At 73.1% G+C, this 57,281-nt stretch carries 46 protein-coding genes and 1 pseudogene (1 of these 47 cut by a window edge); 13 read left to right on the top strand and 34 right to left on the bottom strand.

What is annotated here, in order from left to right:
- The 3 genes from AB0L65_RS31285 to AB0L65_RS31295 form a co-directional block, all read right to left on the bottom strand.
- Positions 1 to 1,008 carry the 5' portion of a phospholipase A2 gene (locus AB0L65_RS31285; protein WP_364252340.1) on the bottom strand. Its footprint begins 624 nt before the window's first position, so only the first 1,008 of its 1,632 coding nucleotides appear in the window; the start codon lies at positions 1,006 to 1,008; its stop codon lies beyond the left edge, outside the window.
- Positions 1,009 to 1,331: 323 nt separating this feature from the next.
- The gene (locus AB0L65_RS31290) at positions 1,332 to 1,742 is read right to left on the bottom strand and encodes a hypothetical protein (protein WP_364252343.1); all 411 of its coding nucleotides are present in this window, start codon (positions 1,740 to 1,742) and stop codon (positions 1,332 to 1,334) included.
- A 262-nt stretch (positions 1,743 to 2,004) separates the two neighbouring features.
- Complete coding sequence (locus AB0L65_RS31295) at positions 2,005 to 2,937, bottom strand: MBL fold metallo-hydrolase (protein WP_364252346.1); 933 nt, start codon at positions 2,935 to 2,937, stop codon at positions 2,005 to 2,007.
- Between the two features lie 79 nt (positions 2,938 to 3,016).
- Between AB0L65_RS31295 and AB0L65_RS31300 the strand changes: the two genes are divergently transcribed.
- A complete protein-coding gene (locus AB0L65_RS31300) occupies positions 3,017 to 3,778 on the top strand; it encodes a TetR/AcrR family transcriptional regulator (RefSeq protein WP_364252349.1) in 762 nt (253 codons plus the stop codon).
- Here AB0L65_RS31300 and AB0L65_RS31305 read toward each other — a convergent pair.
- On the bottom strand, positions 3,710 to 4,201 hold the full coding sequence (locus tag AB0L65_RS31305; protein ID WP_350733021.1) for an FBP domain-containing protein: 492 nt from the start codon (positions 4,199 to 4,201) through the stop codon (positions 3,710 to 3,712). The genes AB0L65_RS31300 and AB0L65_RS31305 overlap by 69 nt on opposite strands.
- 68 nt (positions 4,202 to 4,269) lie before the next feature.
- Here AB0L65_RS31305 and AB0L65_RS31310 point away from each other — a divergent pair, with 68 nt between their 5' ends.
- The 6 genes from AB0L65_RS31310 to AB0L65_RS31335 all read left to right on the top strand — a co-directional run bounded on the left by AB0L65_RS31310 (position 4,270) and on the right by AB0L65_RS31335 (position 10,085).
- Positions 4,270 to 4,839: a WHG domain-containing protein gene (locus AB0L65_RS31310; protein WP_364252353.1), complete on the top strand. Its 570-nt coding sequence runs from the start codon at positions 4,270 to 4,272 to the stop codon at positions 4,837 to 4,839.
- Positions 4,840 to 4,923: 84 nt separating this feature from the next.
- Positions 4,924 to 5,139, top strand: coding sequence for a hypothetical protein (locus tag AB0L65_RS31315; RefSeq protein ID WP_364252356.1), 216 nt, complete (start codon positions 4,924 to 4,926; stop codon positions 5,137 to 5,139).
- Positions 5,140 to 5,179: 40 nt separating this feature from the next.
- The gene (locus AB0L65_RS31320) at positions 5,180 to 5,680 is read left to right on the top strand and encodes a MarR family transcriptional regulator (RefSeq protein WP_364252359.1); all 501 of its coding nucleotides are present in this window, start codon (positions 5,180 to 5,182) and stop codon (positions 5,678 to 5,680) included.
- Entirely contained in the window at positions 5,671 to 6,900 is a 1,230-nt protein-coding gene (locus AB0L65_RS31325) for an MFS transporter (protein ID WP_364252361.1), read from the top strand. Before AB0L65_RS31320 ends, AB0L65_RS31325 begins: the two co-directional genes overlap by 10 nt.
- 222 nt (positions 6,901 to 7,122) lie before the next feature.
- Positions 7,123 to 8,601, top strand: coding sequence for a protein kinase (locus AB0L65_RS31330; protein ID WP_364252363.1), 1,479 nt, complete (start codon positions 7,123 to 7,125; stop codon positions 8,599 to 8,601).
- Positions 8,601 to 10,085 carry a protein kinase gene (locus AB0L65_RS31335; RefSeq protein ID WP_364252366.1) on the top strand — a complete coding sequence of 495 codons (1,485 nt, stop codon included), beginning with the start codon at positions 8,601 to 8,603 and terminating at the stop codon, positions 10,083 to 10,085. Before AB0L65_RS31330 ends, AB0L65_RS31335 begins: the two co-directional genes overlap by 1 nt.
- On the opposite strand, the gene AB0L65_RS31340 is transcribed toward AB0L65_RS31335, so the two are convergent.
- From AB0L65_RS31340 to AB0L65_RS31400, 13 genes are all read right to left on the bottom strand, one after another.
- Positions 10,082 to 11,950: an ABC transporter ATP-binding protein gene (locus AB0L65_RS31340; RefSeq protein ID WP_364252373.1), complete on the bottom strand. Its 1,869-nt coding sequence runs from the start codon at positions 11,948 to 11,950 to the stop codon at positions 10,082 to 10,084. The two genes, AB0L65_RS31335 and AB0L65_RS31340, sit on opposite strands and share 4 nt — an antisense overlap.
- Positions 11,943 to 13,766, bottom strand: a complete 1,824-nt coding sequence (locus tag AB0L65_RS31345; protein WP_364252376.1) for an ABC transporter ATP-binding protein — start codon at positions 13,764 to 13,766, stop codon at positions 11,943 to 11,945. Before AB0L65_RS31345 ends, AB0L65_RS31340 begins: the two co-directional genes overlap by 8 nt.
- Complete coding sequence (locus AB0L65_RS31350) at positions 13,739 to 14,920, bottom strand: lanthionine synthetase LanC family protein (RefSeq protein ID WP_364252379.1); 1,182 nt, start codon at positions 14,918 to 14,920, stop codon at positions 13,739 to 13,741. The genes AB0L65_RS31345 and AB0L65_RS31350 overlap by 28 nt, the downstream gene beginning before the upstream one ends.
- Before the next feature lie 83 nt (positions 14,921 to 15,003).
- Complete coding sequence (locus tag AB0L65_RS31355; RefSeq protein WP_363982701.1) at positions 15,004 to 15,150, bottom strand: hypothetical protein; 147 nt, start codon at positions 15,148 to 15,150, stop codon at positions 15,004 to 15,006.
- 53 nt (positions 15,151 to 15,203) lie between these two features.
- Positions 15,204 to 17,573, bottom strand: coding sequence for a lantibiotic dehydratase (locus tag AB0L65_RS31360; RefSeq protein WP_364252793.1), 2,370 nt, complete (start codon positions 17,571 to 17,573; stop codon positions 15,204 to 15,206).
- 5 nt (positions 17,574 to 17,578) lie between these two features.
- Entirely contained in the window at positions 17,579 to 18,436 is an 858-nt protein-coding gene (locus AB0L65_RS31365) for a thiopeptide-type bacteriocin biosynthesis protein (protein ID WP_364252382.1), read from the bottom strand.
- A 68-nt stretch (positions 18,437 to 18,504) separates the two neighbouring features.
- Positions 18,505 to 21,471: an AAA family ATPase gene (locus tag AB0L65_RS31370; protein ID WP_364252385.1), complete on the bottom strand. Its 2,967-nt coding sequence runs from the start codon at positions 21,469 to 21,471 to the stop codon at positions 18,505 to 18,507.
- A gap of 6 nt (positions 21,472 to 21,477) precedes the next feature.
- A complete protein-coding gene (locus AB0L65_RS31375; protein ID WP_364252388.1) occupies positions 21,478 to 21,663 on the bottom strand; it encodes an aroma-sacti cluster domain-containing protein in 186 nt (61 codons plus the stop codon).
- Entirely contained in the window at positions 21,621 to 22,340 is a 720-nt protein-coding gene (locus AB0L65_RS31380; protein WP_364252391.1) for an iron-containing redox enzyme family protein, read from the bottom strand. The genes AB0L65_RS31375 and AB0L65_RS31380 overlap by 43 nt, the downstream gene beginning before the upstream one ends.
- The gene (locus AB0L65_RS31385) at positions 22,337 to 23,320 is read right to left on the bottom strand and encodes a hypothetical protein (RefSeq protein ID WP_364252394.1); all 984 of its coding nucleotides are present in this window, start codon (positions 23,318 to 23,320) and stop codon (positions 22,337 to 22,339) included. The genes AB0L65_RS31380 and AB0L65_RS31385 overlap by 4 nt, the downstream gene beginning before the upstream one ends.
- Positions 23,320 to 24,402 (bottom strand): hypothetical protein, encoded by a 1,083-nt coding sequence (locus AB0L65_RS31390; protein ID WP_364252397.1) that lies wholly within the window; start codon positions 24,400 to 24,402, stop codon positions 23,320 to 23,322. Before AB0L65_RS31390 ends, AB0L65_RS31385 begins: the two co-directional genes overlap by 1 nt.
- Complete coding sequence (locus tag AB0L65_RS31395) at positions 24,402 to 25,055, bottom strand: GAF domain-containing protein (RefSeq protein WP_363982680.1); 654 nt, start codon at positions 25,053 to 25,055, stop codon at positions 24,402 to 24,404. Before AB0L65_RS31395 ends, AB0L65_RS31390 begins: the two co-directional genes overlap by 1 nt.
- 10 nt (positions 25,056 to 25,065) lie before the next feature.
- The gene (locus AB0L65_RS31400; protein WP_364252400.1) at positions 25,066 to 25,896 is read right to left on the bottom strand and encodes a S8 family serine peptidase; all 831 of its coding nucleotides are present in this window, start codon (positions 25,894 to 25,896) and stop codon (positions 25,066 to 25,068) included.
- 167 nt (positions 25,897 to 26,063) lie between these two features.
- Between AB0L65_RS31400 and AB0L65_RS31405 the strand changes: the two genes are divergently transcribed.
- The 3 genes from AB0L65_RS31405 to AB0L65_RS31415 all read left to right on the top strand — a co-directional run bounded on the left by AB0L65_RS31405 (position 26,064) and on the right by AB0L65_RS31415 (position 30,768).
- The gene (locus AB0L65_RS31405) at positions 26,064 to 29,135 is read left to right on the top strand and encodes a BTAD domain-containing putative transcriptional regulator (RefSeq protein ID WP_364252403.1); all 3,072 of its coding nucleotides are present in this window, start codon (positions 26,064 to 26,066) and stop codon (positions 29,133 to 29,135) included.
- Between the two features lie 564 nt (positions 29,136 to 29,699).
- Positions 29,700 to 29,990, top strand: a complete 291-nt coding sequence (locus AB0L65_RS31410) for a hypothetical protein (RefSeq protein WP_364252406.1) — start codon at positions 29,700 to 29,702, stop codon at positions 29,988 to 29,990.
- A gap of 4 nt (positions 29,991 to 29,994) precedes the next feature.
- A complete protein-coding gene (locus AB0L65_RS31415) occupies positions 29,995 to 30,768 on the top strand; it encodes an SDR family NAD(P)-dependent oxidoreductase (RefSeq protein WP_364252409.1) in 774 nt (257 codons plus the stop codon).
- Here AB0L65_RS31415 and hpnH read toward each other — a convergent pair.
- The 7 genes from hpnH to AB0L65_RS31450 form a co-directional block, all read right to left on the bottom strand.
- The gene (hpnH, locus tag AB0L65_RS31420; RefSeq protein WP_364252412.1) at positions 30,742 to 31,746 is read right to left on the bottom strand and encodes an adenosyl-hopene transferase HpnH; all 1,005 of its coding nucleotides are present in this window, start codon (positions 31,744 to 31,746) and stop codon (positions 30,742 to 30,744) included. The two genes, AB0L65_RS31415 and hpnH, sit on opposite strands and share 27 nt — an antisense overlap.
- Complete coding sequence (locus AB0L65_RS31425) at positions 31,743 to 32,330, bottom strand: hypothetical protein (RefSeq protein WP_364252415.1); 588 nt, start codon at positions 32,328 to 32,330, stop codon at positions 31,743 to 31,745. The genes hpnH and AB0L65_RS31425 overlap by 4 nt, the downstream gene beginning before the upstream one ends.
- Positions 32,327 to 34,204 carry a squalene--hopene cyclase gene (gene shc / locus AB0L65_RS31430; protein ID WP_364252417.1) on the bottom strand — a complete coding sequence of 626 codons (1,878 nt, stop codon included), beginning with the start codon at positions 34,202 to 34,204 and terminating at the stop codon, positions 32,327 to 32,329. The genes AB0L65_RS31425 and shc overlap by 4 nt, the downstream gene beginning before the upstream one ends.
- 1 nt (position 34,205) lies before the next feature.
- On the bottom strand, positions 34,206 to 35,216 hold the full coding sequence (locus AB0L65_RS31435) for a polyprenyl synthetase family protein (RefSeq protein WP_364252420.1): 1,011 nt from the start codon (positions 35,214 to 35,216) through the stop codon (positions 34,206 to 34,208).
- Positions 35,213 to 36,544 carry a hydroxysqualene dehydroxylase HpnE gene (hpnE, locus tag AB0L65_RS31440; RefSeq protein ID WP_364252423.1) on the bottom strand — a complete coding sequence of 444 codons (1,332 nt, stop codon included), beginning with the start codon at positions 36,542 to 36,544 and terminating at the stop codon, positions 35,213 to 35,215. The genes AB0L65_RS31435 and hpnE overlap by 4 nt, the downstream gene beginning before the upstream one ends.
- A gap of 16 nt (positions 36,545 to 36,560) precedes the next feature.
- On the bottom strand, positions 36,561 to 37,439 hold the full coding sequence (gene hpnC, locus AB0L65_RS31445) for a squalene synthase HpnC (protein ID WP_364252426.1): 879 nt from the start codon (positions 37,437 to 37,439) through the stop codon (positions 36,561 to 36,563).
- Between the two features lie 133 nt (positions 37,440 to 37,572).
- On the bottom strand, positions 37,573 to 38,322 hold the full coding sequence (locus AB0L65_RS31450; RefSeq protein WP_364252429.1) for a polysaccharide deacetylase family protein: 750 nt from the start codon (positions 38,320 to 38,322) through the stop codon (positions 37,573 to 37,575).
- Here AB0L65_RS31450 and AB0L65_RS31455 point away from each other — a divergent pair.
- Positions 38,303 to 39,400, top strand: coding sequence for a hypothetical protein (locus AB0L65_RS31455; RefSeq protein WP_364252432.1), 1,098 nt, complete (start codon positions 38,303 to 38,305; stop codon positions 39,398 to 39,400). The genes AB0L65_RS31450 and AB0L65_RS31455 overlap by 20 nt on opposite strands.
- On the opposite strand, the gene AB0L65_RS31460 is transcribed toward AB0L65_RS31455, so the two are convergent.
- Entirely contained in the window at positions 39,360 to 40,229 is an 870-nt protein-coding gene (locus tag AB0L65_RS31460; protein WP_364252435.1) for a DMT family transporter, read from the bottom strand. The two genes, AB0L65_RS31455 and AB0L65_RS31460, sit on opposite strands and share 41 nt — an antisense overlap.
- Positions 40,226 to 41,083 (bottom strand): squalene/phytoene synthase family protein, encoded by an 858-nt coding sequence (locus tag AB0L65_RS31465; RefSeq protein WP_364252438.1) that lies wholly within the window; start codon positions 41,081 to 41,083, stop codon positions 40,226 to 40,228. The genes AB0L65_RS31460 and AB0L65_RS31465 overlap by 4 nt, the downstream gene beginning before the upstream one ends.
- A gap of 219 nt (positions 41,084 to 41,302) precedes the next feature.
- Between AB0L65_RS31465 and AB0L65_RS31470 the strand changes: the two genes are divergently transcribed.
- Positions 41,303 to 41,506, top strand: a complete 204-nt coding sequence (locus AB0L65_RS31470) for a hypothetical protein (RefSeq protein WP_364252441.1) — start codon at positions 41,303 to 41,305, stop codon at positions 41,504 to 41,506.
- 16 nt (positions 41,507 to 41,522) lie between these two features.
- Here the strand turns inward: AB0L65_RS31470 and rbsD are convergent, their stop codons facing one another.
- The 5 genes and pseudogenes from rbsD to AB0L65_RS31495 all read right to left on the bottom strand — a co-directional run bounded on the left by rbsD (position 41,523) and on the right by AB0L65_RS31495 (position 47,266).
- On the bottom strand, positions 41,523 to 41,912 hold the full coding sequence (gene rbsD / locus AB0L65_RS31475) for a D-ribose pyranase (protein WP_364252444.1): 390 nt from the start codon (positions 41,910 to 41,912) through the stop codon (positions 41,523 to 41,525).
- Positions 41,909 to 42,793 (bottom strand): ribokinase, encoded by an 885-nt coding sequence (locus AB0L65_RS31480; RefSeq protein WP_364252447.1) that lies wholly within the window; start codon positions 42,791 to 42,793, stop codon positions 41,909 to 41,911. The genes rbsD and AB0L65_RS31480 overlap by 4 nt, the downstream gene beginning before the upstream one ends.
- Before the next feature lie 5 nt (positions 42,794 to 42,798).
- Positions 42,799 to 44,761: pseudogene (locus AB0L65_RS31485) on the bottom strand (substrate-binding domain-containing protein).
- A complete protein-coding gene (locus AB0L65_RS31490; RefSeq protein WP_364252449.1) occupies positions 44,745 to 46,253 on the bottom strand; it encodes a sugar ABC transporter ATP-binding protein in 1,509 nt (502 codons plus the stop codon). The pseudogene AB0L65_RS31485 and the gene AB0L65_RS31490 overlap by 17 nt, the downstream one beginning before the upstream one ends.
- Positions 46,250 to 47,266 (bottom strand): LacI family DNA-binding transcriptional regulator, encoded by a 1,017-nt coding sequence (locus AB0L65_RS31495; protein ID WP_364252452.1) that lies wholly within the window; start codon positions 47,264 to 47,266, stop codon positions 46,250 to 46,252. The genes AB0L65_RS31490 and AB0L65_RS31495 overlap by 4 nt, the downstream gene beginning before the upstream one ends.
- Before the next feature lie 336 nt (positions 47,267 to 47,602).
- Between AB0L65_RS31495 and AB0L65_RS31500 the strand changes: the two genes are divergently transcribed.
- Entirely contained in the window at positions 47,603 to 53,068 is a 5,466-nt protein-coding gene (locus AB0L65_RS31500; protein WP_364252455.1) for a biotin carboxylase N-terminal domain-containing protein, read from the top strand.
- Positions 53,069 to 53,084: 16 nt separating this feature from the next.
- On the opposite strand, the gene AB0L65_RS31505 is transcribed toward AB0L65_RS31500, so the two are convergent.
- The 3 genes from AB0L65_RS31505 to AB0L65_RS31515 form a co-directional block, all read right to left on the bottom strand.
- Entirely contained in the window at positions 53,085 to 53,471 is a 387-nt protein-coding gene (locus AB0L65_RS31505; protein ID WP_350732953.1) for a VOC family protein, read from the bottom strand.
- A gap of 339 nt (positions 53,472 to 53,810) precedes the next feature.
- Complete coding sequence (locus tag AB0L65_RS31510) at positions 53,811 to 53,969, bottom strand: hypothetical protein (protein ID WP_364252458.1); 159 nt, start codon at positions 53,967 to 53,969, stop codon at positions 53,811 to 53,813.
- Between the two features lie 108 nt (positions 53,970 to 54,077).
- Positions 54,078 to 57,233 (bottom strand): S8 family serine peptidase, encoded by a 3,156-nt coding sequence (locus AB0L65_RS31515; RefSeq protein WP_364252461.1) that lies wholly within the window; start codon positions 57,231 to 57,233, stop codon positions 54,078 to 54,080.
- Positions 57,234 to 57,281: the final 48 nt, after the last annotated feature.

The following is a 57,281-nucleotide window of genomic DNA, read 5'->3' on the forward strand; positions in this document are numbered from 1 at the left end:
GATCGACGTCAGGCGGCCGATCTCGTCGTAGGCGTAGGTCGCCTGGGTGGTGCCGTCACTGGGGTCGGACACCGTGCGCAGCAGCCCGGACAGGTCGTACGCGTAGTGGGCCGCGATCTGCGGCGCCTCGGTGCCGAGGGTGACCGCGACCTCCTTGAGCCGGCCCGTGAAGTCGCCGAGCGAGGAGGTGCCGGCCGTGGTCGACGTGGCGTAGGTGAACGCGAGGGTGGTCTCGGGGGCTTCGGCCCCGGCCGGTTCCTTGATGGTGCTGATGCGGCCCTGGGTGTCGTAGCCGACCGTCGACTTGCCGTACGCGGTGGTGCCGACGCTGGTCACCCGCCAGGTGTCGGTGCTCTGCAGGCCCGCCGGCTGCGCCCAGGTGTAGTTGAACTTGAGGTCGGCCGCGCTGACGGGGTTGCCGTTGGCGTCGGTGAAGGTGTCGTCACCGGCGTCCTGGGTGGTCGGATCCACCGTGATCGCCTCGGCCATCGTGGTACGCATCGCGCCGGCGGTCGCGTCCCACTTGGTCGTCTCGGTGAGCTTGGCGCCGGTGGCGTCCTCGTAGGTGTTGATGCCGCCGCCGCCCGGCAGCGAGACGCTGCTCTTCAGGTCGTAGCGGGTCGAACCCCCTTCTTCCAGGTCCGTGATGACGACGGCGCCGTTCTGGACCTCCAGCTTCCGGTTGATCGCCCCGCCGAGGAACTCCCCTTGCCAACCGGGCCCGAAGACGGCCAGCTCGGGGCGGGTGGCGGGGGCCGACTGCGGCCGGGCCAGATCACCGTTGGCGGCGGCCACGCCGTGCCGGCGGCCGATCGCGGCGAAGGACACGTCCGATTCGGCGATCTTGAAGGTGCCGGAGTCGGCGAAGTACTGACCGGGGCCGACCTCCTGAACCTCGGCCGGAGGCGGATCGGCGACGGCGACGGTGGAGGCGGAGGCGGAGGCCTCGGGAGAGAGGAAGGGGATCAGCACCGCCGAAAGGGCGACGGCGGTCGTTAATCGGCGCAATTGGGCCTCCCGAGTGCGCGGGTGAGTGATTTGATCACCTGGACAGTAGATGATCGGAATTCACTCCACAAGGGTCTGGACAGCCATTCAGATCGGTGCTCAAATCGCATTCGGAGTCGCACCCTCCGCGCCCTTCGGTAAGCGGTGACGCGTTCGACGAACCCGCATTTACAGACACTACCGGCGCTCGCGTAATCCCAGGCCAGAGCGGCTTTCCGGGTGAATTTATGGTGCCCTTATGAGGTATCTGATCAAGATGGACCGATGCGCTGCTGAATTCGTATGGCGGTAATGTAGCGATTTTATGGCGGTGCCGCCGACCATTATCTGTGGGGGATTGCCGCGCCATTGCCCCCGGGGGTCGATGCTCGCTTCGGCGCCGGGGTCGGCGGGCGTTCGACGAGGGTGTGAATGGCGTACGCGAGCGCGCCCGTCAGCGCCATCGTGCCGTATGGCGGCGCCGGGTCGCCGAGCCTGGTGAAGGCGATGAAGCCGGCGTACGCATGGACCAGGTGGAGCGGATAGGTCAGGGCCCCGGCGATCACGAACCTGGGCCGCCCCAGGCCGCGCGTGACGCGCAGCGCGACCAGGGTCATCGCGATGATGACGGTCGCCACGACGCCTGAAGCGATCTCGGTGTGGGATCGGCGACCCTGCCGGCGAACTCGACGCCGCCGGACGACGCACAGCGCCATGCCCGCGACGAAGTAGTGCGAGAACTGCGACTGCGCCACCCGGTGTGCGCGGAGGCCGGGAGCACCCCGCTGCGTGGCGCGTCGATCTCGTGCAGGCGGTCCCGCTGGGGGAGACGGTGCCGTCCGCGCTCCCGGGAGGCGCGGCTGGGGGCAGGCTTGATGGACGACCTCGTGGGGATCCGGTGACGGCGCGCGATGGGCGATCAGCACGCCGGCCACCGGACCAGCGAGTCTTTCCCACGTACGCCCCGAACGAGGTGCAGCCTGTGCTCCGTGCCCGGCGCCGCCGCAGGTCCAGACGTTATGAGGCGGCCTCGTGGTAGAAGGCGCGGGCGGCGAAGCCGATCCACTCGGGACGCTCCCAGGTGGTCCAGCGGGCGCGGGCGGCCTGGTCGATCGCCGCCGCGGTCTCCTCCTCGGAGGCGCCGGAGGCACGCAGGCGGGCCGCCTCGGCGCGGACGTAGGCGAGGTAGTCGCGGACGTCGTGGAGCAGGGAGGCGTCGGTCACCTCGCCGTGGCCGGGGACGACGACCTCGGGGGAGAGGCCGATGAGCCGGTCGAGGACGTCGATCCAGCGGGCGCCGTCGACGTCGACGTCATGGGGCGGGAGGTACGGGGTGATCGGGAAGATGCGGGTCTCGAACAGGTCGCCGCCGAAGAGGATGCGGTCGTCGACGAGGATGATCTGGTCGGAGGCGGTGTGCGCCGGGCCGGCGGTGCGCAGGACCGCGGTCCGGCCGCCGAGGTCGAGCTCCGCCTCGCCGTCGTAGACGAGGTCGGGGTCGACGAGGGTGACGTCCTGGAGCTCGGCCGCTACGGCGGGGCTCAGCCCCTTGAACATGTCGAGGTAGGCCGCGCCCTTGCGGCGCAGCTCGGCGCGCTGGGCGGCGTTGTAGACGATGGTCGCGGCCCCCTGGAAGGCCTGCGCGCCGAAGCCGTGCTCGGGGTGGAAGTGGGTGACGGTCAGGTACAGGCGCCGGTCGCCGGCCAGGAGGCGGGCCTGTTCCAGGACGTGGGCGCCGTTGCGGGGTCCCATGCCGGTGTCGATCACCAGCGCGGCCCGCTCGCCCACGACGATGCCCACGTTGGGGACGAGTTCGACGCGGCCGTCAGGGATGACGTACACGCCGTCGGCCACCTCGACCGGCTCGCCCCGCACGATCGGTGGCGGGCTCTGCCGGACGTCCGGCACGACGCTCTGTCCGGCGGACGGCGAAGACGCGGTGGGGCACATGACCCACTCCAATCTGAACAGTGTTGAGATGGCTTTTCGCGCAGCGTAACACGGATCTGATCGGTGTTAAGATCGGCTCATGGCCAAGGCGCGTTACCACCACGGCGACCTGCGAGCGGCGCTCCTGGACGCCGCCGAAGGGCTTGTGCGCGAGCGCGGGGCCGACGGCTGGTCGCTACGCGAGGCCTCCGCCCGGGTCGGCGTCAGTCCCAGCGCCGCCTACCACCACTTCGCCTCGCGCGACACGCTCGTCCGTGCCCTGTCCGAACGGATCCTCTCCCGCCTCGGCGACCTCCTAGCGGACGCCTGCGAACAGGCCGGCGAGCTGAGCGGTGCAGGTGCCGGCCCGCGGGTGCCCGTCGGCGAGACCGCCGATCCTCTGCGGCGCCTGATCGCCCTCGGTCGCGGTTACCTGCACTGGGCGGTCGAGGACCCGGCCGTGGCCCGCCTCGTCTTCGGGGCCGGCGCCACCGGCCCGGACTCCCGCGTCTCGCCCCACCCGCACGACGTCCTGACAGCCGAGCTCGACCGCCTCGCCGACCTCGGCGCCCTCCCGGCGGCGTCGCGCCCGGGGGCCGAGTTCGTCGTCTGGGCGCCCATCCACGGCCTCGCGGTCCTGCTCATCGACGGCCTGATCCGCGTCGACGACGCCCGGGCCTTCGACCTCCAGGCCGAACGCGTCATCCGCGCCACCCTCAACGGCCTGTGCCAGGAGCCCGCCCCCTCCGAGGGCTGGCCCGCCGTCCACACCACGCACACCGACCGCCGCCGGTCACACCTTGGCCAGGAAGGCGAACAGGTTGGCCCGGGTGCGGGCGACCTTCTCCGGCAGGCTGAGTGACTCGTCGATGGCCCCGTCGCCCGCGGCCTTCTTCTTGCCGCGTACGTACAGGGAGCAGTCGAGGTCGGTGCACAGATACTGCCCGACCGAGTTGCCCTGACGGCCGGCCTCGCCGGTCCGGCGCGCGGTCATCAGCGCGACGCCGCCGCTGGTGTGCATGGTCAGGCACAGCGAGCACATGCTGCGCGAGGTGAAGCCGCGCGACGTGCCGGACGTCACCCGGAGCGCGATCCCGACGAAGGAGCCGTCGCGTTCGGCCACCAGGTAGGCGCGTTCGGGCGCGCCCGGATCTCGCCACCCGAGGAAGTCGAGGTCTTCCCAGGGGCTCTGCGTGAAGTCCCGGGGCATGCTGAGGCGCTGGGTCTCGCCCTTGGAGCAGTTGATGAACGATGTGCGGATGTCCCGCTCGGTGACTGGTCTCATGGGCGGCGAGGCTAGCTCTCCTTAAGGCTATTATGCAAATACTTAAAGGGTGTAAGAAAGGTGGGCGCATGGCGCGGGCGGGAGTGACCCCGGAGCGGCTGACCAGCGCGGCGGCGGACCTGGCCGATGAGATCGGCTTCCAGAACGTGACCGTCTCGGCGCTCGCGCGCGGGTTCGGGGTCAAGCCCGCGGCCCTGTACGCGCACGTCAAGGACGCGCAGGACCTGCGGTTCAGGGTGCGGGAGCTGGCCCTGGGGGAGCTCGCCGACAGGGTCGCCGCCGCGCTGGCCGGCCGGGCGGGCAAGGAGGCGCTGGTGGCCTTCGCCAACGCCTACCGGGACTACGCGAAGGAGCACCCGGGCAGGTACGCCGCCGCGCAGCTCGAACTCGACCCGGTGACGGCGGCCACCAGCGCGGCGGGCCGGCACGCGGAGCTGGCGCGGGCGCTCCTGCGCGGCTACGACCTGTCGGATCCCGACCAGACGGACGCGATACGGCTGCTGGGCGGCACTTTCCATGGATACGTGTCCCTGGAGACGACGGGCCGGTTTGCCACCCACCCGCGCAGCGCCGACGTGTCGTGGTCCAGGGCCCTGGACGCGCTGGACGTCCTGCTCAGAAACTGGCCGGGAGCCTGAAGCTCTGTAGCGGCCCTGTGGCGGATATATAGCTTCTGCGCCGAGTGTCGTGCGAAGAGCAGTCGCTGTAAGGAGGCGAGAAAAGTGGCCGAAAGCGCCTTCCTCATCGCCTTGGTGGTGCTGGCCGGCACCGTCATCCTGCGGCGGAACGTGGGGCGGTATCTGTCCCGCCGGGGTCGTCCGCCCCGCACCGCGCCCGTGTTCGTGCCGCCTTGCTGCGGCCCGGCCGCCGCTCGCCGCCGCCTTCGGCGAGGCCGGTCGGCCAGGTGCGCGTACGAGCGGGTGCGGCGCCATGCCTGACATCTAACAGTGCTTATATAAGTGCTGTTACGATTGGCTCATGGCCGATCCCCATGAGCTCGACCCCAGCAGGCAGAGCCTCTGGCGCCCGCTGCGACTGCTCCAGGCGTCGATGGACGCCGACATCGCCCGGATCTACGCCGAGGAGCGGATCGAGGGGCTCAAGCCGAGCTACGTGATGGAGCTGCTCCGGCTGCACGCCCGCGGACCGATGACCATCACCGAGCTGGCCGAGTCGGTCAACCGGACGCATTCCGCGCTCAGCCAGAAGGTGGCCGCGATGCGCGAGGCCGGCTGGGTCGAGACCGTCGCGGGCGACGACGCGCGCAGCAAGAAGGTGACGCTCACCGACCGCGCCCGCGGCGTCGTCGGCCGCCTGGCGGCGGAGTGGCGGGCCACCGAGGCCGCCCTCGCCGACCTCGAGGCCGAGGTCCCCTATCCGCTCTCCCGGGTCGTCACCGACATCGAGCAGGCCCTCGAACGCCGGAGCTTCCACGACCGGATCGCCGAGAAGCTGGCACAGGACCCCGAGTGGGGCTGAGGAGCACGCTGCTCGACGTGACCCCGCTCCGGTCGTCACCGCGGTTCCGGCGGTTATGGATCGGCCAGGCCCTGTCCGGTTTCGGCGGCCAGATGACGATCGTCGCGGTGATGTTCCAGGTCTGGGAGATGACCGGCAGCACCGCGTGGACCGGCGCCGTCGGCCTGGCGCAGGCGATCCCGCTCGTCGTGCTCGGCCTGTTCGCCGGATCGCTCGTCGACCGGGTGGATCGCCGGAGGCTCTGCCTGATCACGACCGTCGGGCATGCCGTGTGCTCGCTCCTTCTCACGCTCCAGGGCTTCTTCGGGCCCCTCCCGCCCGCCGGGATCCTGGGGCTGGTGGTCGCGCATTCCTGCTTCGGGGCTGTCGGAGGCCCGGCCTCCCGTACGTTCATCGCGCACCTCCTGCCCAAGCACCAGCTGGCCGCCGGGCTGGCGCTGAGGCGCATCTCCTTCCAGGGCGCCATGCTGATGGGACCCGCGCTGGGCGGGCTGATCGTGGGCGCGCTGGGCGTCGGCGGCTGCTACCTGATCGACACGCTCACCTTCGTCGCCGCGTTCTACGGCGTGATCGGTCTGCCGCGGATGAGTCCCGAGGGCGCGCCCGCCCGTCCCGGACTGCGCGGCGTGCTGGACGGCCTGGCCTTCCTGTCCCGCACTCCCGTCGTTCGCGGAGCGCTGCTCACGGACCTCGCCACCACTGTGCTGTCCATGCCGATCAGCCTGTTCCCCTTGATCAACGCGGAGCGGTTCGGCGGCGACCCGCGCACACTCGGGCTGTTCCTCACGGCCATGGCCGTCGGTGGCGTCGTGGCCTCCGTCTTCTCCGGGACCTTCACCCGGCTGCCCCGGCCCGGCCTGGTCATGCTCGCCGGATCCGCCACGTGGGGCGGGGCGCTCGCGCTGTTCGGCGTGTCGACCGGCCCGTGGGCCGGGCTGGCCTTCCTCGTCCTGGCCGGCGCCGCCGACACCGTCTCCGTGGTGTCCCGGAGCACGATCGTCCAGCTGCACACCCCGAACGAGCTGCTCGGCCGGGTCAGCGCCGCCGAACAGATCGTCGGGCAGGCCGGCCCCGACCTCGGCAACATGCGCGGAGGCCTCGTCGCGGACGCCACCTCGGGAGCGGCGGCGCTGATCAGCGGCGGCCTGCTCTGCCTCGCCGCCGTCGCCGCGGTGGGCGCGACCACCCCGGACCTCCGCCGCTCCTCCACCGCCCCCTAGCCAGGATGCTGCGGGAGCGGTCGAGCGACGGCGTTCGTGAGCGGTGAGGTCGGGCGCGGGCATTCGAGGATCGACCGGGTCACCGTCCACGAGACGGCCGACCCCGAGGTCATCGTCACCGAGTACCCGCCTGATCTCGCGCGGGTTTACCCGACTGGCTCACTGCGCCTGACATTTCCCGCTATGGTGCCGAAGATCCCCTACTGTCGTCACAGGAGTCCCATGTCGCGCGTCGAGCCTCTGCGGGAGGGCGATCCCACGGCCGTGGGGCCCTACCGGCTGTTCGGGCGGCTGGGTGCGGGCGGCCAAGGGGTGGTCTACCTGAGCCAGGGACCCGACGGCCGCCCGGTCGCGATCAAAGTGCTGCGCGAGGGGCTCGCCGACGAGCGGTTCGCCAAGGAGATCGACGCGGCGCGGCGGGTGGAGCCGTTCTGCATCGCGCAGGTGCTCGACGCCTCGCTGGGCCCGCGGCCGTACATCGTGACCGAGTACGTCGAAGGGCCCTCGCTTCAGCAGGCCGGTCGTCACGTCGGCGCCGATCTGCAGCGGCTCGCGGTGGCGACCGCGACCGCGCTGGCGGCCATCCACCAGGCGGGCATCGTCCACCGCGACTTCAAGCCCGCCAACGTGCTGCTCGGGCAGGGCGGGCCGCGGGTGATCGACTTCGGGATCGCCCGGTCCGTCGAAGCGGGGGCGACGGCCACCAGCAGCATCGTGGGGACGCCCGCGTACATGGCGCCCGAGCAGCTCGCCGGTGAGCGGATCGGGCCGGCCGTGGACGTGTTCGCGTGGGCGTCGGTGATGGTGTTCGCCGCCACCGGGACGCCTCCGTTCGGCGAGGACTCGCTGCCCGCGGTGATCAACCGCATCCTGCACAACGAGCCGCAGGTCGGCGACCTGCCGCAACCGCTGCGCACGATCCTCCTGGCGTGCCTGGCCAAGGATCCGGCCCACCGGCCGAGCATGCAGGACGTGTTGCTGTGGGTCCTGGGCGGACAGGCCCCCGGGCCTCCGGCCGGGGCCGGCGGCGGCAGCGGTGTGTCCACGGTCCCGGGACGGCGGCGGCGCGGGAAGGGGACGGCGGTCATCGCGGTCGTCTCCGGGGTGGGGGCGCTGGCGGTCGCGGGCGCCGTCGCCTGGGCCGCCACGAACGTCCGGTTCCAGCCACAGCGGCCGAGCACGCAGGCGCTGGCGTTGACCTCCGCCGGGACGCCGGCCCGGACCTCGACCCCGGCTCCCGCTTCGACTCCGACCAAAGCGCGCCAGCGTCCGAAAAGGAGCAAGAGCCCGTCGGAGCCGGTGACCCCGACCGTGAAGAAGACCGTGAAGCCGACGCAGCCCGCTCCCAAGCCGACGACCGCGTCGGCGAAGCCCTCGTCGGGCGGTGGTTCCTTCCGGGTGGTGTGGATCCGGGCCATGGGCGCCAGGAAGGCCAACACCCAGGACTGCCAGATCGGCCAGACCAACACCTTCGGCCTGGTCGAGGGGACCAAGCTGGCCACCAGGTTCCACTACGAATGGATCCTGGACGGACGCGTGGTCGAGCGCTCCGAGTCCGTCATCGCCGAATCCCACACCATGCAGGTCGTCGGCCCGCTCGTGACGTCGAACGGCCCTCACAAGATCACGCTCCGCGTCACCTCGCCCGCGACGGCGTCCAGGGCGCTCTCGTTCACCATCTGCCCGGTCGGGACGGAGTGATGAACCCGCTCCTGCCGGAGGATCCCCCGGCCGTGGGCCCCTACCGGCTGCTCGGGCGGCTGGGCGTGGGCGGCCAAGGGGTGGTCTACCTCGGGCAGGGGCCGGACGGGCGGCGGGTCGCGGTGAAGGTGCTGGTGGACGGCCTGGCCGACGACCATCGCTTCGCCAAGGAGATCGACGCGGCGCGCCGGGTGGAGCCGTTCTGCATCGCTCAGGTGCTCGACGCCTCGCTGGGCGGCCGGCCGTACATCGTGACCGAGTACGTCGAAGGGCCCTCGCTCCATCAGGCCGGTCGCCACTTCGGCGCCGACCTGCAGCGGCTCGCGGTGGCGACCGCGACCGCGCTGGCGGCCATCCACCGGGCCGGGGTGGTGCATCGCGACTTCAAGCCCGCCAACGTGCTGCTCGGCCGGGACGGGCCGCGGGTCATCGACTTCGGGATCGCCCGCGCGGCCGGCCATTCGCTGACCGTGACGAGCAGCATCGTCGGCACGCCCGCGTACATGGCGCCCGAGCAGCTCGCGGGCGCCCCGCTCGGTCCCGCGGTGGACGTGTTCGCGTGGGCGTCGGTGATGGTGTTCGCCGCCACCGGGACGCCTCCGTTCGGCAACGACTCGCTGCCCGCGGTGATCCGGCGCATCCTGCACGACCAGCCGTACCTGGGCGACCTGCCGGGTCCGCTGCGCCCGATCGTGCTGGCCTGCCTGGCCAAGGACCCCGCCGCCCGGCCCGCCATGCAGGACGTCCTGCTCCGGCTCATCGGCGCCCCGCCCACCGGCCCGACGGGCGAGGTCGCGGGCCGCCGGGATGGCGCCGGGGCGAGCCGCCCGCGCGGAAAGGCGCTGCTGGCCGGCGCCGGGGCACTGGCGGTGGCCGGGGCCCTGGTGGCCGGGGCGATCATGTGGATGCCCGCACCGGCGACGACGGCCGCCCCCAGCGTGGCGACGACACCCGCGCCCTCACCCTCGGCCGCGGGCCAGGGCGCCACCGGCGCACCCAGCGCGTCGGCCAAGAAACCTGCCAGGACCCCCGCCAAGACGCCCAGCGCGCCCGTCCGGAAGGCGCGTCCCACCAGGACGGCCGGCTCCACCCCCACCCCCACCGTCTCCCGCGCCCGGCCGACCCCCAAGCCCACGAAGACCACGAAGGCCACGAAGACCACGGCCGCGCCGGCGGGGACGGTACGCCTGGTGTCGCTGACGCTGGACGGCCTGCGGACCGAGAAGGGCTGCTGGTCGCCCAGCCTCTTCCCGGTCGCCTCGCTCAGGGGCCCGTCGGGCAGGCAGGTGGAGTACGGCTACCGCTGGGTGGTGGACGGCCAGGACGAGGGCTGGAAGACGGACTGGGTCACCGGCACGACCAAGAACCGCCGCAACCCCTTCGGCGCCTTCGAACCGGGCCGGCACACGATCGTCTTCCACCTGCTGACACCCTCGAAGGCCACCAGGCGAGTGGCGTTCACGGTGTGCGAGCGCTACTCCTAGAGTTCGGCCGCCACCGGGGACGCGTCCTCGAAGTCCTTGTCCAGGGCGTCGGTCCACGAAGGCTTCGTCTCCTCGTACCCCTTGGCGTGCAGCCGGTAGAGCGTGGCGTACAGGCCGTCCAGGGCCATGAGCTCCGCGTGGCTGCCCAGCTCGCGGATCGTGCCGCCGTCCAGGACCACGATGAGGTCGGCGGTGCGCACGGTCGCGAACCTGTGCGAGACGAAGACCGTGATCGTGCCGTTCTCCGTCTGGCTCGCGGCGATCTGGAAGCGCCGGAAGATCTCGTACTCGCTCGCTGGGTCGAGGCTGGCGGCCGGCTCGTCGAGGACGCGGAGGATCGGCGCCTCCCGCATCATCGAACGGGTCAGCGCGACCTTCTGCCACTGCCCGCCCGACAGGTCGGTGCCGCCCGGGAACGTGGGGCCGAGCTGGGTCCGCAGGCCATGGGGGAGCAGGCCGGGCAGGCCGGACCCGCCCGCGCGGTCGAGGGCGTCCCTGACGGCGGGCTCGTCGTCGATGCGGGGCAGGTCGCCGATGCCGGCCGACTCCTGCAGCAGGAACTCCAGGCGGCAGAAGTCCTGGAAGCAGGCCGTCACCCGGTCGCGCCAGGCCTGGACGTCGTAGCCGGCCAGGTCGTTCCCGCCGTACGTGATCCGGCCCGCGGTGGGGTCGTACAGCCGGCACAGCAGCTTGACCAGCGTCGTCTTCCCGGCGCCGTTCTCGCCGACGACGGCCACGGTGCGGCCGGCGGGAAGCCGCAGCGACACGTCCCGCAACACCGGCCGGGCGGCGTCCGGGTAGCTGAAGGAGACGTTCTCCAGGACGAGGTCGGAGCCGGCGGAGGGCGCGGGGGCGCCGGCCTCCCGCGGCCGGATGCGGGCCCTGGCATGGTCGTCCAGCCACAGGTAGTAGCCCATGGCGCGCAGCGTCTTCTGCATCCAGGTGAGCATCTGGATCAACCCGGAGACGCTGCCGGTCAGCTGGCCGCCCAGCGCGATGGTGAGGACGACGTCACCGGGGCTCGCCTGGCCCCGCAGCGCCGCCGTGACGACGAGGTAGAGCGCGCCGGCGAAGCCCGCGCCGAAGATCAGCCAGCCGACGGAGGTCCACATGGCCGTACGGACCTCCGCCTGCCGCCGGGGCCTGTCGACCTGCTCCCACAGGGCGCGGTGGCGGCCGGCGATCTCCTCCTGCAGGCCGAAGACCCGCAGCTCCTTGGCCGCGCTCGGGGAGCAGGCGGTCGTGAACAGCCCCTGCCGCAGCCGCGCCGGCGCCACGGTCGTCTCCTCCGCCCTGGCGGTGGCCTGCTCGCCGCGCCGTACGGCGAGCACCGTGGGCAGGGCCAGGAACAGCAGGAGGAGGAACTCCGGGCGGACGCTCATCAGCAGCGCGACGGTGGAGCCGAAGGCGACGAGCGCCCGCAGGTTCTCCACCAGGGCTCCGAAGGCCGAGCCGAGCGAGGTGCGGTGGCTGCGGAGCAGTTCGAGCTGGTCCTGATAGGGCGGATATTCGTGGTGGTCCAGGTGCGGCAGGCCGCTGGTCATCGCCATGATGCGCTGGTCGAGCAGGAGCCCGACCCGCTGCTGGAGCCGGATGCGCAGGTCCGCGGCGACCGTGCCCGCGAGCTGGCCGGCGACGAGCGCGCCCGCCAGGATGAGGGCGGCGGTCAGCATGCCGGGCAGGTCCGCCTCGACCGCGGAGTTCACCATGCGCTGCAGGCCGACCGCCGTCACGGCGGCGACCGCGCCGACCACGGGCGCGAGCCCGAGGACGAGGGCGGCCCGGGGGGCGTCGGCCTTGAAGGCGGCCCCGATCAGCAGGGCCATGGCCCGGACGGCGACGCGCGGGGAGGTTCGGTCAGACATGGCGGGCCTCCCTGAACGGCGCGCTCTGCAGGGTGAACAGGTGGGCGTACCGCCCGTCGAGTGCCATCAGCTCCTCGTGCGAGCCGTACTCGATGACCTCGCCGCCGTCGATCACGCAGATGCGGTCCGCCAGCCGTACCGTGGCGAACCGGTGGGACACCAGGATCGTGGTGAGCCCGCGGGTGATCTCCAGGAAGTGCTGGTAGATCTCGGCCTCGGCGCGCACGTCGAGGTTGGCGGTCGGCTCGTCGAGGACGAGCACGCGGGCGCCGTGCTCGACCGCGAACAGCGCGCGGGCCAGCGCGACGCGCTGCCACTGGCCGCCGGACAGGTCGGTGCCGCCCTCGAACCTGCGGCTGAGCGGGGTGTCCCACCCCGCCGGGAGCCTGGGCAGGAAGTCGTTGAGGCCGGAGAGCTTGGCGGCACGGTCGAACGCGCCGTTGGAGCGGTCGGCGTCGAGCCGTCCGAATCCGACGTTGTCCCGCAGGGACAGCTCGTAGCGGACGAAGTCCTGGAAGACGATCGCCAGCTGGCGGCGCCAGGCGAGCGGGTCGAGGGTACGCAGGTCCACGCCGTCGACCGTGATCCGGCCGGAGACGGGGTCGTAGAGCCGGGCCAGCAACTTGATCAGCGTGCTCTTGCCGGCGCCGTTCATCCCGACGATCGCCAGTGACGAACCGGCCGGGATGCTCAGGTCCAGGCCCTTCAGGACCGGACGGTCGGGGTAGCCGAACCGTACGTCCTCGAACCGGATCCCCTGCGCGGGCCACCGCTCGTCCGGCGCGACGGTGTCCGGCCGGCTGAGCTCGGCCTCCACCCCGAGCCGGCCGACCGCCAGGGCGTGCGGCACGGTGGCGCTCGCCTGGGCCAGGATCCACTGGATGTCCCCGATCCAGCCCAGCGCGGCCATGGCCGCGATGGCCTGCAGGGCGACGGTGATCGACTCCACGTCGAGCCGCCCGCCCGCCACGGCGAAGGCCAGGTACGCGAACACGGCGGCATGGGACAGCGCCAGCACGACCGGGCCCACCGTCCTGCTGAGCAGCCGGCCCGACCCGGCCAGCGCGTCCATGCCGACGAGCCAGGCCCGGGTGAAGCGGTCGTGCAGCCAGTCCTGGAAGCCGAAGACCCTGACCTCCTTGGCCGCGGCGTCGCCGATCGCGAGATCCCGGGCGTAGGCGGCCTGCCGGAGCGCGGGCATCGACTCTTCCTCGGCGTCCACGGCCTTCCTGACCTCGCGCAGCCGCCATCGGGACAACGTGATCCACGCGGCGGCCAGCGGCAGCGGCAGCCACCATTCGACGGTGGCGAGCAGGATCGCCGCGGCGAGCCCGCTCAACCGGCTGGTCGCGAGCCTCGTGAGAGACGTCACGGCGTCGCCGGGCGGATAGCCCGTCGCCAGTCCCTGCGCGAGCTGGATGCGGTCGGCGATCGCGGGATCGCTGAGATGACCGATGCCGACCGGCCGGAGCGCTCCTTCGAGGGTCGTCTGGCCGAGCGTCGCGTTGAGCCGCCGCGCCAGCTCGCTGGAGATCATCCCCTGGACGGGCGTGAGGGCCAGCCGCGCCACGAAGACGGCGATGAAGACGGCCAGATCCAGCGCGAGGCCCGCGTCCCCTGCCGCACGGCTTGCCACGTCTCCGACGACGGCGGCGCCGGCCAGCATGAATCCGCTACTCAGCAGGGCCTGCAGGAGCACGACGGCGGTCAGGGCAGCGGTCAGCGGGAGCGACACGCGCGGCAGGAGGCGGACCACCTCCAGCACGCCGCTCGCGCCGCGACCGCCGGTCACCTCAGTCCCAGTCCGGCCAGCCATCGCCGGTCACCTCCGCTCCTCGTCAGCAGCGCGGACAGCATCCCGGGTGCGCCCATCAGTAATGACCAGCCGGTCTCCGCGAGCGCGGCGGGCTCGTCGAGGCGGCCCATGAGGTGGTCCGTCAGGTGATCCGCGAGTTTCGCCGCCTCCGGCAGCCCGGCGCATCGGGCGAAGGAGTCGAACACGAGCATCAGTCCGGCGGCCCCGTGGCAGATGCCCAGGTCGTCCAGATAAAGGTCATCGTCGTACGCCGCCAGGAACGATCGCGCCGACTCGAGGGCGAAGGCGGCCAGGTCGTCGTCGCCGAGCACGCGTGCGGCCTCCCACAGTGTCCAGGCGTTGCCGGGACAGCCGTAGCACCACGCCTGCCGCAGCCCGTTTCCCTTGGGCGCGCGATGGCCGTCCAGCCGGGTGGTCCCGAACGGCCAGGTGATCACACCTCTGTCGTCGACGTAGGATTCGGCCACCAGCCGGCCCGCGAGCCGGCGCAGCAGGTCGTTCAGCTCCTCACTCAGCCCGTCGGCGTCGGCGGCGGCGCGCAGGGCGGTCACGATGCCGGGCAGCCCGTGGGCCAGGCCCAGATTGATGCGGTCGACGTTCCAGCCGCGCAGCTTCTCGCCCTGGTACTGGCCCACCCGCAACCTGGACAGTGCCTCGTCCTCGCAGAGCAGCGCCAGCCGGGCGATCAGCGGTGCCCGGCCCGCGGCGTCGATGCCGGGATCGATGGCGAACGCCACGAGGACACCCGCCGGGCCCACGATGAGGTCGTAGTCCTCCCATCCGACGTTCGCGGTCCGCCAGCGCGGGGCGGCCACGTACTCGATGAGCCTGGCCCGCTGTTTCGCCAGCGGCTCGTTCAGCCGCGGCCACGCCGTGGCGGCGATCCGCAGGCCGAACATCCTGGACGACGCGCCGCCGCCGAAAAGGCCCGGGTGGTAGTGAGGGCTGCGGAAGTCGCGCAGCCACGTGACCACGGCGCGGGAGGCGGCTGACTCATCCGGCGGACGAGTCTGACCGGCGGCCAGCGCGGCGAGGATGGCCGGTCCGGAGTCCGGCCTGTTCTGCGCCGGCTCGGCCGGCACGGCGTATTCCCGAAGGAGTGTCTCGGCGACCGCCTGCACGGCGGCTCGTTCGAGCACGTGGGTCGATGTCACGACGATGCCCTTTCAGCGGATGCCGGCTCACATGTGGATCGCCAAGGACGCCGCCTGTTCGCGGCGCCCCTGGCGATCGCGGTTCAGCAGGTCCCGGTGCACATTCCGCTGCACGGGTCGGTGAACGCGGGGTCCGAAATGCTGTGGACCTCGAGCTCGTCGACCAGTTCCTCGACGTCGTCCTGGGGCTCGGGGATGTCCTGGGGCTCGGGGGTGGTGTTCTCGGACATGGCTGGCCACCTTTCTGTCTTGTCTTGACGGGGTGTTTCGGGCATCCGGCCGGTCACGTCGTTCCGGCCGAAATCTGGGCCGCGGCGGCCGCCAGCGCTGTGGGCGGCACCGCGTGGGGCAATCGAACGGCGACCTCGGAGGCCACGCGCTCGGTACCGTGGTCCGACACGCTCAGCTCGTCGGCCGCGGGCAACATCTCCGTGACGGTGAGCTCGTCCCCGGCCGCGAGCTCCTTGAGGGCCTGCTCGAACACCCGGACCGCGCGCACGCTTTCCAGGTCGCAGGCCAGCGGCCGGTATCCGGACGGGCCGGCGACGAACACCCACCGGGGCAGCCCGAGCCGGTCCCGCAGCCTGCTGAGCGCCCGTAGCCCGGCCAGGTCTCCGCCGCCGGCGAGGTCCAGCCGATCGGCGGCGATCCGCCACTGCGCGGCGGAGACCACCAGCGATCCCGCCACGGTGATCCGGGGGACGAAGGAGCGTCCGGGGAACGCGGTGAGCGAGCAGCGCAACCGGCGGAACCGGGGGGCATGCTGCTGGGAGTCGGCGCACAGGATCCGGGTCAGCACGCTCCACGGCGTCAGGGGGCTGCGCGTCGCATGGGTGCAGATCCGTACGGGCCTGCCGGCGTGGGAGATCACGACCCGATCCGCTTCACGATGCGCGGTGAGCTCTCCCAGCGGCAGGTACCGCGCCGCCCCGGTACGCCACGTCGTGCCGTAATGGCCGGGGTCGGGGTCGCCGGTCCAGAGGGAGGTGTACCTCGGCCTGCGGATCGCGTTGGCGGCCTGCGGTACCAGCGGCGGAATCAGCAGCTCAACTGACGGTACGCCACTGATTCGGTCGAGCTCGGCGAGAAACGCCCGGTAGGCGTCGGCGGCCGGCACCGCCCCGTGCAGCCGCCGCAGCGTCTCGACGAAGCGCGCGTCGAGGACCGCGGCCGGGCCGGCGTTGTCCAGCACCCACCCGCCGCCGGGGAGCGGGCGGACCACGCAGTCGACCGGCCAGGTGATCGGGGCGTCCGGTGCCCCGACGGCGTCGAGCATCGCCGGGGTGATGTCGATGACGGGTGCCGCGTCCGGCGACGCGGCCATCAGGTCCAGGAGCCGCGCGTAGCCGGAGCCGGGGCGGTGTGCCGGTGGCCAGGCGTTCTGCGGGAGAGTCCGGTGGTTCAGCTCTCCCTCCTCGGTCCGGGCCGCCAGCTCCTCGGCGAACACGTCCATGACGGGGCGCGGTCGCGGGCCGATCCGTTCCCGGAGCCTGCTCTCCGGCTTGGGCTCGTCCTCGCCGATCAGCAGGCCGAGCCTGCGGTACTGCTCGAAGGCCCGCTGCAGGACCGCCAGGTCGGCGGTGAAGGCGCCGTCGGCGCGCCGGTACACGTCGACGAACCCGGCACCGGCGTCGGAGGCGGTCGAGCCGGAGGTCTTCTCCCATCGGCCGCGCCGCTGTCTCAGCGGCGCCGAGACCTCGAGCACGCCGAGCCGGACGAGCTTGCCGACGAGACCCGGAGGCGAGCCGGCCTCCAGCGCGGACACCGGCCGGACGCCGGATCGCAGGGACTCGACGATGCGGTCGAGCGCGGGGCTCCGCCGCAGCCGGTAGACGAGCAGGTCGGGCGTGGCGGAGGCCGGATCGACCGTCCAGACCGCGAGGCGGTCGCCCTCCACCCGGTGCAGGGGGGTCATCGACAGCCGGTGATCCCGGCGCAGCCGGTCCGCGGCCGATCGTGCCAGCTCCAGCCTCCTGGCGTGCACGTTCTCCGTCCAGTCGACGGCGACCTGGCCGTTCACCGAGAGGCCGGACGACTGTTCCGCCACGGGCACCAGTGACACCTGGCCCAGCCAGGTCCGCGGCGTGGTCTTGACCGCGCCGCGGGCGATCATCCGCCAGAGGTAGTCGCTGCGCCTGCGCAGCTTCTTGGAGGTCCACGGCTCGCCTTGGGCCAGCCGCCGCTCGATGTCCGCGAGCACGTCGGAGGTCAGGCAGGCCCGGCCGCCGGGCACGGAGCCGAGCAGGTGCCACGGCGCCTCCAGCAGGCGGTCGTGCTCCTTCTCGACCTGCGCCTCCGCCTGCTCCTCCAGCCACAGGAGCTCGGCGGACAGCGAGGCCACGCGGTCCAGGTGGGCGGTCAGGCCCGGGGCCGCCACGATCTCGCGCAGGCGGCGGGCCTGGTCGCCGGTGAGGGCCTGGCCCTGGTGCAGGCGGCGCCGTACGGCGAGGACCGCCCGCCGTGCCGCGGCCGGCAGCTCCGGCCTCGGCACCACCTCGTCCCCGAGCCGTCCGGCGAGGTCGGACGCCTCCCGGAGGTAGTCGTCGTGGACGTGGTTCAGCGCGCGTACGCACGCGAACAGGTCGGGGGAGGAGGCCGCCAGCCAGAGCCGGATGGGCAGCCCCGCGACGCGGAGCACGGCCGATTCGCTCATCGTGGTCACCGCGCGTCACCCTCTTCACGGGCCAGCAGCGCCTCGGCGATCAGGGCCTGCCGCACCGACGGCAGGTTCGCCCGGTTCCAGTGGAAGATGACCAGGTACGACGCCACCGCGCGCGGTCCCATGGCGGCCAATCCGCTCTCGAAGTAGTCGCGGAACCAGCGCTCGCCCTCCTGCCGGACGACCTGCCGGTGGTCCTCGGCGAGGTCCGCCGCCTCGGGGGACAGCTTGGCGGCCAGCGCGTCGGGCGACGGCCAGACCTTTCGCAGCGCCGCGGCCAGCCGCGCGAACCGCGGATCCGCGACGGCGGTCGCGGCGAGGGGGCGGTGCCGTCGTACCCGCTCCCAGACCCCGAGATCCTCCCAGCCCACGATCTGCAGCGCGCCGAACAGCGACCGGAGCAGCAGCAGCGACATCGCCCACGAGGGGCCGGGGCCGTGACCGGCCAGGCGGAGCCGGTGGTAGTCGAGCCAGGCCAGCGAGTCGGCGGTGAAGACCCGATGGACGCTGCGCATCGACTCCGGCCCGCCGAACAGGTACGTCTCCGGCTCGTACACGCCGGGACGCCAGTCGCCGAGCACGCCGTCCCTCCGCCAGGCGGTCAGCCGGTCGCGCACCAGCGGGTCGAGCTCGGGCGACGCCGGCCGGAACCGGATGCGCAGGCCGGGGGGCTTGTGCATGAAGAAGAAGTCGCGGGCCAGCCCGTCGCGGACGGCCTGCCGGGCGGTCCCGGCCAGCTCCGCGTAGAGGTCGCCGGACCGCTCCGGAATCGGTGTGAGACCGAACTGGAGCCAGCGCTCCGCCGTGTCCTCCAGGACCGTCCCCGGCAGGACCTCGGACTCCGCCGACCGCTTCATTCGCCCACCTCCTCGGTGCCGTCTCTACGATCGTCAGGGAGGGGCTTCAGAGTCGGTTCATAGTCGGCTCATACGAGCGCGCCGATCGTGCGCAGGGCTCTGACGTCGCGTTTCACCTCGGCGTCCGCCCTTGCGAGGCCGGCCACCCGTTCGACGAGCCCGCGGTCCCGGCAGCGGACCGCCAGCCGCAGCGACACGAGCAGGGGCGTGATCCGGGCGCCCGCGCCGCGCACCCCGTCGAGGCGGGCGCCGGCGCGGGCCACGTGCTCGGCCGCGGCGTCCGGGCGGCCCTCGCGGAGCGCGGCGGCCGCGGCGGCCTGCTCGATCAGAACCTCGATGTCCCAGCTGCCGGCGCTCTGCGCGACAGGCGGGCCCGCGTCGGGCGGGTCGTACCCGCCGAACGTCGCGTGCCAGAGCCTGGCCGACTGCGCGCCCGCGCTGAACCCGATCGCGTCGAACCGCCGGATGGCGCGCTCCAGGGCCTGCCCGGCGCCGTCGTGGTCGCCGTGCCGTTCCGCGAGGGTCGCGCGGAACATGTCGAGCCCGGCCAGGCCGGGCTGGTGCCCGATTCCGGCCAGGATGGACCGGCCCTCGTCGAGCAGGTTCGTGGCGGCGGCCGAGTCGCACGTCATGTCCGCGAGCAGGGCCGCCGGGCAGCCGACGGCCGCGCGTACCGTGTGGGCGTCCTTGAGCTCGGCGTGCAGCTGCGCGCAGATCGCCGTGGCCGCCGGTGCGGGGGTGTCGCCGTAGGCGAGGCAGAGCGCCAGGTTCCCGTGGATCTCGGTGGCGCCGAAGCACCAGCGCGCCCGCCGCGCGTGGCCGAACGCCTCGTGCAGCACGCCTTCGGCCGTCACGTAGTCGCCGTCCTCCATGTGCCCGATGCCTTCGAGCAGCAGCACCCTGGCGTACGCCGCCGGGTCGTCGGCCCGGTACGCCAGCTCGCGCGCCTGGCCGATCAGGGACCGGTGCCATCGCCCGGTCATCGTGGAGCGGGCCACCGCCTCGTTGAGGGTGAGTTGCACCGCGGCCGCCAAATTGTCGTCGGTGTCCCAGCGCTTCCTGGCCTCCGCGATCCGGGCCAGGGTCTCGTCCGCCCGCCCGGCGGCGGCCGTGGCGTACGTCTCGACGGCCGCGATCTCCAGTTCGAGGCCGGGCAGGCCGGAGTCGAGCCGGGAGACCTGGCTCGCGGTCTGCAGCGCCATCGACAGGTCGCCGCGCGAGACCGCGAACTGGGCGGCGGAGCACAGAGCACGCGCCGCGCGGGCGGCGGCGTGCCGCTCCTCCGGCCCGCCCGGGCGCAGTTCGAGCCAGGCGGCGTGCGCGCGCCCAGCGTGCAGGGCGCACAGCTCGATCTCCGACGGATGGCGATCGACGCGGGCCTCGGCCAGGTCCGCGACCTGGGCGTGCACGTGGGCGCGGTCGGCGAGCGGCAGCCTGCCGTACGCGACCTCGGCGACGACCGGCGACTCGACCTCCAGCTCGCCGGCCGGGCTCGCCCGGGTGACCAGCAGCCCGTCGCCGAGCAGCTGGGCGAGCGTCTCGTCGAAGGTCTGGTCGAGCGGCGGGTCCAGGGCCGCGGCGACCTGCTCCAGGTCCCCGGCGACGCAGCCGCCGCCGAGCGCGCCGGCGATGGCGAGCAGCCGCTGGGCGTCCACGCCCAGCTGGTCGAGGCGGGCGCCCACCGCCGCCTCCGCGCTCGGCGCGATGAGATCGGTCCGGCCCTCGGCGTCCAGCTGCAGGTGGACGAGCTGTTCGAGGTAGAGCGGGTTGCCGGCGCTGCGCCGGGCGAGGTCGTCGCTCAGCGGGAGCGGCCCGAGCCGGGCGGCGACGGTCTCCGCCAGCTCCTGGGCGTCCGCCGGGCCGAGGGGCGGGACGCGCAGCGTGGTCACCGGCCCCCGGGTCAGCGGCGGCTCGTCCACCCGGCCGCTGAGCATCAGCACGGCCCGGACGTCCAGGTCCGGATCGTCCAGGCCCTCCGCGAACTCCCGCACCGCCGGGGACATCCACTGGCAGTCGTCGAGGACGAGGACGACCGGACGCCGCTCCGCCGCCTCCCGCAGCAGCTCCCGCAGCGTCCAGAAGATCTCCTCCTTGCCCTGGGGCCCCTGCCCCCTGGGCACGTCTCCCCCCAGGGCCTCGGCCAGCTGGTAGAGGGGCCAGTAGCCCAGCCGCCGGCCGTCGCGCCGGCAGCGCAGGGTCAGGAACCGCGCGTCCGGCGCCATCCGGCGCGCCGCCTCGGCCACCAGCCGGGACTTCCCGACGCCCGGCTCGCCGGACAGCACGACGGCGGGGACGCCCGGCCGGCGCAGACCGTCCCGCAGCGCGGCGACGAGCTCGTCCAGCTCGGAACGGCGATCCACCATCGGCGTGCGCGCCTCGCCGGCGTGTCCTTCCGGGGTGTCGGCGATCTGCCAGGCCCGCAGCGGCCGGCTGAAGCCCTTGGCCGCGATCGGCTCGATGGGCCGGGTGGGTACGGCTCCCCGTACGAGCAGCCAGGTCCGCACGTCCATGACGATGCCGTCGGCCGGTGCGGCGGCCTGGAGCCGGGCGGCGCGGTTCATGACCTCGCCGATCGCGAACGAGGAGTCCCGCTCGGAGAGCGCGACCTGTCCCGAGGCGATCCCGAAGCGGACCGAGAAGTCCACCCCTCGCGTACGGCGCAGGTCGGCGGCCTGGCGCGCGATCCTCTCCAGGGAGACCCGGGCACACTCCACCGCGCGGACCGCGTCGTCCTCGTGGGTGGCCTCCACCCCGAAGACCGCGACCACGGCGTCCCCGATGAACTTCTCCACCCGGCCGCCCTGCTCGGTCGCCGCCCGGCTCACGTCGGCGAAGTACGTGGCCAGCGTGCCCTGCCAGACCTCGGGGCTGAGGCCGCGCGCGAGCTCCGTCGAGCCGGCCACGTCGCCGAAGAGCACGGTCACGAACCGCAGGGTGGTGCGGGCGGCGGACGCGGGGGACAGGGCACTGCCGCACGACATGCAGAAGCGGGCGGCGGCGGGGTTCTCACCGCCGCACTGGGGGCAGGGTCGCATCACCGGTCACCAGCACCAGCCGCCGCTCGCGTACGCATGCGCTTCGACGTCCGCGGCGTCCTCCATGCGCGCCTTGATGGAGGCGAGCACCTGGAGTTCCTCGTCGCTGAGCGACTGCAGCACCGCGATCTGCTCGCCTGACGCGGTCGTCAGGTCGAAGCCGGCGGCTTCCAATTGGTCGATGGTCGCCATGACCTCTCCTTTCCTGCGGCGTTCGCGCGCAGTTGGACGGCGTCGACGAGCTGCGCCAGGCCGTATGCCGTGTTGAGTGCGCTCAGGCCGATCAGCGACTCCGCCTCGGGGGTGAGCGGGAGCCCGTCGATCGCGCGCCACAGCTCCTCGCGGTGCGTGCCGTCCAGGACGGCATGGGTCACCAGCGTGCGGAACGCGTCCAGCGGCAGGCCCGTGCGCAGGGAGAGCAGGGGCGCCAGATCGGGTGGGGGAGGGTAGCCCTCCAGGACGGCGACGTGCCCGAGCAGCGCCACCGGGTGGGCGTGCCTGATCCAGTAGTACTGGCTGCCGACCACCGCGGCGACGCAGGGCGGCGGCGGGTCCGTGAACAGGGTCTCGGCGTCGCCTCCCGCGCGGGCGTAGTCGTTCACCACGTCCTGGTCATGGCCGTACTCCTCGTGCACGTGCCGGGCCAGATAGACGGCGACGCCCCGCGCGATCTCGTCGTCCCGGGCCAGGCACGCCGTGGTGGCGTCGAGGATGAGCGGTACGGTCGCGCGCAGCATGCCGTGCAGGGCCCTGAGCCATTCCAGATAGAGCTCGCGCGGTGCGGGATGCCGCCACATCCGCTCCGTCCTGGCCAGCAGCGCGGGCATGACGAGGTCGATCTTGGCCATCAGGCGCAGGCTGCTGGTCATGTCCCGCCTCCCCGGCCCATGAGGGCGGTCAGCAACCGGGTCCCGTCGTCCCCGGCGGTCTCGTGCAGGCGCCAGCACAGGCCGCAGACGTCCGGGTAGCGGGCGCGGGCGAGCGCGGCGAACGGCGGCAGCCGTACCAGGTCGTCCGGCCGGACCGAACCGACGGCGCGCAGCAGCGGGTCGTCGCGGAACGCGGCCAGCGCGGCGCGCACCTCGGCCGCGCCGGTCGCCCGCCGCCGCAGCTCCCGGGGGCCGCCGCCCGTGATGACGCTCTCGTTGCAGCAGCCCGTGATCACGCCGTCGTAGCGGACGGTCGGCGACGCGGTCAGCGGGCACGCGCCCAGCTCGGCGACGCCGTAGCGGCGTCCGATCGCGAAGACGCCGCTCCCTCGGCCCGCCCGCAGCGGGGTGATCAGCGTGATCTCCGCGCGCCGGGACCAGTCGTCCCCCAGCGTGTCGCGGAGGACCCCCTCGGCGAACGGCACCGCGCCGGGCTCGTCGAGGAGCTGGAGGACGATGTGGCAGCCGGCCCGCGCCGCGTGCGCGACGGCGCGGGCGAACCGTCGCCGGTCGACGGTGGCCTGGTGGAAGCTGTCCGTGCTGAGGATCACGGTCGAGGACCGTTCCAGCACCCGCGTGATCCACCGCGGGCATCGGGGCCCCGACGCCCAGTGGCCGCTGGAGAAGAGCACGACGTCCTTGCCCGCGTCCGCGAACGCGTCCACGGCGAGGATCAGCCCGCGACGCTCGGCGAACGGCTCGCCGCCGGAGATCGCGACGGCCTCGATGCCGGGTTCGGCGCAGATCCCCGCCAGGACGTCCGCGAAGAGGCGGTGGTCGGTGATGCGCGGGCCGGCCGGGAGCGCGGCGACGGAACAGTGCGCGCACCCGACCGGGCACCGATCGGTGAGGTAGAGCAGCACGGTGCGGCCACGCGTACGTCGCAGCCGCTCGATGTCCGCTAGCCTCAACCGGCGCATCACCGCTCCCGACCCTCCCAGCCGAGCGTCACCAGCTCGCTGTAGCGCGCGATGCCGTGGCGGCGGGCGAAGCCGTACGGGCCGTGCCGCTCCACGAGACCGCGTACGGCGCTCTCCATCGCCGGACCGGCAGGCGAGTCCAGATACCCGGCGACCCGTTCGCCCAGCCCGCGGTCCCGATGCAGGGTGACGCAGACGTCGCAGTAGCCGGGGGCGGCGGCGCCCGATCCGAACCGCGCCTTCGCGTAACGCGGCCCGAACATCCGCACGGCCCGCGCCAGCGGCCGGTCCAGGTGGCGCCGGCGCAGCACCGGCCAGGGATCCTCATCGGCGTGCCCGAGCACCAGGTGCGGCGGGCGGGCGGCGGCGGCGGCGAGGTCGTCGTTGCAGCAGGTGAGGACCGTCCCGTCGTAGGTGACCAGCGGCCAGGCCGCCATCTCGCACGGCGCGGGCGCGGCGGGCAGGGTTTTCGGGCCGGCGCGCGGGCCGTCCAGGGTCTTCGCGCGCCCGACCGGCCGGAGCGGCACCACGAGCATGGGCACCTGGTCGGCGAACTCCTCCCGCACCTCGCGCACCAGGTCCGCGACGTAGGGGTCCGCGCCGCCGTCCCCGGTGATCTGCACGCTCACCTGCGGCCCCCAGGAACGGATCTCGTGCAGCGCCCGGAAGGCCGCGCGCCTGCTCACCTCCCGCTCGTGGAAGCGGTCGAGGCTGACCGCGAAGTGATCGACCGCCGAGATGGCCGCCCGCAGGGCGGGCGGCACCGCGTGCCCGTCCCGGGCGAAGTACAGCCCGGACAGCAGGTACGACCTCGTCCCCGAGAGCCGCGCCGAGTCGGAGAGGTCGCGCACCAGCCGCGGCCGCAGGAGCGCCTCACCCCCCGACATGGCGATGAACTCCGGATGCTCCTGCCTGGTGAAGGACGCGACCAGCCGCCGGAAGGGCCGTTCCGCGTGCTCCGCGCCGTCCATGGCGGACTCCGTCGAGCAGTGCGCGCACGACAGCGGGCAGCGGCGGGTGAGGGCGAGGAAGACGCCCGCGGCGGGCACGGCGCGCAGCACCGCCATCTCGGCCAGATGCATCAGGTCGCTCCGTGGCCCGTGGTGGCGGTGACGAACTTGCTCAGCGCGTTGAGCAGCTCGTCCACCGCGGTGTCGGAGGCCTCCGTACGGCTGAGCGCGATCTCCAGCCGGCTCCAGGGCGTCAGGCCCTCCCTGGCGCTCCGGGTCAGCGAGCGGGCGGCGGCCATGAGCGTGAGCGTGATCGCCGTCTGGGCGGCCAGCTCGGTGAACAGGTCGATGGCCGCCATCTCCCCGAACCGCTGCAGCGCCGGGTCGAGCACCTCCATCACGCCGATCGTGCGGTCCTCCAGCTCCAGCGGGGCCGCCATCAGGACCTTCGGCACGTACCCGGTGCTCTGCGCGAACTCCCGGTCGAAGCGCGGATCCTCCTGGACGTCGCTGAGCAGCACGGTCTCGCCGGTCTGGAACACCCACCCGGCGACGCCGCGCCCGGTCGGGATGGCCACCCCGAGCAGCCGGTCCTCGCCCTCCCCGGACGACGCCTCGAACACCAGCCGGTCGCGCTCCTCGTCGTACAGGAACACCGACGCGGCCGACGCCGAGAACGTCAGCCGGGCGAGCCGTACGGCCGACCTCAGCAACTCGTCGTGCTCGGTGGGACGCAACAGCCTCCCCAGCGAGGAGGTCAGGGAATCAGGGATGCCCACGCCCATGGTGGCCTCCTCAGGTCCGGTTGTTCGCGACGGCCGCCAGCACGTGCTTGAGCTGGCCGGTGGCAAGGCCCGGGTGCCGCTGCAGGATGCGCGCGCACAACCCGGTGACGTGCGGTGTGGCGAAGCTGTTGCCGGTCAGGCGCGAGGTCCCGCCGCCGGGCAGCGGCACCTCCACCCCGATCCCGCGCGCGAAGAACTCGGCCGGGGGATCCGGGTTGCACTCGATGTGCTCGGCGAGCGCCAAGGTGTGCGAACCCACCGAGATCACGCTCGGGAAGTGCCACGGATAGCTGCGCACCGGCCGGTTGTGGGCGGAGGCCACGATGGTGACCCCGGCGAAGAACGCCCTGTCCACGAGATCGTGCAGGGCCTCCTTGTGCTCGGCGCGCCGTGTCGACAGGCTCAGGTTGACCAGGGAGAAGCGCTGCTCGATGGCCCACTCCAGCGCCGCCAGCAGCACCTCGCCGCGGCCCTGCAGCCCGCTGCCGAGCACGCGCACGCTGGTCAGCTCGCAGTCCGGGGCCATGGTCCGGATGACGCCCGCGCAGGCCGTCCCGTGGCCCGCCTGGTCGCCGACCTCGTCGGGCACGACGTCCAAGCTGTCACCCGTCACCGCGAGCGGGGTGATGGGCCTGGTGAAGACCGGGTGGGGCGCGTCGACCCCGCTGTCGATCAGGCAGACCCGCACGCCGGAGCCGGTGGCCGACCCCCAGGCCCACTCACGGGTGATCGCGCAGGGCAGCGCCAGCCGGGCCGAGTCCATGACCGCGCCGCGCGAGGCGTGCGCCAGCCGAAAGGTCCGCGGCGGCGGCGCCTCCGCGACAGCCGGAAAATCAGCCATTGCCCACCCTCAGCGTCATTGTTCTGGCTCCGAGTAAATAGTGGGAGAGGGCGTTCATAGTTACTTCAGAGTCCGATCAAAGCGCCGTCGGAGACTGATTTCGAGGTCTTGAGAAACCCCAACGCCTGACAGACCATGAGAGCGAAATCCAAACCGGAGTGTGACTCATGTTGGAGTTCCGCTTGCTCGGCGCCGTCGAAGCCTACTCGGACGGGCAGCGCGTCGTACTGGGCCCACGCAAACAGCGGCTGACATTCGCGGTTCTGGCTCTGGAGGTCAACCATCCCGTCACGGTGGAGCGGCTGGTCGAGCTGAACTGGCCGGGGTCCCGCCCGCGTACGGCACAGCACGCGATCCGGGTGTCGGTCTCCCAGCTGCGCTCGATCCTGGCCCGCGCCGACCCCGCCCAGGCCGAGGCCACGCTGACGGCGCAGGGCGCGGGCTACGTCCTGCGCACCGACCCGGAGCGGATCGACGCCCATCGCTTCCGCGGCCTGGTGCAGCGGGCCCGGGCGGAACCCGACGACGAGCGCCGGGTGGCGCTGCTCGACCAGGCCCTCAGCCTGTGGCGCGGTCCCGTGCTGGCCGGGGCGGCGCCGCCGGAGACCCAGGAGCGCCTGGGCAGCGGCCTGGAGGAGTCGCGGCTGGTGGCGCTGGAGGACAAGATCGACGCCGGGTTACGGCTCGGCCGCCACCGCCAGCTGCTGGACGAGCTGACCGAGCTGACCCGATTCCATCCGTTCCGCGAACGGCTGACCTGCCAGTTGATGATCGCCCTGTACCGCAGCGGGCAGACGCACACGGCCCTGGAGCAGGCCAGGAGAGCCCGCCGCCGCCTGGCCGACGAGCTCGGCATCGACCCCAGCCTCGAACTCCAGCGGCTCGAGGTGGCCATCCTGCGCAACGACCCGGTGCTGCTGCCGCAGCCCGATCGCGTCCTGGCGGCCGGACCCGCGCCGCCCGCGGTGCCGGCGCAGCTGCCGCGCTCCGTCTCCGACTTCACCGGCCGGGCCGGGCAGCTCAGGTGGCTGGACGAGCACGTTCAGGACCACACGAGCACGCCGGTCACGATCGCGATCACCGGCGCCGCCGGGGTCGGCAAGACCGCCCTGGCCCTGTACTGGGCGCACCGGATCCGCGATCGGTTCCCCGACGGCCAGCTGTACGTCGACCTGCGCGGCTTCGCCACCGGCCCGCCGATGCGGCCCGAGCAGGCGCTGGCCCGCCTGCTGCGCTCCCTCGGGATCGCCCCCGAGCAGGTGCCCGCGGACGCGGACGAGGCGGCCGCCCTGTACCGGACCCTCCTGGCCAGCAAACGCGTCCTCGTCCTGCTCGACAACGCGGCGACGCCGGAGCAGGTCCGCCCGCTGCTCCCCGGCGCAACCGACTGCCTGGCCCTGGTGACCAGCCGGGACCGGCTGAGCGGGCTCGTCGCCCTCGACGGAGCCCGGCCGCTCCCGCTGGCCGTCCTGGACCCGGTCGAGGCGCGGACCCTGCTGGCCCGGATCCTCGGGGCCGACCGTGTACGGCAGGAGGCGGACGCCGCCGCCAGGCTGGCGCTGCTGTGCGACTACCTGCCGCTCGCGCTGCGGATCGCCGCGATCAACCTGTCCCGGCAGCCGACGCGCGCCATCATCGACGGCGTCACGGAGCTCGCGGGAAGCGATCGCCTGAACGCCCTGCAGGTCGACGGGGACGGCCGGGCCGCCGTGCGGGCCGCGTTCGACCTGTCGTACGCCGCCCTCGACGAGCCGGACCAGCGCCTCTTCCGGCTGCTGGGCCTGAGCCCCTGCCCCGACCTCACCCCGCAGGCCGCCGCGGCACTGGCCGCCGCCCCGGTCGACCAGGTGCGGCGGGCCCTGGACCGCCTGGAGCGCACGCACCTGATCCTGCAGACCACTCCCGGCCGGTACGGGTTCCACGACCTGATCAGGCTCTACGCCCGGGACAACGCGAACGGGGCCGAGCGGACGAGCGCGCTCGCGCGCCTGTTCGACTTCTATCTCAGGGTCGCCGACGAGGCCAAACGCCTGCTCTACCCGCAGGCCCTGCAGCTGGCGGGGCCGCCGCGCCGGCAGTCCCCGCTGACGTTCGAGGGGCCCGCGAGCGCGCTGGCGTGGCTCGACGCGGAGCGCTCCGGCCTCATCGCGGCCATCACGTACGCCGCCGCGCACGGCCCCCGGGAGGTGGCCTGGCGGCTGGCCGACACGCTGCGCGGCTACCTGTCGCTGCGGCGCGACCCGAACGACTGGCAGGCCGTCGCCGAGGCCGCGCGCTCGGCCGCCGGCCTCGACGGGGACCTCACCGCCCAGGCCGCCACCGAGCTCAGCATGGCGCAGGTCTACCAGAGCCGGGGCATGCATCCGCAGTCGCTGAGCCACTACGCGCAGGCGTTGAAACTCGCCCAGCGCTCCGGGTGGCGCGAGTGCGAGTGCGCGGTGCTCAACAACCTCGGTAACGTGCACTGGAAGCTGGGCTCGCTGCAGGGGGCCGCCGACCACTACAGCCAGGCCATCGCCCTCTCCCGGCAGACGGGCCAGCGCACCATCCACGCCACCAGCCTGGCCAACCTCAGCATGGTCTACCGGAGCCAGGGGCAACTGGCGCGGGCGGCCGAACTCCAGCACGAGGCCCTGGCGCGTTACCAGCAGGCCGCCTACCGCAACGGCGAGGCGATCGCGCTGGAGAACATGGGCGAGATCTACCACGATCTCGGCGAACTCGACCGCGCGCTGGACTACCTCGACCGCGCCCTGCCCATCTTCCGCCAGTCGGGCAACCGCTACGGCGAGGTCCTCGTCCTGAACACGCTGGCCGCGGTCCACCGTGACGCCGGCCGGTACGACAGCGCCCTCGAACTCGCCGACCGCGCGGTGGAGCTGTCCGTCGCGATCGGCGACCGCCGGGCCGAGGCCGACACGCTCAACACCCGGGCCACCGTACGCACTTATCTCGGGCGCCCGGAGCAGGCAGCCGAGGAGCACGGCAGAGCGCTGGCCATCGCCCGCGAGGTCGGCAACTGGCAGCCCCGGCTGGAGTCCCTCATCGGGCTGGCCGGCGCCCATTGCGATCTGGGGAACCTGGAACAGGCGTCCGCCCACGGCCACGAGGCGCTCATCGACGCGCGCCGCCGGGGGTTCCGCCAGCTCGAGGACCAGGCGCTCACCGCTTTGGCGGCCATCCAGATCCGCGTCGGCGACCGGGAAATCAGCGCGGCATTGTCCGTCGATTCAGAATGAATAATCGGCCATATTTCGGTAGGCCGGCTTATTGCCTGACAGGGCTTTGGCATTTACCTTGGAAATATGAGGAAAGCAGCGCTTACCACGTTCGGTGTACACGACGACACCAACAATTCTCACGACTTCGTCGAACTGCCTCGACGCTGAATTCCAACCGCAGGTAAATCTGACGTTAAATTTTCCGCCCGTTGTACGCCTGCGACAAAATTCGCCACGGCGATATCGCTCGCGGCGGGTCGGCACGCGACTCGCGCGGGTTCCGCCGCCGCCCGGCGGTGCCGCTGATCAGCGTCTCGACGGTCACGGGCACGAACCGCCCGCCGTCCCGCTTGATCCGTCCGTCCTCCCCGTGGCCCCGCGACCGCGTCCGGCGCGAGCCGGGGCGAGGGCGGGACGCGGCGGCCGGGCCGACGGCGGCACCGTCCGGAGCGTCGTCGGAAATCAGCGGCGGAAACACGGCCGCGGCACGCCGTCGTCCATTCTGCATACCGTGTCGCCCAAGGCGCGGCCCGCGGGCCCGCGTCCGGGCCGAAAGGGGTGGGCGGGAGCATAATCGGAGCCATGCGCGTGGGGATAGCCCATCATTTCGGTTGGGCCGTGGCGGTCACGGCATCGGCCGACCACCAGGTGGTGGACCGCCGGCGGATCGAGCTGATCGAGCCCGGCGTGCCGGCGGCGCCCATCCACCACGACGGCAGAAGCCTCGACGACGCCGCGGTCTCCGAACTGGTGGCCCGCGTGCGGGCGTCGGCGGCCCGGGCGGACTCCGTCATGTACCGCCAGATCCACGGCGTGGGAGTGGAAAGCACACGACTGTACGTCCTGATACGCACAGGTACGGAGAACAGGTGACGCGATGAGGCTCGCCGACGCCCACGTCCTCGTCACCGGCGCCTCCTCGGGCATCGGCGCGGCCACCGCGCGGGCGCTGGCGGGCACCGGCGCGCGGCTGACGCTGGCCGGGCGCGACCGCGAGCGGCTGGCGGCCGTCGCCTCGGCCACCGGCGGGCGCGTGCTGGTGTGCGACGTCACCACCCAGGCCGAGGAGCTGGCCGAGCGGAGCGGGCACGTCGACGTCCTGGTGAACAACGCCGGCGTGGGGTGGGCGGGGCCGTTCGTACGGATGCCGGCCGGCAGCGTCGAGCAGCTGCTGGCGGTCAACCTCGCCGCGCCGATCGCGCTCACGCGGCTGCTCCTGCCGGGGATGGTGGCGGCGGGCCGCGGGCACCTCGTGTTCGTGGCCTCCATCGCCGGGGCGGTGGGCGTGGCGCAGGAGGCCGTGTACTCGGCGACGAAGGCGGGGCTGATGGCCTTCGCGGAGAGCCTGCGCCATGAGCTGCACCACGTGCCCGGCGTGGGCGTGTCCGTCCTGCTGCCCGGGGTGGTGGACACCCCCTTCTTCGTACGGCGCGGCGCCCCGTACACGCGCGGCAGGCCGGCGCCGATCGCGCCGGAGCGGGTGGCGCGGGCGATCGTGGCGGCGATCAGGGACGGGCGGCCGGAGTCGTTCGTGCCGGGCTGGCTGCGGGTGCCGGCCAGGCTGCGCGGTGCGGCCCCCGGCGCGTTCCGGGTGCTCGCGCGGCGCTTCGGGCGCATGGAGGGGTCAGCCGCTCCTGATGGCGCGCAGTGACTCCTTCAGCGACCCGATCGTGGCCAGGACGGCGGTCGGCTCGTATCCGCAGTGCGCCATGCAGTTGTCGCACCGGGGGTCGCGGCCCCGGCCGTAGGCCGTCCAGTCGGTGTCCTCGATCAGCTCGCGGTAGGTCCGCGCGTACCCGTCGGCCATGAGGTAGCACGGCCGCTGCCAGCCGAACAGCGAGTACGACGGGATGGCCCAGGCGGTGCACGGCAGCTCGATCCGGCCCTCCAGGAAGTCCAGGAACAGCGGCGAGTGGTTGAACCGCCAGCGCCTCCGCCGACCGTCGGCGAAGGCCTCGCGGAACAGCGCGCGCGTCTCCCGCACGCCCATGAACCGGTCCTGTACGGGCGCCTTCTCGTACGCGTACGCGGGGGAGATCATCATCTGGTCGACGGCGAGCTCGTCGTTGAGGTAGTCGAGCACCTCGATGACGGTCCGCGGGCTGTCCGTGGAGAAGAACGTCGTGTTGGTGGTGACCCGGAAGCCGCGCCGCCGGCACTCGCGCACGGCGGCGACCGCCTCGTCGAAGACGCCCTCCTTGCACACCGCGGCGTCGTGGCGCTCGCGCACGCCGTCGATGTGCACGGTCCAGGCGAAGTATCGCGAGGGCTCGAACTCGTCGATCTTCTTGGGGATCAGCAGCGCGTTCGTGCACAGGAACACGTACTTCTTCATGCCGACGAGCCGGCGGACCAGCTCGCCGATCTGCGGGTGCATGAGCGGCTCCCCGCCGGCGATGGACACCATGGGGGCGCCGCACTCCTCGATGGCGGCGACGGCCTGCTCCACCGGCATGCGCTGCTTCAGCACGTCCGCGGGATGCTGGATCTTGCCGCAGCCGGCGCATTTGAGGTTGCACGCGAACAGCGGCTCCAGCTCCACCAGCAGCGGGAACTTGGTCCGTCCCCGCAGCCGCTGGCGCAGGATGTAGCCGCCGACGCGCAGGCTCTGCCGGATCGGGATGGTCATGACAGCACTTCCTCGGGTAGCAGCGCCGCCCAGCGCACCAGGACGGGGCCGACGGCGGCGAGCGTGCGGCGGGCGGCCACGCCGCGGGTGAGCGTGGCCAGGCTCAGCAGCGGCGCCTCGGGCGTGTCGACGATGACCCGCACGGCGGCCAGCGGGCGTCCCGCGGCGGCGCGGGCCAGCGGGCCGGTCTCCATGTCCACGCCGTACGCGCCCTCCGCGGCCAGGCGGTGCCGCTCCGCGCCGCGGACCACGTGATCGGCGGTGACCAGCGGCCCGACCTGGGCGGGCAGGCCGGCGTCGGCCAGCTCGCCGGCGAGGAGGGGAGCGGACGGGCAGGGATGGACACGTCCCCTGAACCGGATCTCGCTCGCCACCAGGACGTCCCCGGGCCGCAGGCTCCTGCCGGCGGCGCCGCCGAAACCGACCACGGCCACCGCCTCCCGCCAGGCCAGGCCCGCGGCCGCGCGGGCCGCCCGCCGCGGGCCGACCCCGGTGACGACGACCCTGGCGAGGTGGGCCGGCAGGCCGCGCCTGACCGCGCGGGCCTCGATCCCGAGCGCGGCGCAGATCAGCAGTCCGGTCATGAGAGCTCCAGGTCGCGGCGCAGGTAGCGCCCGAGGGCGCTGATCGGGAAGACGAGCCGGTAGAGGTGGTAGTTGATGTAGAAGTCGCCGGGGAAGCCCGTGCCGGTGAAGTACGGCTCGTCCCAGGTGCCGTCCGGCCGCTGCCACTCGACCAGCCGGCGCACGCCTCTTTCCACCGCCGGGGAGCGTTCGCCGGCGGCGAGCAGGGCCAGCAGCGCCCAGGCGGTCTGCGAGGCGGTCGAGGCCCCGCGGCCGATCCAGGCCGGGTCGCGGTAGGAGCGCAGGTCCTCGCCCCAGCCGCCGTCGTCGTTCTGGTGGCGTTCCAGCCAGGTGACGGCGCGGCGTACGGAGGGATGTCCCGGACGGACCCCCGCGGCGACGAGGGCGGGCACGGCGGCCCCGGTGCCGTAGACGTGGTTCGCGCCCCAGCGGCCGAACCACGATCCGTCCTCCTCCTGCGCCTTGAGCAGCCAGATCACGGCCCTGCGCAGAACGGGGGAGCGGGGCCGCTCCTTGGCCAGGGCTTCGACGACGTGCGCGGTGACGTCGGCGGACGGCGGGTCGATCACCGCGCCGAAGTCGCAGAAGGGCAGCTTGGTGCAGAGTACGCGGTCGTTGTCGGCGTCGAACGCCGCGAAGCCGCCGTCGCCGCTCGCCATGCCGGCCATCCAGCGGACCCCGCGCTCGATCGCCGGTCGCGTGCCGGGGCGGTCCACCCGGCGCAGCGCGAGCACCACCTCCGCGGTGTCGTCGATGTCGGGATAGCCGTCGTTGTCGAACTCGAACGCCCAGCCGCCGGGCGCCAGCCCCGGCCTGCGCACCGCCCAGTCTCCCGACCTCGTGACCTCCTCGCGCAGCAGCCAGTCGGCGGCCTCGGTGACGGCCGGATGATCGGCGGGGGTGCCCGCGTCGAGCAGCGCGTTGACCGCCAGCGCCGTGTCCCACACAGGGGACTGGCACGCCTCCAACCGGCGCCCCTTCTCGTCGCGGACGGTGAACCGGTCGAGCCCTCCGATCGCCTTGCGCATCACCGGATGGTCCAGGTCGTAGCCGGAGAGGTGGAGCGCGATGATCGAGTACACCCACGGCGGCTGGATCCCGCCCCAGGAGCCGTCGGCCTCCTGGCGGGCGACCACCCAGTCCACGGCGCGCCTCAGCGCGGCCCGCCGCAGGGCCCGCGACGGGCGCCGCTCGTACCGGTGCAACGCCCGGTCCAGCGCGCCGAACACCGCCTCCCAGCCACCGCCCCCGGCACGGCGCGGCACGCGGCCGGTCCGCAGCTCGGGCAGCTCGAACGGCAGCCGGCGCACCGGCCGGTACGCGGTCACGACGGTCAGGGGCACGATCGTCTGCCTGGCCCAGCAGGCCCAGTCGTAGACGTTGAGCGGGAACCACGAGGGCAGGAAGATCATCTCGGGCGGCATGACCGGCAGGTCCCGCCACGACCACTCCCCGAACAGGGCCAGCCAGATTCGGGTGAACACCCGGCTCGCCTCGATCCCGCCCATGGCCCGTACCTGCTGCGCCGCGGCCCGCATGTGCTCCGCGTCGGGCGGATCGCCCGCGAGCCGCAGCGCGGTGTACGCCTCGACCGTGGTGGACAGCTCCGCGGGCCCCCCGTGGAAGTTGGCCCACGTGCCGTCGGCCCGCTGCTCCGAACGGATCCACCGGGCGGCCTCCGCCGTGTCCTCCTCGATGCGGATGCCGAGGAACTGCCGCAGCAGCAGGTCCTCCGCGTCCATGCTCACGTTCGTCTGCAGCTCGCCCTTCCACCAGCCCTCCGGGGACCGCAGGCCGATCAGGTGATCGCAGGCGGCCCGGAGGGCGTGCTCGGCGTCGGTGAGCAGGCTCGGGGTCGTCTCGAGGGTGGTCATGTCAGTGGTCCCTGGATGTGATGAATCGGGCGATGTGCAGGAATTCGGCGCGCACGTCCGCGGGCAGGTCCGCGGCGTCGAGGTACCGGGTCGCGGCGTCGAAGCGCCGCCCGGCCTCCAGTTCGGCCCAGGCCCGGCCGCCCGCCCGCTCGACCAGGTCGGCGGCGGCGCGCAGGTCGGCCTCCGTCAGCTCCCCCGGCCTGGCCAGCAGCTCGGCGAGGTGGCGTCCGGCCTCCGTACGGCTGGTGAGCGCGGCGACCACGGGCAGGCTCTTCTTGCGGACCCGCAGGTCGGCCAGCACCGGCTTGCCGGTCACCTCGGGTCGTCCCCAGATGCCGAGCAGGTCGTCGGTCAGCTGGAAGGCCAGCCCGGCCTCCGTGCCGAACGCGTCCAGAGCGCCGGCCAGCGAGGCGGGACCTTCCGCCGCCGTGACGCCGATCGAGCAGGCGCAGGCGAGCAGCGAGGCGGTCTTGTGCCGCGACATCAGCAGGCACTCCTCCCGCGTCACGTCGCCGCGGTCCTGGAACTCCAGATCCAGGGCCTGGCCCGCGATGAGCGAGAGCGTGGCGTGGTTGAGCGCGCGGGCGGCCGCCGCGTAGCCGGGGGTGCCCTGTTCCAGCAGCAGCTCCAGGGCCAGGGCGAACAGCGCGTTGCCGCAGAGGATCGCCTGGGAGCGGCCGAAGACCGTCCAGGCGGCCGGATGGTGCCGGCGCACCGGGTCGTCGTCCATGACGTCGTCGTGCAGCAGGGAGAACGCGTGCACCAGCTCCACCGCGGCGGCGGCGGGCAGGCACCGTTCGATGTCCGCTCCCGCGGCCCGGGCCGACAGCACCGCGAGCGTGGGCCGCAGCGCCTTGCCGCCGGCCGCGCGGGGCCGGCCGTCGCCGTCGGTCCAGCCGAAGTGGTAGCGGGCGACGCGGGCGATGCGCGGGTCGAGGCGGCCGACGGCCTCGCGCAGCACCGGCTCGACGAGCTCGCGGGCGGCCTCCGCCGGCGGCAGGGTCAGGGTCATGACACGCTCTCCTGATCTCGCACATGCTGTCTGACCAGGCGTGCGGCGTGCAGCCCGCTGCGTACGGCGCCCTCCATCGTGTCCGGCCAGCCGGTGTCGGTCCAGGCGCCGGCGAGATAGAGGCCGGGCCACCGGGTGGCGCTTCCCGGTCGGAGCGCCCCGCTGCCGGGGCCCTGGCGGAACGTCGCGCGCCGTTCCCTGGTGACGAAGAAGTCGGTCATCGTGGCCTCGCGCGCGGCCGGGAACACCGAGCGCAGCGCCGGGACGAAGGTCTCGCGCAGGTCCGCGGTCGGCCGGTCGATCCAGGTGTCCGCGACGGACACCGACACCGTCAGGTACTGCCCCTCGCCGAGCCCGGCGACGCGGGTCTTGTCGAACACCCACTGCACGGGCGAGCCGGTGACCGCGACGAACGGCCCCCGCATGACCGGCCGGTCGTAGACCGCGTGGACGTTGATGATGGGGCTCGCGTCCAGGGCGCCCCATCCGTCCCGGGCGGGCGCCGCCTGCGCGGGGACCAGCTTCGCGGCCTGCTCGTGGCGCGTCGCCACAACGACCGCCGACGCCTGGACCCGGACGCCGTCCACGACGACGGCCGGGCCCGGCTCGATGGCCGTGACCTTCGCCGACAGCCGCACCGCGCCGCCGCGCCCCGCGATGGCGGCCCTGGCGGCGGTGTCGTGCAGCTCGCCGAGCGGCACCAGGGGGATGCCCAGGTCGGCGGCGTCCGGCCGGCCGAGCATCGCGGTCTTGAACACCTTCACGGCCGGGCCGAGCGCGGCCTCCTCGACCCCCGTGTTCAGGGCCGCGACCGCGAGCAGGTCCCAGAGCGCCTGCCGTACCGGGTCCCGCTGGCCGTGCGCCGCCAGCCAGCTCCCGAAGGTCACCGTGTCGAGAGCCGGGTCGGCCGGGTCGAGCCTGCTCAGCGCGAGCGAGCCGCGCAGGGCCTGGAGCCGGTCGCCCGGCCCGAGCAGGCGGTATCGCGCGAGCGCGGGCACGAAGTGGAGCGGGCCGGGCAACGCGGCCCGGCGCAGCCGCCCCGACCGGCCCGCCGCGCCGAGCACCCGCACGTCGAACCGGCTCTGCAGGCCGACCAGCGCGGTGCCGCCGAGCCGTTCCAGGAGTCCCCGGTACGCCGTGCAGCAGCGCAGGAAGACGTGCTGGCCGTTGTCCACCGTCAGCCCGCCGCGCCGGAAGGAGTAGGTGGCGCCGCCCAGCCTCGGGCGGGCCTCGTACAGCGTCACGGGGCAGCCGGCCTCCGCGAGCGCGAGGGCGGCCGTGATGCCGGCCAGGCCGCCGCCGACCACCGCCACCGGCGCGATCGTCATCACAGGGGCAGCCCTCTCATGCCGACGGCAGTCGTCGCAGACCCGCGTCGGGCCGGCTCATGGTCATGAGGACACGCGCCCACGCCCCGAGCAGGCGTACGCGGCGTGGCCGGACGGCGCGGCCCAGGACGTCGTAGCGGGCGCCGCTCAGCGCGGCCAGGGTCGCGTGGCCTCCCGCGACGTAGCCCGCGACCGCCGTACGGGCGAAGCCGGACAACGAGGCGACGATCATCTCCCCCTCGGCCAGCATCGTCCCGGCCCGCGCGGCCTGCACGGCCACCACCTCGCGCAACCGCGGTGACGTGGCCGCCGCCGCGAGATCGCCGATCGGGCAGCCCGCCCGGCGCAGGTCCTCCTGCGGCAGGTAGACGCGGCCGCGCCGGTGGTCCTCGCCGACGTCCTGGCAGTGCTCGATGATCTGCAACGCCGAGCACACCTTGTCGGACAGGGCCAGCCGGGGGCCGCTGACCTCGCCGAACACGTACAGGACGAGATGGCCGACCGGGTTGGCCGACAGCTCGCAGTAGCCCAGGAGCTCGTCGAACGTCTCGTAGCGGGTGACCGTCTGGTCGAGCCGGTTGGCCTCGATGAGGCGGCGGAACGGCTCGGCGGGGATCGAGCACTCCTGGACGGTACGGGCCAGCGCGCGGAGCGGCCCGAGCCGCGGCGGGCGGCCGTCGTACAGCCGGACGAGGTCGGCCTCGACCTCGTCCAGCAGCCTCAGGCGGTCGCCGGGGTGTCCCTCGTCGCCGAGGTCGTCCACCGTGCGCGCGAAGCCGTACAGAGCCATGAGGTGGTCGCGGTACCGGCGCGGAAGCAGCCGGGAGGCCACCGGGAAGTTCTCCCGGCGCGCCTTTTCCGCCGGCTCCCGCGAATGGCATCTCTCTGACCGCACGACAGGGAAATTATCCGGCCCCGGGGTACGCAAACATGACGGCATTCCGGTGCCCGGCGATTTGCCCGGAATTTACTCGCGGGCCGGGCCGGGAAAACGCCGTTTGAATTCCTGGGGAAAGGGGGAGTGGCCGTTATGGAAACGCGATGCCGTGCTCGCGCAGCGGGCCCACGCGGAGGCCCATGCCCCTGCAGCGCTCCACGAGCGCGGGGAGGGCGTCGAGCGCCGGTCGCCAGGACCCAGGAACGGAGGCGTGGTCGGAGTCATGGAGCAGGACGGTCGCCCCGCCGCGCAGCCCGGCCGCCACGGTGGCCAGCACCGAGCCGGGCGTGGCCGCCGCCTCCCAGTCCCGGCCCCAGACGGTCCACAACACGGGGCGCAACCCGTGCAGGCGGGCGGAGACCAGCGCCTCCAGGCTGAGCGCGCCGTACGGCGGGCGATACCACGTCGCGCGCACGCCGCCGACCGCCCGCACCAGGTCGGCGGTCCGCCCGATCTCGGCCGTCAGCCGTCCCGGCGGGGCGAGCAAGGGGTTGCCGTGCCGCCAGCCGTGCACGGCCAGCTCGTGACCCTCGGCCACGATGCGGCGGCCCAGCCACTGGTGGCGTTCGAGCAGCTCGCCGAGGACGAAGAAGGTCGCCTGACAGCCCAGCCGCCCCAGCTCGTCCAGGAAACGCGGGGTCGAGCCGGGATGGGGCCCGTCGTCGAAGGTGAGCGCCACATGGCCGGGGTCGCCGACCCCGGCGACGGAGGGCATCCGCCGGCGGACCGGCGGCAGCCAGGTTACGGCGGGACCCGCGTGCAGCAGCGCCAGGCAGGCGAGCCCGAGCGGCAGCGCGGCGCGGCCGATCGGGGGACATGAGATGTCCAGGCTGGTCCTCATTCTCAGCGCGCCGATGGGCAGCGCCCATGACCGGGTCGCGGCCGAGCTGGCCGCCCGGCTCGCGGCCGAGAATGCCGATTCAGAGATCATCGATGTCCTCCAGCTGCTCCCGTTCCGGTTGGGATCGGCGCTGCGCCGCGGATACCGCTGGATGATCCTGCGCGCCCCCTGGCTCTATGACGTCATCTACCAGGTCTTCTTCGTCGGCAAACGGGCCGCGGGCACCTCGCCGCTCACGGTGCTCGCGCTGCCCGCCCTGCGCCGCCTCGTCGCGGCCCGCTCGCCCGACGAGGTCGTCTCGACCTTCCATCTGGGGGCCCAGATCGCGGGGCTGCTGCGCGGGCGGGGCGGGCTGCCCTGCCCGAGCACGGTGCTGATCGTCGAGTTCACGGTGCACCGGCTGTGGCTGCATCCCGGCAACGACCGGTATCTGTGTCCGAATCCCGACATCGTGGGGGAGATCGCCGCCCGGAGCGGCCGCCCGGCGCTCTGCTGCGCCCCGGTCGTGCGTCCGGAGTTCGCGCGGGCGGTGGCCGATCCCGGGGGAGTGGCCGGCCGCGTCGGAGTGGACCCCGGCGACCGGCTCGTGCTGGTGTCAACCGGTTCGTGGGGCGTCGGGGATGTCGTCGCGACCGCGCGCACCCTGGCGGGGTCGGGGCGGTACACGCCGATCGTCCTGTGCGGGAACAACACCGAGCTGCGGCGCCGCCTGCGGGCCGACGGGCTGGGCCCGGCGCTGGGGTGGCGCGACGACGTGCCGGAGCTCATGGCGGCCGCGTACGCCCTGGTCGACAACGGCTCCGGCCTGACCTGCCACGAGGCCTTCGCCGCCGGGCTGCCGGTCGTCATCCACCGGCCCATCGGCGGCCACGGCCTCGCCGGCGCGCGGGCGATGGCCGGGGCCGGGGTGAGCCTCCACACGGGCACCGCGTCGGAGCTGCTGGCGGCGCTGGACCTGCTCGAGGACCCGCGATCGCGCAAGCGCCAGGTGGACCGGGCGTCCGCGCTGTTCTCCTCGATGCCGGTCCAGGCGGGCCTCATTTCCGCGCCGAGGGGGCCGCGCTCTGGTCCTGGATGAGCGGCGAACGGGTCAGCACGATGACCCCGTAGACCAGGAGCCCGGCGCCCGCCGCCTCCATCACCAGCCACGGTCCGGCGCGGATCGGCTCCCCGTACATCAGCGCGCCGTACAGGATGCCCGCCAAGGGGTCGCTGATGGTCAACGCCGGCTGGGCGACGACGAGGGTGCCGCTGTGCAGGGCGTTCTGCAGGAGGAACAGGCTGCACAGGCCCGCGGCCAGCATCGCGTACAGGGGCCAGGACACCGGCAGCGCGCGGGGGTCGTCCGCCAGGATCATCGTGCACTTCTTGATGAGCGTGGCCGTGAAGGCGAAGCCGATGCCCGCGGCCACGCCCAGCGTGGCGGCCCGGATGGGCCCCCTGGTCATGGCCCCCACCGTCACCAGCGCGGCGATCGTGGCCGAGGTCGCGGCGGCGGCGATGATCCATTCGGCCGCGTCCGGTGACCACCGCCCCGGGCCGGGGACCGCCGCGGCGAGGAACATCGCGAGGCCGGCCGACAGCGCGCCGATGGCCAGCCACGATCTCCCGTCCAGAACCGTGCCGAACGCCCAGGACATGATGATCATGGTGAACGGGAGCTCGATCACCAGGGCCGGCTGGACCAGGGCGATGCCTCCCTTCGACAGCGCCGCCGCCTGGAAGAGGAAGCCCCCGATCATCGCCACGATCCCCCACCGCCACAGCGGGTTGCCGATCAGCGCCCGGATCAGGCCGAACCGCAGCCCCAGCTCCTGCGGCAGCGGTCGCGCCGCTCGCCGCTGCAGGACCGACGTGGCGGCGTTGCACACCGCGGCGAGCACCGCCAGCAGCGCGGCAGCGATCAACTCCCACGCCTCGCGAGCGCGCGTACCGCGACCATGGACTTCTCCCTCGTCGTCAGCGACATCCGGGAGGCCAGCGCCCGGGCGGGATCGGCGGCGATGCGGTCGAGCAGGCACCGGTAGATGCCGGCCATGGTCGCCGTGCAGGCGGCGCTGCGCGCGTCCAGCATGGGCAGCAGGCGCATCCCGGTGGCGAACCAGTCGCGCGCCCGGTCCGCCTCGAACCTGACGAGCGCGGCCAGGCGCTCCGGCGGGTCGCTGAACCGGCCGTACGCGTCGGCGTCCAGGGTGCAGCCGAACCGTTCGAGGTCGTGGGCGGGCAGGTAGACCCGCTTGGCCAGGCGGTCCTCCCGCAGGTCGCGCAGGATGTTGGTGATCTGCAGGGCCACCCCGAGCGCGTCCGCGAGCGGCGTGGCCGCCTCCATGTCCTCCGCGCCGAACACGCCCAGCGAGAGCCGCCCGATCGAGCCGGCGACGCACCGGCAGTAGCCGACCAGGTCGTCGAACGTCTCGTACGTGCTCCCGCGCACGTCGGCGGCGCATCCGTCGACGAGGTCCGAGAACGCCGCGAGCGGGATCGGATAGCGGCGGGCGGCCTCGAACAGCGCCACCAGCACGAGGTCGTGCCGCGCGGGAGCGGTCCCGTCGAGCATCCCGCGGATCGCGGACAGGCGGGCCAGCCGCCGCCCGGCGGGGCCGTCGCCGTCGGCGATGTCGTCGATCCTGCGGGCCAGCGCGTAGACGGCGCTCAGCGCGCGGCGCTTGGGGGCGGGCAGCAGTCGCAGGCCGAACGAGAAGTTGCGGGCCTGACTGCGCATGATCTGCTCGCAGTGCCGGTACGCGTCGTCGACGCACACCGCCCCGGCCGCATCGCGAGAAGAGGCACAATCATGCCGTCGCCACAGATTCGCGGCTCGGGCGAACATCATGGCCGCGACGGCCGTTCGCGTCGTTTCCCCCAGAACATGAGAGATGGCTGTCCGTTGTGTCGTGGCAATAAACTCGGGCGGCGGTCCGATGGAGCGCTGCCGGTAATTACCGGGCGAATTGTTTACGCCCCGCTGAACTATTCAGCAATGGGCCGGGAAATTCGCGGCGCGCGTTTGGCGGGGGTCAACCTGCGCCACATCGAGTGGTTCCACGACCACCAGCGCATCGAGTCCACCCTGTTCGACGGCGCCGCGGACCCCACCGGCGGCCAGGCCCGCCCGCGCACCGGCGCCCCCGGTCACGGCCTGACGCTGCGCACCGGCACCGCGCAGACCTGCCGCGTGGCCTGAGGGCGCTTAAGCCCGGTCAGAAGGCCACGCCGCAGCGCAGGATGACGTTGGCGTACGGGTGCGCCTCCCCGGTGCGCACCACCAGCCTGCTGGCGGCGGAGAGCTGCTTGAGCCGTTCGTGCGGCACGTACGCCAGCCCCGGCAGCCGCTCGCCGAGCAGCGCGGCGCAGGCGGGGTTGCCCGCCCGGACCTCCTCGGCCGCCGTGGCGCCCTCGACGACGATCTCGGCGAGGATGCCGTCGAGCACGTCGGCGAACGACGGGATGCCCGCCACGAACGCCAGGTCCACCACCTCCGCCCCCGCCGGCAGCGGCATGCCGCTGTCGCAGATGAGCAGCTCGTCGGTGTGCCCGAGCCGCGCCAGGGCGCCCGCCAGGGCCGCGTTGATGACGCCGCCGCGCTTCACAGGTCCTCCACCTCCGCCATCGTCGGGTACGAATCCTGCGCCCCCGCTCGGCGCACGGCCGCTGCGCCCACCCTGGCGGCGAACGCCGCGGCCCGCGCCAGCGGGTCGCCCGCGGCCAGCCGCCAGGCCAGCGCCCCGGTGAACGCGTCACCGGCCCCGGTGGTGTCCACGGCCACCACGCGGGGACTGGGCACCGCGTGCACGGCGCCGCTCTCGGCCACCACGGCCCCGTCGGCGCCCAGCGTGATGACGACCGAGCGGGGGCCACGCGCCAGCAGCTCCCTGGCCTGCCGGTCCGGCTCGCCGGGCGCGCCGAGCAGCAGGGCCGCCTCGTGCTCGTTGACGACCAGCGGATCGCACAGCGCCAGCAGCTCGTCCGGCACCGGAACGGCCGGCGACAGGTTGAGCACCGCGCGCCGGGCCAGCCGGGCCGCGGCGAGCACCGCCGGCAGCGGGATCTCCAGCTGCAGGGACACGACCGGGGCCGAGCGCAGCAGCGGCGCCGCGTCCAGCACGTCGCCTTCGGTGAGCCGGGCGTTGGCGCCGGGGGCGACGATGATGCTGTTGTCGCCCTGCGGACCGACGGCGATCATGGCGATGCCGCTGGCGGCCGCCGTGTCGTGCAGGTGGCCGAGGTCCACGCCGTCGCGTTCCATCGACTCGCGCAGCAGCCGCCCGTGCCCGTCGGCGCCGACCCGGCCGAGCAGCGCCACCCGAGCGCCGAGCCGGGCCGCGGCCACGGCCTGGTTGGCCCCCTTGCCTCCGGGATGGACGGCCAGCTCCGAGCCGAGCACGGTCTCGCCGGGCGCGGGATGCCGGTCGACCTGGACGACCAGGTCGGCGTTGGCCGACCCTACGACCACGATGTCGTGTTCGCCCACGGAGCTCACGCGCCGGTGAACTCGGACAGGTTGTCCTTGGTGGCGACCTTCACCGGCACGTTGGCGGTGGCCTCCAGCTGCTCGCTCTTGACGGCCTTGACCGCGTTCTGGACGGACTGCTGGCCGAGCAGGGCCGGCTGCTGGGCGATGCTGGCCGCCAGCGTGCCGGCCTCGATGGCCTTCAGCCCGTCGGGGGTGCCGTCGAAGCCGACCACCTTGACGTCCTTGCCGGCCTTGGCGCCGAGCGCCTTGATCGCGCCGAGCGCCATCTCGTCGTTCTCCGCGAACACGCCGGTGACGCCGGAGTGCGACTGCAGCAGGTTCGTCATGACGTCCAGGCCCTTGGCGCGGTCGAAGTCCGCCGGCTGCTGGGCGACGACCTTGATGCCGGGGAACGCCTTGATGCCCTCGGCGAAGCCCTGGCCGCGGTCGCGCGAGGCGGAGGTGCCGGGCACGCCCTGGAGGACGACGACCTCGCCCTTCTCGCCGATCTCCTTGGCGAGCCGCTCCGCGGCCAGCTTGCCGCCGGCCACGTTGTCGGAGGCGACGGTCTGGGCGACCTTGCCGCCGTTGACGCCACGGTCCACGGCGATCACGGGAACGTTGGAACGTTCCGCTATCTTGACCGCCGGCGCGGCGGCGTCGGAGTCGACCGGGTTGATGATGATCGCCTTCATGCTCTGGCTGGTGAAGTTCTGCACCTGGTTGACCTGCTGGGAGGCGTCGTTCTGGGCGTCGGTGACGGTCAGCGTGACGCCCAGCTTCTTGGCCTCGGCCTCGGCGCCGGCGCGCAGCTGCACGAAGTAGGGGTTGTTCAGGGTGGAGATCGACATGCCGATCTTGACGTCGCCGCCGGAGGCGGCTCCCGTCGAGCCGGCGGAGGACGTGCCGGACGAGCCGCAGGCGGTCAGGCCGAGGGTCAGGGCGGCGCCCGCCGCTACGAGGGCGTGGATGCGCATGGGTGGTACCTCACTTTTTCTTACTGGGTTTGCGGTGATGTCAGCGGCCGCTTCGGCGGCGCAGGGTGTCGAGCAGGACGGCCAGGGCGATCACGACGCCGATGACGACCTGCTGCCAGAAGGCCGACACCGACAGCAGGTTCAGCCCGTTGCGCAGGACGGCCAGGATGAGCGCGCCGACCAGCGTGCCGAACGCCCTGCCCTTGCCGCCCGACAGGCTCGCCCCGCCGATGACCACGGCGGCGATCGCGTCCAGCTCGTAGCCGGAGGCGGCCTGCGGCTGCGCCGAGGCGAGCCGGCTGGCCAGGACGATGCCGGCCACCGCGGCGAACGCGCCGGACAGGGCGTAGGTGACGAGCTTCTGCCTGCTGACGGCGATGCCGGACAGCCGGGCGGCCTCCTCGTTGCCGCCGATGGCGTACATCGCCCGGCCCGCGTACGTGCGGTTGAGCACGACGGCGGCGATCACGCCCATGAGCGCCATCACCAGCACGGGCACCGGCAGGTAGCCGCCGACGGTGTCGCCGAGGTGGGAGACCGCCTCCGGCATCTCGATGGGGCTGCCCTGGGAGACCACCAGGGCCAGGCCGCGCGCCACGCCCAGCATGGCGAGCGTGGCGATGAACGGCGGCAGCTTGCCGTACGCGATGAGCGCGGCGTTGACCAGCCCGCATCCGATGCCGACGGCGAGCGCGACGAGCGTGGCCAGCGGCCAGGGCAGCCCGCTGTCGGCGGCCGTCCAGGCCAGCACGATCGCCGACAGGGCGGCCACGGCGCCGACGGACAGGTCGATCCCGCTGGTGATGATGACGAACGTCGAGCCGAACGCGAGGATCGCGGTGACCGCCGCCTGGACGCCCACGTTCAGCAGGTTCGTCACGGTCAGGAAGTCGCCGGACAGCAGCGACAGGGCCACGACGAGCACGACGAGCGCCGCGACCGAGCCGTTCTCGGCCAGCAGGGTCCTGGCCGTCGGCCGTACGGCCAGCACGTTAGTGGACACGAGCATCCTCCACCTCGGTGACGGCCAGCGCCATCACGGAGTCCTGGTTCGCGTCGGCGGCCTCCAGCTCGCCGACGAGCCTGCCTCTGGCCATGACGAGGATGCGGTCGCTCATCCCGAGGATCTCGGGCAGATCGCTGGAGATCATGAGGACCGCGTGGCCGGAGGCGGTGAGCGAATTGATCAACTGGTAGATCTCGACCTTGGCGCCGACGTCGATGCCGCGCGTCGGCTCGTCGAGAATGAGCACGTTGGCGTCGGCGAGCAGCCACTTGCCGATCACGATCTTCTGCTGGTTCCCGCCCGACAGGGTGCGCACCTCCTGGCCGAGGTGGCTCATCCGCACGCCGAGCTGGGCGGCCACCCGCGCGGCGGCCTGGCGCTGCCCGGCCCGGTCGACGAATCCGCCGTGGCTGGCGCCGCGCAGGGTGACCAGGCCCAGGTTCTCGGCGATGTCGGCGCCCAGGACGAGTCCCTGGCCCTTGCGGTCCTCGGGGACCAGGCCGAGCCCGGCCTCCATGGCGGCGCGCACGTCGCCGCCGGGCAGCCGGCGGCCGCGTACCAGCACCTCGCCCGAGTCGGGGGTGTCGGCGCCGAACACCGCCCGGGCCACCTCGGTGCGGCCCGCGCCGACCAGGCCGGCCAGGCCGACGACCTCGCCGGCCCGCACCTCGAAGGACACGCCGGAGAACGCGCCGGCCCGGCTCAGGTCGCGCACCTGCAGCAGCGGCTCGCCGGCCGCACTCGCCTCGCGCGGGTACTGCTGGTCGATGGGCCGGCCCACCATGAGCCGGATCAGCTCCTCCTCGGGCGTGCCGGCCGGCACCTGGGCCACCGAGCGGCCGTCGCGCAGCACGGTCACCCGGTCGCCGATCTGGGCGATCTCCTCCAGGTGGTGGGTGATGAACACGACCGCGACGCCCCGCTCGCGCAGCTGCCCGACCAGGTCGAACAGGCGCCGCACCTCGGTGGTGGTGAGCACGGCGGTGGGCTCGTCCATGATGAGGACGCGGGCGTTCAGCGCGAGCGCCTTGGCGATCTCGACCATCTGCATCTGCGCGATGCCCAGGTCGGCGACGCGGGTGCGCGGGTCGACGCCGACGCCGACCAGGTCGAGCATGCCGCGGGCCTGCTCGTGCATGCGCCGCGTGTCGACGAACCCGAAGCGGCGGGGCGGTCGGCCCAGGGCGAGGTTCTCGCCCACGGTCAGCTGCGGGACCAGGTTGAACTCCTGGTAGATCGTGGCGATGCCGAGCCGCTGGGCGTCGGAGGCGTTGCGGATGTCGACCGGTTCGCCGTCGACGAGGATGCGGCCGCTGTCGGGCTGGTAGGCGCCGGACAGCATCTTGATGAGCGTGCTCTTGCCCGCGCCGTTCTCGCCCAGCAGGACGTGCACCTCGCCCGCGCGCAGGTCGAAGTCGACGCCGTCGAGCGCCACCACGCCGGGGAATCTCTTGCCGAGCCCCTCGACGCGCAGGATCTCCCGTGCCTGGCTCACGAGCCGCCCTCCTTCCTCGTGCCGGTCTCTCCGCAGGACTCGCGCGCCACGAGTCTGGCGGGCAGCACCACCGACTCGGCGGCCCGGCCGGTCAGCACGTCGAGGATCACCCGGACCGCGCGCCGGCCCAGCTCGGCGGTGGGCTGGCTGATCGCGGTGATGCGGGGGTGGACGTGGTTGAACCACGGCACGTCGTCGAACGAGGCCAGCGCGACGTCGCGGGGGATCTCCAGGCCGCGCTCGCTGATCGCGTCGAGCGCGCCGAGCGCCATGAGGTTGTCGCCCAGGAAGATCGCCTGCGGCGGCTCGGGCAGGTCGAGCAGCTCGGAGGTGATCCGCTGGCCGCTGCCGGCGCGGAAGTCGCCGACGCGCACGTACTCCTGGGGGATCTCCAGGCCGTGCTCGGCCGCCGCCCGCAGGAAGGCTTCGGTCCGCTCGCGGCCGGTGGACAGGGTGCTCGGCCCGGACACGAACGCGATCCGCCGGTGCCCGAGGGCGCGCAGGTGGGCGACCAGCTCGGCGATGGCGGTGCTGCCGTCGGCCCGTACCGACGGCACCTCGATGCCGCTGAGCGTCCGGTCGAGGAAGACCAGCGGGCGCTCTCCGCGGCTGACCTCCTCCACCAGGGGCGTCACCTCGGCGGTGGGGCAGATCAGCAGCCCGTCGACCCGCCTCTCCAGCAGGGTGCGCACGTAGTGGTCCTGCTGGTCGGCGCGCTCGTCGGCGTTGCCGATGATCACGGTGTAGCCGGCCGCGCGGGCCTCGTCCTCCACGGCCCGCGCCAGCTCGGCGAAGAACGGGTTGAGGATGTCGCCGATGATCAGCCCGAGCGTCCTGGTGGCTTCGGTGCGCAGCGACCGGGCGACGGCGTTGGGCCGGTAGTTGAGCGCGGCCATCGCGTCGTGGACCCGGTTGCGCGTCTCCTCGGTGACGGAGGGGTTGTCGTTGAGCACCCGGGAGACCGTCGCGACGGAGACGCCCGCCTGCGCGGCGACATCTTTGATTCGAGCCACCTGACCTCCATGTAATCGGTTACATGAGCGTATGTAATCGGTTACATGATTGTGAATCCGTAGGCTGTGTGATTCAGGTCACATTCTTGACGGCGGGCTTGCGCGGATCGGTGTCGCGCGTCGCGGTGTACCGGCCTCCTTCGGCTCCAGGACCGCCACCTGGGGGTGGGAGGGGGCGGGGGACCTTTTGTGGGGTTTCCACAACGCAGCGGCTTCGCCATGAGCGATGCGGGCCATTGGTGTAGCGGGCGGCGATCGAGCAGGGTGTAGAAAGGTGCAGGCGGCGCTCCGGACTCGGGCGTCGCCTTTGTGCGTGAGTATGGGGAGGCTCAGCCGGTGTTCAGTCGTGTCGCCATCGTCAACCGTGGAGAGGCAGCGATGCGGCTCATCCACGCCGTCCGGGACCTCTGCGCGGAGACCGGGGCGCGGATCGAGACGGTGGCGCTCTACACCGACGCCGACCGCCACGCGACCTTCGTCCGCGAAGCGGACCTCGCCTATCCGCTGGGCCCCGCCTCCGCCCGCCCGTACCTCGACCACGCCGTCCTGGAGCGGGCGCTGGTGGAGACCGGCGCCGACGCCGCGTGGGTCGGCTGGGGGTTCGTCGCCGAGGACCCGGCGTTCGCCGAGTTGTGCGAGAAGATCGGCGTCACCTTCGTCGGGCCGAGCGCGGAGGCGATGCGCAAGCTGGGCGACAAGATCGGCGCCAAGCTCCTCGCCGAGAAGGTCGGCGTCCCCGTCGCGCCGTGGAGCCGCGGCGAGGTCGCCACCCTGGAGGACGCGCTGCGCGCCGGCGACGAGATCGGCTACCCGCTGATGCTCAAGGCGACCGCGGGCGGCGGCGGGCGCGGCATCCGCATGGTCGCCTCGAAGGAGGACCTGACCGACGCCTACGAGCGCACCAGCCAGGAGGCGCTGCGCGCGTTCGGCTCCGGCGTGGTCTTCCTGGAGCGGCTGGTCACCGGTGCCCGCCACGTCGAGGTCCAGGTCATCGCCGACGGTCAGGGCACCGCGTGGGCGCTGGGCGTGCGGGACTGCTCGGTGCAGCGGCGCAACCAGAAGATCATCGAGGAGTCCGCCTCGCCGGTGCTGGGGATCGAGCAGACGGCCGAGCTGAAGGCGTCGGCCGAGCGGCTCGCCGTGGCGGTCGGCTACTGCGGCGCCTGCACCGTCGAGTTCCTCTACCACCCCGGCGAGAAGCTGTTCGCCTTCCTCGAGGTCAACACCCGGCTGCAGGTCGAGCACCCGATCACCGAGATCACCACCGGCACCGACCTGGTCCGGCTGCAGCTGCACGTGGCCGGCGGCGGGAAGCTCGAGGGCCCCCAGCCGGCCGAGGCCGGTCACGCCGTCGAGGCCCGGCTCAACGCCGAGGACCCCGACCGCGACTTCGCGCCCGCCCCTGGCCGCATCGCCCGCCTTGCCCTGCCCACCGGGCCCGGCATCCGCGTCGACACCGGCGTCAGCGAGGGCGACACCATCCCGGCCGACTTCGACTCGATGATCGCGAAGATCATCGCCTACGGCCGCGACCGAGAGCAGGCGCTGGGCCGGCTGCGCCGCGCGATGGCCGACACCACGGTGATCATCGAGGGCGGCGCCACCAACAAGAGCTTCGTGCTCGACCTGCTCGACCAGCCCGAGGTGATCGACGCGAGCGCCGACACGGGCTGGATCGACCGCGTACGCGCCAAGGGCCGCCTGATCAGCCACCGGCACTCCGCGATCGCCCTGGCCGCCGCCGCGATCGAGGCCTACCAGGACGAGGAGGAGGTCGGCCGCCGGCGGCTGCTGTCCACCGCGCACGGCGGCCGCCCGCAGGTGCAGCACGACTCCGGCCGCCCGCTGGACCTCAAGCTCCGTGGCGTCGGCTACCGGGTGAGCGTGGCCCGGGTCGGGCACCGGCGCTTCCGCGTCGGGATCTCCGGCGGCGGCGACGTGCACCCGGCGGACGTCGAGGTGGAGCGGTTCGACGAGCACAGCGGCCAGATCGTGGTCAACGGCCGCCGGTTCCGGGTGGTGTCGGCCACGCACGGGCCGATCCACCTGGTCGAGGTCGACGGCGTGACGCACCGGATCAGCCGCGACGAGGGCGGCGTCGTCCGCTCGCCCGCGCCGGCGCTGGTGGTCGCGACGCCGTTGGCGGCCGGCGACGAGGTCGAGGCGGGCGCGCCGATCCTGGTGCTGGAGAGCATGAAGATGGAGACGGTGCTGCGCGCGCCGTTCCGCGCCCGCGTCCGTGAGTGCCCGGTGTCGGTGGGCAGCCAGGTCGAGACCGGCGCGCCGCTGATGCGCCTGGAGCCCCTCGCCGACGAGGGCCCCGAAGAGGAGGCCGCGGGCACCGTCGAGATCGACCTGCCCGCCGTGCCGTCGGACGTGTCCGCGGCCGACCGGGTCGAGCGCGGCCTGCAGGACCTGCGCGGCCTGCTGCTCGGCTTCGACGGCGGCCCCGACGACCGCAAGCAGGTGCTGACGTCATACCTGGACGCCCGCGCCGAGCTGGGCAGGCAGCCGATCGAGGGTGAGCTCGACCTGCTCACCGTGTTCGCCGACCTGGCCGAGCTGAGCCGCAACAAGCCGGGCGGCGCGCTCGACGTCGAGCCGGGCAACCCCGTGCACAGCCCCCGCGAGTTCTTCCACAGCTACCTGCAGAGCCTCGACGTCGAGCGCGCCGGCGTCACCCAGAGCTTCCAGGCCAAGCTCACCAGGGTCCTCGCCCACTACGGCGTCCACGACCTCGACCGCACGCCTGAGCTGGAGGCCGCGGTCTTCCGGATCTTCCTGGCCCAGCAGCAGATGAGCACCGGCGTCGCGATCGTGTCGGAGCTGCTGCGCCTTTGGCTGGCCGGCGCGCCGCCGTTCGAGTCGCTCAACGAGCGCGCCGGGCTCGGCCTGGAGCACCTGGTCGAGGCCACGCAGGTGCGCTTCCCCACGGTGTCCGACCTGGCCCGCGGCGTGGTGTTCCGCTGGTTCGCCCAGCCGCTGCTGCGCCGCAACCGCGCCAAGGTCTACGCCGCCGTACGCGACGACCTGCGCTACCTGGACGCCGACCCCGACGCGCCGGACCGCGCCGAGCGGATCCAGGCCATGGTGGCCAGCTCCGAGCCGCTGGTCCGGCTGATCGGCCAGCGGATCGGCCGGCCCGGGCTGGACCACGCGCCGCTGCTGGAGGTGCTGACCCGCCGCTACTACGGCAACCGCGGGCTGTCCGAGGTCACCGCGCGCGAGGTGGCGGGCTGCCCGTTCGTCACCGCCGAGCGCACCGGCGCGGACGGCGTGACCCGCGTGGTCACCACCGCCGTCGACATCGCCGCCCTGCCCGCGGCCATCGGCGCCGTCGGCACGTTCGCCACCGATGGGGGGCTGGTCGCCGACCTCTATGTCACCTGGGAGGACCAGCCGGACGCTGACGCCATGGCGGCGCGGATCGGGCAGCTCCTCGCCGAGCACTCGCGGCCCGCGGGCGTCAGCCGGGTCACCACCACCGTCGTCGGCACCAGCGGCGCCGTGATGCATCACCACTTCACCTTCCGCCCCGACGGCGCCGGCTTCGCCGAGGACCGGCTGATCCGCGGCCTGCACCCGCAGATCGCGGAGCGCCTGCAACTGCAGCGGCTGCGCGAGTTCGACCTCACCCGGCTGCCGTCGGCCGACGAGGAGGTCTACCTGTTCAAGGCCGTGGCGCGGAGCAACCCGGCCGACGAGCGGCTCATCGCGATGGGCCAGGTCCGCGACCTGACGCCGCTGCGCGAGGCCGACGGCAGGCTGATCGCGCTGCCCGCCGTGGAGGACGCGCTCACCGCGGGCCTCGACGCGATCCGCAACATCCAGGCGCAACGCCCCCAGAACAAGCGCTTCGACACCAACCGGATCATGATGTACGTCTGGCCGTCGACCGAGCTGTCCACCGACGAGCTCAACATGCTGGTCCAGCGCATCCTGCCGACCACGGCGGGCGCGGGGCTGGAGGAGGTCCAGTTCGTGGCCCGCCAGCGCAACGCCGCCGGCGAGCTGGCCGAGGTCGCCGTGCGGATCACCCTCGACCCGGGCCACGGCGCGAGCCTCGACGTCGGCAAGCCGTCGACGGAGCCGGTCCAGCCGCTGGACGACTACCGCCAGAAGGTGCTGCGCGCGGCCCGGCGCGGAAACGTCTACCCGTACGAGCTGACCGGCCTGCTCGCCGGGCCGGAGGGCAGCTTCGCCGAGCACGACCTCGACGCGGGCGGCGCGCTCGTGCCGGTCGACCGGCCCAAGGGCAAGAACTCCGCGGCGATCGTGGCGGGCGTCGTCACGACGCCGACCGAGCGGCACCCCGAAGGCGTCACCCGCGTGGTCCTGCTCGGCGACCCGACGAAGGCGCTCGGCGCGCTGTCGGAGCCCGAGTGCTCGCGGGTGATCGCAGCCCTCGACCTCGCCGAGCGGATGCGGGTCCCGCTGGAGTGGTACGCGCTGTCGGCCGGCGCGCGGATCTCGATGACCTCGGGCACCGAGAACATGGACTGGGTCGCGGCCGCGCTCAAGCGGATCGTCACGTTCACCCAGGACGGCGGCGAGATCAACATCGTGGTCGCCGGGATCACCGTCGGCGCCCAGCCGTACTGGAACGCCGAGGCCACGATGCTCATGCACACCAAGGGCATCCTGGTGATGACGCCGGACTCGGCGATGGTGCTCACCGGCAAGCAGTCACTCGACTTCTCCGGCGGCGTGTCGGCCGAGGACAACTTCGGCATCGGCGGTTACGACCGCGTCATGGGGCCGAACGGCCAGGCGCAATACTGGGCGCCCAACCTGCCGGCCGCCCGCGACGTCCTCATGGCGCACTACGACCACACCTACGTCGTGCCCGGCGAGACGGCGCCGCGGCGGGCGCACACCATCGACCCGGCCGACCGCGACATCACCGAGTTCCCGCACACGATCGACGGCAGCGACTTCGCCACCGTCGGCCAGATCTTCTCCGCCGAACACAACCCCGACCGCAAGAAGCCGTTCGACATCCGTACGGTGATGCGTGCCGTGTCCGACCAGGACCACCCGGTGCTGGAGCGCTGGGCGGGCATGGCCGACGCGGAGACGTCAGCCGTACAGGACGTGCACATCGGCGGCCGGCCGGTCTGCCTGATCGGCATCGAGTCGCGCTCGGTGCCGCGGCGCGGCTTCCCGCCCACCGACGGCCCCGACACCTACACCGCGGGCACGCTGTTCCCGCGGTCGTCGAAGAAGACCGCGCGGGCGATCAACTCCGCGTCCGGCAACCGGCCGCTGGTGGTGCTGGCCAACCTGTCCGGGTTCGACGGCTCGCCGGAGTCGATGCGCAAGCTCCAGCTGGAGTACGGCGCGGAGATCGGCCGGGCGATCGTCAACTTCGACGGGCCGATCGTGTTCTGCGTGATCTCCCGTTACCACGGCGGCGCGTTCGTGGTGTTCTCCAAGGCGCTCAACCCGAACATGACCGTGCTGGCGCTGGAAGGCTCGTTCGCCTCGGTGCTCGGCGGTGCCCCGGCCGCCGCCGTGGTGTTCTCCGGCGAGGTGAACAACCGCACCGCGACCGACCCGCGGGTGACCGAGCTGCAGACGCGGGTCTCGGCGGCCAGCGGCGCCGAGCGGGCGGCGCTCAACGCCCAGCTCGCCGAGGTGCAGGCCGCCGTCCGGGCGGAGAAGCTCGGCGAGGTCGCCGCGGAGTTCGACCGGGTGCACAGCATCCAGCGCGCGGTCGAGGTCGGCTCGGTGGACGCGATCATCAGCGCCGCCGAGCTGCGGCCGCGGATCATCGAGGCCATCGAGCGCGCGATGGCCTGACCATCACCCGGCCCCGTCAGCGGGTGTCACGGCGCAGCGGATGATCGGACGGGACCTCGACCAGCACGATGCGGTGCCCGTCGGGGTCCTCGATCCACAGCTCGATGAGGCCCCACGGCTCCAGCCGCGCCTCACGCACCACCGTGACCCCCGCCTCCCGGAGCCGTCCCTCCTCCTGCGCCACATCGCGTACCTGCAGCCACAGCGACAGCCCCGAGACGGCCCCGTCGTCGGAGTGCCCGGAGATCTCCAGGAACCCCTGGCCGAGGAAGAAGACCACGCCCGGGTGGTCGGCGGGGCCGAACTCGCGGTAGACGGCCAGGCCGAGCGTCTCGCGGTAGAAGCCGAGGCTCCGGGCGAGATCCTTCGGACGCAGCAGCACTCGATTGCTCAGCACCTCCATGCCCGACCTGTTCCCCGTCGGACCGGCGGAAACGCGGCATCACGATGTGAGCGACATCACCCGCCAACCGTGACACAACGGTGTCGCGGCACACTTGGCCGTACCCACCATTCACCCCGACGAGCCGGCCGAGACCGTTGCCGTCAACGACCGTAGGGAGAAGCTGCTCGACGGCCAGGTGCCGCTGCACGTCCAGGACGACCCCGTGGCGGCCCGCGGGTTCCCCACCCTGCCGAGGGGTCCCGAGGCGAGCCGGCGCACCGTGTCCACCTCCGACGGTGGCCGGCTGCCGGTCCGGGGATCCGGCTGGCGGGCTTCCGCCTGGAGCGATGCGGTCCCTCAGCCAGGAGAGCCCACCGCGCAGGCCCTGATGACGGGCTGGGTGAGGCCGGTGCCGGCGGCGTCCGCCACTTCCAGGACCCCCTTGGCGATCAGCGGCCTGGCGTCGGACGGGATCACGTACAGATGGCCCCCGCTCATCTGCCCGGTGAACGTCACCTCCGGTCCTGGCCGGGTGTCACGCTGTAGTTCCGTCCGGCGACCACGACCCGGTCGCCGGTGATCAGGGTCACGGCGTTGTCCGCGAGGCCGGCCGGCCAAGTCTCGTCAGCCGACGGCGTAGGCGCGGCTGATCGTCTGGGTGACGCGGTCGCCCGCGCTGTCCGTCGCCGTGGCGCGCAGCGAGACGAACCCCGGGGCGCGGGGGTTGGAGAGCAGCGCCGTCCAGCCGGTGCCGCCGGGGGTCACGGGGATCCGGCGCCAGGTCGCGCCGTCGTCGGCGGACATCTCCAGGGTGAGAGACCGCACCGCGGCCTTGGCGGCTCCGGGGTTCCGCTCGACCCAGACGGGGACCCGGGTCACGGATCCCGGACGGGCGCGGTTGGAGTCGTCGAGGCCGGCCGGTGCGTAGCGTACCGCCATCAAGGGCAGGGGCGACGGTTTCGCGGTGCCGGCCGAGCGGAAGGTCCAGACGGTGTCCACCGCCGTGGTGAGGGCCGCGTGGGGCGCCTGCCTGCGTACCGACGCGGTCAGCGTGTAGGTGTCCGCGGCCTCCGGGAGCCGCGCCGACAGCAGGCATCTGCCGGGTTCCGCGGGCGCGCAGCCGGTCACGTCGGCTTTCGCGATCACCTCGCCGTTCCGGGCGAGGGTGAGCGCGCCGGTGGCCGCGGCATCGGTGCCCCTCCGCCCGGCGGCGCCGTCGCTGAACAGCTGTGCGGCCGAGACGTTCAGCTCGTTTCCGGTACGTTCGCCGCCGCCGGCGGCGAACCCGGGTCCGGTGACCGCGGCGTTCCACACCTCGCGTACCGGTCCCCGATCCAGGCGGCCGCTGGTGCCGGTCAGCGTGGCGGTGCCGGTCCGGAGCTCGCTGTCCCAGACGAATCCCGGGGTCCGGTAGTGCGTCATGGCGCCGGGGAGATCGACGGCGGGCGACGGGACCGTGAAGGCCCAGTCCATACCGGGCATGCGGGGTCCGGTGGCCGCCACGCCCTGGCCCGGCACGCCCGAGGCGCGGTAGGTCTCGCTCACCTTCACCAGGTCGGCCGTCCGCGCGGTGTGGGCGGGGTCGTCCGGGATGCCGCCGACGCGGTAGTCGACCAGGTCGTACCGGTAAGGGCTGGGCGAGGTGTCCTTCTTGTGCCAGATGGTGTTGGTCATGTAGCGCAGCTCGGGCTGGCGTACGGGGAGCACGAAGAAGCTCCGGCCGGGGTCTCCGGCGGCTATCCAGCCGAAGTACCAGGTCCCGTTGGCCAGGGTGAGACCCTGGATCTGCTCCGGCACGGCGGTCGGATCGTCCACCGCGAACCGGATCTGCTTGGCCTGGCGCGCGTCCAGCACCACATTCTGATCGTCGTCACCGATGTTCACCGGGACGTGCGCGGTCGTGGCGGCGGAGCCTTCGTACAGGTCCGCATAGAGGTTCCACCGGCCCTTGGGCAGGCGGACCTTGGCCACACCGTTCTCGATCCTGACGGACTGGAAGCTGCCGGTGTCGAGGTTGTAGAAATCGCCGAAGCCCGCGGCGGGGAGGCCGCTCCGGTTGATGCCGGTGACGGTCACGTCGGACGATTCCGGCTCCACGTACGCGCCGGCCAGGGTGCGGATGACGGTGTCGCCCGAGGTGGCGGTGACCACGCCGGTGTGCTCACCGACGCTCTTGCCCTCGGCGTCGATGGTGAGCGTGACCTGCGCCTCCCCTCCCGCCGGCACCTGCAGCCGGTCCGTGGACAGTTTCAGCACGTCGCCCGTGACGGTGAGGTCCAGGGTGACGGGGGAGTCGCCGGAGTTGGCGTAGGTGAGGGTCCTGGTCGTCCGCCGGCCACCCGCGTCGTCCCAGCGGAAGGCGGCCCAGGCGGTGCCCGGTACGGCGACGACCGGCTGTGCCAGCGCGCGGACCAGGTCCACCCGCCCGCCGCCCTGCTCGAAAGGCGTGGCGCCCGGGGTGGGGGCGGCGCTGCCGATCAAGGCGGCCTTGAGTCGGTCACCGGTCCAGCCGGGGTGACGCTGGGCGAGGATCGCGGCGGCCCCCGCGACGTGCGGCGCGGCCATCGAGGTGCCGTTGTGCGCGATGTAACCGCCGCCGACGGCCGCCGCCGTGATGCCGACACCGGGGGCGGTGATCTCCGGCTTGATCGCGTGGTCGCCCATCCGGGGACCGCGGCTGGAGAACCCGGCCAGCTGGTCCGTACGATCCACCGCTCCGACGGTCAGGGCCGCGTCGGCGCTGCCCGGGCTGCTCACCGTGACCGGACCGCCGTTGTTGCCCGCGGACACGACGAACAACGCGCCGGTCCGCGCCGAGAGCGCGTTGACCGCCTGTTCCAGCGGATCGAGATCCGGGGTGTCGCCCCCGCCGATACTCATGTTGATGATCTTCGCTTTGACCTCGGTGGCCGCCCACTCCATGCCCGCCAGCAAGGCGGAGTCGGCGATGCCCTCGGCGCCGCCGACTTTGCCGACGGCGAGCCTGGCCCCCGGCGCCACGCCGCGGTACTTCTCCCCGGCGCCCGCGATGATCGAGGCGACGTGCGTGCCGTGGCCGAACGTGTCGCGCGGGTCGGAGTCGCCGGTGAAGCTGCGCGCCTGCGTGACCACGTTCTTGAGGTCCGGGTGGTCGGGGTCGTAGCCGCTGTCGAGCACGGCGACCGTGACGCCCTCTCCGGTGACCCCCTGCTTCCACGCCTCGGTGGCGCCGATCTGCTTGACGCTCTGGTCGAGGGTGAACGAGCGGCGCCCGTCCAGCCAGATCCTCGTCCTGCCCGCGGCCTGGGTCCGGGACCGGCTGATCAGGTCCTTCCAGGACTCTCCCGCACCCTTCTTGGGCAACCGCAGGGCGGTCATCCCGAGCGCGGCGAGTCGCGCGGTCTGCTGCGTGGCCTTCAGCGGCGACGCCGGATCCGCGCCCGTCTGGGTGATGAGCGGGATGTCCGCTCTGTCCGCGTCGCCCAGCCGCCACCCCAGGAGTTGGGTGACGTCGAACAGGCGCCTGTCCAGAACGCCCGCGGCCACCAGCGGCATCGCGTCGGAAGGGATCACGTGGAGGTGTCCGTCGCGGTACTGCGTGAAGTACCTCACCTGCCGGCCCGGTCCGGGCTCCACCCGGTGGCCGCGGCCCGTCACGACGACGCGGTCGCCGGTCAGGAGGGTGACGCTGCCGGCCTCTTGCGCGGCGCTCGCGCTGTCACCGGGAACAGGCTGCTGAACGGCCGCCAGACCGACTGTGCCGGCCAGTGCCGCGGCCATCAGCCCACTGCCTAAGCTCATGTCCTACCTTTCGGTGGTCGAAGATGATCCATGCCCAGCCGTTGCCCG

It is taken from the genome of Nonomuraea sp. NPDC052116 (genome assembly GCF_040680035.1).
GTDB lineage: Bacteria > Actinomycetota > Actinomycetes > Streptosporangiales > Streptosporangiaceae > Nonomuraea > Nonomuraea angiospora_A.

What these genes read in the sequence shown, in the direction of transcription:
- AB0L65_RS31380 (WP_364252391.1), bottom strand. Translation starts at nt 22,340, where the DNA reads ATGACCAGCAGCCTGCGCCTGATGGCCAAGATCGACCTCGTCATGCCC.
- AB0L65_RS31450 (WP_364252429.1), bottom strand. Translation starts at nt 38,322, where the DNA reads ATGAGGACCAGCCTGGACATCTCATGTCCCCCGATCGGCCGCGCCGCG.
- AB0L65_RS31470 (WP_364252441.1), top strand. Translation starts at nt 41,303, where the DNA reads ATGGGCCGGGAAATTCGCGGCGCGCGTTTGGCGGGGGTCAACCTGCGC.
- AB0L65_RS31425 (WP_364252415.1), bottom strand. Translation starts at nt 32,330, where the DNA reads ATGACCGGACTGCTGATCTGCGCCGCGCTCGGGATCGAGGCCCGCGCG.
- AB0L65_RS31355 (WP_363982701.1), bottom strand. Translation starts at nt 15,150, where the DNA reads ATGTCCGAGAACACCACCCCCGAGCCCCAGGACATCCCCGAGCCCCAG.
- AB0L65_RS31415 (WP_364252409.1), top strand. Translation starts at nt 29,995, where the DNA reads ATGAGGCTCGCCGACGCCCACGTCCTCGTCACCGGCGCCTCCTCGGGC.
- hpnE (WP_364252423.1), bottom strand. Translation starts at nt 36,544, where the DNA reads ATGACGATCGCGCCGGTGGCGGTGGTCGGCGGCGGCCTGGCCGGCATC.
- AB0L65_RS31300 (WP_364252349.1), top strand. Translation starts at nt 3,017, where the DNA reads ATGGCCAAGGCGCGTTACCACCACGGCGACCTGCGAGCGGCGCTCCTG.
- AB0L65_RS31320 (WP_364252359.1), top strand. Translation starts at nt 5,180, where the DNA reads ATGGCCGATCCCCATGAGCTCGACCCCAGCAGGCAGAGCCTCTGGCGC.
- AB0L65_RS31295 (WP_364252346.1), bottom strand. Translation starts at nt 2,937, where the DNA reads ATGTGCCCCACCGCGTCTTCGCCGTCCGCCGGACAGAGCGTCGTGCCG.
- AB0L65_RS31360 (WP_364252793.1), bottom strand. Translation starts at nt 17,573, where the DNA reads ATGAGCGAATCGGCCGTGCTCCGCGTCGCGGGGCTGCCCATCCGGCTC.
- AB0L65_RS31365 (WP_364252382.1), bottom strand. Translation starts at nt 18,436, where the DNA reads ATGAAGCGGTCGGCGGAGTCCGAGGTCCTGCCGGGGACGGTCCTGGAG.
- AB0L65_RS31370 (WP_364252385.1), bottom strand. Translation starts at nt 21,471, where the DNA reads ATGCGACCCTGCCCCCAGTGCGGCGGTGAGAACCCCGCCGCCGCCCGC.
- AB0L65_RS31340 (WP_364252373.1), bottom strand. Translation starts at nt 11,950, where the DNA reads ATGTCTGACCGAACCTCCCCGCGCGTCGCCGTCCGGGCCATGGCCCTG.
- AB0L65_RS31345 (WP_364252376.1), bottom strand. Translation starts at nt 13,766, where the DNA reads ATGGCTGGCCGGACTGGGACTGAGGTGACCGGCGGTCGCGGCGCGAGC.
- AB0L65_RS31310 (WP_364252353.1), top strand. Translation starts at nt 4,270, where the DNA reads ATGGCGCGGGCGGGAGTGACCCCGGAGCGGCTGACCAGCGCGGCGGCG.
- AB0L65_RS31335 (WP_364252366.1), top strand. Translation starts at nt 8,601, where the DNA reads ATGAACCCGCTCCTGCCGGAGGATCCCCCGGCCGTGGGCCCCTACCGG.
- AB0L65_RS31305 (WP_350733021.1), bottom strand. Translation starts at nt 4,201, where the DNA reads ATGAGACCAGTCACCGAGCGGGACATCCGCACATCGTTCATCAACTGC.
- AB0L65_RS31400 (WP_364252400.1), bottom strand. Translation starts at nt 25,896, where the DNA reads ATGGCTGATTTTCCGGCTGTCGCGGAGGCGCCGCCGCCGCGGACCTTT.
- AB0L65_RS31405 (WP_364252403.1), top strand. Translation starts at nt 26,064, where the DNA reads ATGTTGGAGTTCCGCTTGCTCGGCGCCGTCGAAGCCTACTCGGACGGG.
- AB0L65_RS31330 (WP_364252363.1), top strand. Translation starts at nt 7,123, where the DNA reads ATGTCGCGCGTCGAGCCTCTGCGGGAGGGCGATCCCACGGCCGTGGGG.
- AB0L65_RS31410 (WP_364252406.1), top strand. Translation starts at nt 29,700, where the DNA reads ATGCGCGTGGGGATAGCCCATCATTTCGGTTGGGCCGTGGCGGTCACG.
- AB0L65_RS31515 (WP_364252461.1), bottom strand. Translation starts at nt 57,233, where the DNA reads ATGAGCTTAGGCAGTGGGCTGATGGCCGCGGCACTGGCCGGCACAGTC.
- AB0L65_RS31505 (WP_350732953.1), bottom strand. Translation starts at nt 53,471, where the DNA reads ATGGAGGTGCTGAGCAATCGAGTGCTGCTGCGTCCGAAGGATCTCGCC.
- AB0L65_RS31390 (WP_364252397.1), bottom strand. Translation starts at nt 24,402, where the DNA reads ATGCATCTGGCCGAGATGGCGGTGCTGCGCGCCGTGCCCGCCGCGGGC.
- AB0L65_RS31455 (WP_364252432.1), top strand. Translation starts at nt 38,303, where the DNA reads ATGTCCAGGCTGGTCCTCATTCTCAGCGCGCCGATGGGCAGCGCCCAT.
- AB0L65_RS31435 (WP_364252420.1), bottom strand. Translation starts at nt 35,216, where the DNA reads ATGACCCTGACCCTGCCGCCGGCGGAGGCCGCCCGCGAGCTCGTCGAG.
- AB0L65_RS31395 (WP_363982680.1), bottom strand. Translation starts at nt 25,055, where the DNA reads ATGGGCGTGGGCATCCCTGATTCCCTGACCTCCTCGCTGGGGAGGCTG.
- hpnH (WP_364252412.1), bottom strand. Translation starts at nt 31,746, where the DNA reads ATGACCATCCCGATCCGGCAGAGCCTGCGCGTCGGCGGCTACATCCTG.
- AB0L65_RS31385 (WP_364252394.1), bottom strand. Translation starts at nt 23,320, where the DNA reads ATGCGCCGGTTGAGGCTAGCGGACATCGAGCGGCTGCGACGTACGCGT.
- shc (WP_364252417.1), bottom strand. Translation starts at nt 34,204, where the DNA reads ATGACCACCCTCGAGACGACCCCGAGCCTGCTCACCGACGCCGAGCAC.
- AB0L65_RS31375 (WP_364252388.1), bottom strand. Translation starts at nt 21,663, where the DNA reads ATGGCGACCATCGACCAATTGGAAGCCGCCGGCTTCGACCTGACGACC.